The 56,687-nt window shown below is 72.8% G+C and carries 48 protein-coding genes and 3 pseudogenes (1 of these 51 running past the window's edge); 31 read left to right on the forward strand and 20 right to left on the reverse strand.

Going from position 1 to position 56,687, the window contains the following annotated elements; genetic code table 11:
• Together ABTZ58_RS19160 and ctaC are read right to left on the reverse strand one after the other, a co-directional pair.
• A pseudogene (locus tag ABTZ58_RS19160) lies at positions 1-194 on the reverse strand (aa3-type cytochrome oxidase subunit I); the annotation flags it as partial.
• Entirely contained in the window at positions 191-1,156 is a 966-nt protein-coding gene (ctaC, locus tag ABTZ58_RS19165) for an aa3-type cytochrome oxidase subunit II (protein ID WP_351357685.1), read from the reverse strand. The pseudogene ABTZ58_RS19160 and the gene ctaC, both read right to left, overlap by 4 nt.
• Positions 1,157-1,420: 264 nt before the next feature.
• Between ctaC and ABTZ58_RS19170 the strand changes: the two genes are divergently transcribed.
• Complete coding sequence (locus tag ABTZ58_RS19170; protein WP_351357688.1) at positions 1,421-2,797, forward strand: cysteine desulfurase/sulfurtransferase TusA family protein; 1,377 nt, start codon at positions 1,421-1,423, stop codon at positions 2,795-2,797.
• Positions 2,798-2,858: 61 nt separating this feature from the next.
• Here ABTZ58_RS19170 and ABTZ58_RS19175 read toward each other — a convergent pair whose 3' ends face one another.
• Entirely contained in the window at positions 2,859-3,833 is a 975-nt protein-coding gene (locus ABTZ58_RS19175) for a carbohydrate kinase family protein (RefSeq protein WP_351357691.1), read from the reverse strand.
• Positions 3,834-3,965: 132 nt separating this feature from the next.
• Between ABTZ58_RS19175 and ABTZ58_RS19180 the strand changes: the two genes are divergently transcribed.
• Both ABTZ58_RS19180 and ABTZ58_RS19185 read left to right on the forward strand, forming a co-directional pair.
• A complete protein-coding gene (locus tag ABTZ58_RS19180) occupies positions 3,966-4,175 on the forward strand; it encodes a hypothetical protein (RefSeq protein ID WP_351357694.1) in 210 nt (69 codons plus the stop codon).
• Positions 4,176-4,321: 146 nt separating this feature from the next.
• Complete coding sequence (locus ABTZ58_RS19185; protein WP_502996098.1) at positions 4,322-6,394, forward strand: hypothetical protein; 2,073 nt, start codon at positions 4,322-4,324, stop codon at positions 6,392-6,394.
• A 132-nt stretch (positions 6,395-6,526) separates the two neighbouring features.
• Here ABTZ58_RS19185 and ABTZ58_RS19190 read toward each other — a convergent pair whose 3' ends face one another.
• Positions 6,527-6,883 (reverse strand): HesB/IscA family protein, encoded by a 357-nt coding sequence (locus ABTZ58_RS19190; protein WP_010037217.1) that lies wholly within the window; start codon positions 6,881-6,883, stop codon positions 6,527-6,529.
• Between the two features lie 283 nt (positions 6,884-7,166).
• Here ABTZ58_RS19190 and nadA point away from each other — a divergent pair, with 283 nt between their 5' ends.
• Complete coding sequence (gene nadA, locus ABTZ58_RS19195; RefSeq protein WP_351357698.1) at positions 7,167-8,351, forward strand: quinolinate synthase NadA; 1,185 nt, start codon at positions 7,167-7,169, stop codon at positions 8,349-8,351.
• A gap of 18 nt (positions 8,352-8,369) precedes the next feature.
• On the opposite strand, the gene ABTZ58_RS19200 is transcribed toward nadA, so the two are convergent.
• From ABTZ58_RS19200 to ABTZ58_RS19225, 6 genes are all read right to left on the reverse strand, one after another.
• Entirely contained in the window at positions 8,370-10,604 is a 2,235-nt protein-coding gene (locus ABTZ58_RS19200; protein ID WP_351357701.1) for a protein kinase domain-containing protein, read from the reverse strand.
• Between the two features lie 140 nt (positions 10,605-10,744).
• Complete coding sequence (locus tag ABTZ58_RS19205; protein ID WP_351357704.1) at positions 10,745-13,882, reverse strand: efflux RND transporter permease subunit; 3,138 nt, start codon at positions 13,880-13,882, stop codon at positions 10,745-10,747.
• Positions 13,883-14,042: 160 nt separating this feature from the next.
• A complete protein-coding gene (locus ABTZ58_RS19210) occupies positions 14,043-14,726 on the reverse strand; it encodes a response regulator (RefSeq protein WP_351357707.1) in 684 nt (227 codons plus the stop codon).
• A complete protein-coding gene (locus ABTZ58_RS19215; protein ID WP_351357710.1) occupies positions 14,723-15,940 on the reverse strand; it encodes a sensor histidine kinase in 1,218 nt (405 codons plus the stop codon). The genes ABTZ58_RS19210 and ABTZ58_RS19215 overlap by 4 nt, the downstream gene beginning before the upstream one ends.
• Positions 15,941-16,058: 118 nt before the next feature.
• Positions 16,059-16,337 carry a PspA-associated protein PspAA gene (gene pspAA / locus ABTZ58_RS19220; RefSeq protein WP_351357713.1) on the reverse strand — a complete coding sequence of 93 codons (279 nt, stop codon included), beginning with the start codon at positions 16,335-16,337 and terminating at the stop codon, positions 16,059-16,061.
• Between the two features lie 23 nt (positions 16,338-16,360).
• Entirely contained in the window at positions 16,361-17,146 is a 786-nt protein-coding gene (locus ABTZ58_RS19225; RefSeq protein WP_351357716.1) for a PspA/IM30 family protein, read from the reverse strand.
• 315 nt (positions 17,147-17,461) lie between these two features.
• On the opposite strand from ABTZ58_RS19225, the gene ABTZ58_RS19230 reads away from it, so the two are divergent.
• The gene (locus ABTZ58_RS19230; RefSeq protein ID WP_351357719.1) at positions 17,462-18,061 is read left to right on the forward strand and encodes a DUF3043 domain-containing protein; all 600 of its coding nucleotides are present in this window, start codon (positions 17,462-17,464) and stop codon (positions 18,059-18,061) included.
• Positions 18,062-18,144: 83 nt separating this feature from the next.
• Positions 18,145-18,846, forward strand: coding sequence for a class I SAM-dependent methyltransferase (locus ABTZ58_RS19235; RefSeq protein ID WP_351357722.1), 702 nt, complete (start codon positions 18,145-18,147; stop codon positions 18,844-18,846).
• A 58-nt stretch (positions 18,847-18,904) separates the two neighbouring features.
• Here the strand turns inward: ABTZ58_RS19235 and ABTZ58_RS19240 are convergent, their stop codons facing one another.
• Positions 18,905-19,117, reverse strand: coding sequence for a hypothetical protein (locus ABTZ58_RS19240; protein WP_309096445.1), 213 nt, complete (start codon positions 19,115-19,117; stop codon positions 18,905-18,907).
• A 222-nt stretch (positions 19,118-19,339) separates the two neighbouring features.
• On the opposite strand from ABTZ58_RS19240, the gene ABTZ58_RS19245 reads away from it, so the two are divergent.
• Positions 19,340-20,539 (forward strand): bifunctional adenosylcobinamide kinase/adenosylcobinamide-phosphate guanylyltransferase, encoded by a 1,200-nt coding sequence (locus tag ABTZ58_RS19245; RefSeq protein ID WP_351357726.1) that lies wholly within the window; start codon positions 19,340-19,342, stop codon positions 20,537-20,539.
• 18 nt (positions 20,540-20,557) lie between these two features.
• On the opposite strand, the gene ABTZ58_RS19250 is transcribed toward ABTZ58_RS19245, so the two are convergent.
• A complete protein-coding gene (locus tag ABTZ58_RS19250) occupies positions 20,558-21,598 on the reverse strand; it encodes a class I SAM-dependent methyltransferase (RefSeq protein ID WP_351357729.1) in 1,041 nt (346 codons plus the stop codon).
• Between the two features lie 187 nt (positions 21,599-21,785).
• Between ABTZ58_RS19250 and cobT the strand changes: the two genes are divergently transcribed.
• On the forward strand, positions 21,786-22,925 hold the full coding sequence (gene cobT / locus ABTZ58_RS19255) for a nicotinate-nucleotide--dimethylbenzimidazole phosphoribosyltransferase (RefSeq protein WP_351357732.1): 1,140 nt from the start codon (positions 21,786-21,788) through the stop codon (positions 22,923-22,925).
• Between the two features lie 443 nt (positions 22,926-23,368).
• Positions 23,369-24,066 (forward strand): annotated as a pseudogene (locus tag ABTZ58_RS19260) (hypothetical protein).
• Here the strand turns inward: ABTZ58_RS19260 and ABTZ58_RS19265 are convergent.
• A complete protein-coding gene (locus ABTZ58_RS19265) occupies positions 24,006-24,770 on the reverse strand; it encodes a hypothetical protein (RefSeq protein ID WP_351357735.1) in 765 nt (254 codons plus the stop codon). The pseudogene ABTZ58_RS19260 and the gene ABTZ58_RS19265 overlap by 61 nt on opposite strands.
• Before the next feature lie 60 nt (positions 24,771-24,830).
• Between ABTZ58_RS19265 and ABTZ58_RS19270 the strand changes: the two genes are divergently transcribed.
• A complete protein-coding gene (locus ABTZ58_RS19270; RefSeq protein WP_351357738.1) occupies positions 24,831-25,613 on the forward strand; it encodes an adenosylcobinamide-GDP ribazoletransferase in 783 nt (260 codons plus the stop codon).
• Between the two features lie 80 nt (positions 25,614-25,693).
• Here ABTZ58_RS19270 and ABTZ58_RS19275 read toward each other — a convergent pair whose 3' ends face one another.
• Together ABTZ58_RS19275 and ABTZ58_RS19280 are read right to left on the reverse strand one after the other, a co-directional pair.
• Entirely contained in the window at positions 25,694-26,473 is a 780-nt protein-coding gene (locus ABTZ58_RS19275; RefSeq protein ID WP_351357741.1) for an endo alpha-1,4 polygalactosaminidase, read from the reverse strand.
• Positions 26,470-26,886 carry a hypothetical protein gene (locus tag ABTZ58_RS19280; protein WP_351357743.1) on the reverse strand — a complete coding sequence of 139 codons (417 nt, stop codon included), beginning with the start codon at positions 26,884-26,886 and terminating at the stop codon, positions 26,470-26,472. The genes ABTZ58_RS19275 and ABTZ58_RS19280 overlap by 4 nt, the downstream gene beginning before the upstream one ends.
• Before the next feature lie 366 nt (positions 26,887-27,252).
• Here ABTZ58_RS19280 and ABTZ58_RS19285 point away from each other — a divergent pair, with 366 nt between their 5' ends.
• The 7 genes from ABTZ58_RS19285 (at position 27,253) to ABTZ58_RS19315 (ending at position 37,824) form a co-directional block, all read left to right on the forward strand.
• The gene (locus tag ABTZ58_RS19285; protein WP_351357746.1) at positions 27,253-28,779 is read left to right on the forward strand and encodes a leucyl aminopeptidase; all 1,527 of its coding nucleotides are present in this window, start codon (positions 27,253-27,255) and stop codon (positions 28,777-28,779) included.
• Positions 28,780-29,051: 272 nt separating this feature from the next.
• Positions 29,052-30,440: a dihydrolipoyl dehydrogenase gene (gene lpdA, locus ABTZ58_RS19290; protein WP_309096272.1), complete on the forward strand. Its 1,389-nt coding sequence runs from the start codon at positions 29,052-29,054 to the stop codon at positions 30,438-30,440.
• Positions 30,441-30,501: 61 nt separating this feature from the next.
• Positions 30,502-32,358, forward strand: coding sequence for a 2-oxoglutarate dehydrogenase, E2 component, dihydrolipoamide succinyltransferase (sucB, locus tag ABTZ58_RS19295; RefSeq protein WP_351357750.1), 1,857 nt, complete (start codon positions 30,502-30,504; stop codon positions 32,356-32,358).
• Between the two features lie 256 nt (positions 32,359-32,614).
• Positions 32,615-33,238, forward strand: coding sequence for a GntR family transcriptional regulator (locus ABTZ58_RS19300; RefSeq protein ID WP_309096270.1), 624 nt, complete (start codon positions 32,615-32,617; stop codon positions 33,236-33,238).
• 267 nt (positions 33,239-33,505) lie between these two features.
• A complete protein-coding gene (gene aceE, locus ABTZ58_RS19305; protein WP_351357753.1) occupies positions 33,506-36,208 on the forward strand; it encodes a pyruvate dehydrogenase (acetyl-transferring), homodimeric type in 2,703 nt (900 codons plus the stop codon).
• A 54-nt stretch (positions 36,209-36,262) separates the two neighbouring features.
• Entirely contained in the window at positions 36,263-37,249 is a 987-nt protein-coding gene (locus ABTZ58_RS19310) for a helix-turn-helix transcriptional regulator (RefSeq protein ID WP_351357756.1), read from the forward strand.
• A 56-nt stretch (positions 37,250-37,305) separates the two neighbouring features.
• Positions 37,306-37,824, forward strand: coding sequence for a DUF4240 domain-containing protein (locus ABTZ58_RS19315; RefSeq protein WP_351358093.1), 519 nt, complete (start codon positions 37,306-37,308; stop codon positions 37,822-37,824).
• A 217-nt stretch (positions 37,825-38,041) separates the two neighbouring features.
• On the opposite strand, the gene ABTZ58_RS19320 is transcribed toward ABTZ58_RS19315, so the two are convergent.
• Positions 38,042-38,875 (reverse strand): peptidoglycan recognition protein family protein, encoded by an 834-nt coding sequence (locus ABTZ58_RS19320; RefSeq protein WP_502996103.1) that lies wholly within the window; start codon positions 38,873-38,875, stop codon positions 38,042-38,044.
• A 277-nt stretch (positions 38,876-39,152) separates the two neighbouring features.
• Here ABTZ58_RS19320 and ABTZ58_RS19325 point away from each other — a divergent pair, with 277 nt between their 5' ends.
• Complete coding sequence (locus ABTZ58_RS19325) at positions 39,153-40,337, forward strand: MarP family serine protease (protein ID WP_351357762.1); 1,185 nt, start codon at positions 39,153-39,155, stop codon at positions 40,335-40,337.
• A 16-nt stretch (positions 40,338-40,353) separates the two neighbouring features.
• Here the strand turns inward: ABTZ58_RS19325 and ABTZ58_RS19330 are convergent, their stop codons facing one another.
• Positions 40,354-40,842: a GNAT family N-acetyltransferase gene (locus ABTZ58_RS19330; RefSeq protein WP_351357765.1), complete on the reverse strand. Its 489-nt coding sequence runs from the start codon at positions 40,840-40,842 to the stop codon at positions 40,354-40,356.
• A 70-nt stretch (positions 40,843-40,912) separates the two neighbouring features.
• On the opposite strand from ABTZ58_RS19330, the gene ABTZ58_RS19335 reads away from it, so the two are divergent.
• Positions 40,913-41,809, forward strand: coding sequence for a TIGR01777 family oxidoreductase (locus ABTZ58_RS19335; protein WP_351357768.1), 897 nt, complete (start codon positions 40,913-40,915; stop codon positions 41,807-41,809).
• Positions 41,810-41,989: 180 nt separating this feature from the next.
• The gene (locus ABTZ58_RS19340) at positions 41,990-43,396 is read left to right on the forward strand and encodes an NAD(P)/FAD-dependent oxidoreductase (protein WP_351357771.1); all 1,407 of its coding nucleotides are present in this window, start codon (positions 41,990-41,992) and stop codon (positions 43,394-43,396) included.
• Positions 43,397-43,416: 20 nt separating this feature from the next.
• On the opposite strand, the gene ABTZ58_RS19345 is transcribed toward ABTZ58_RS19340, so the two are convergent.
• Positions 43,417-44,895, reverse strand: coding sequence for an NsdA family TPR-like regulatory protein (locus tag ABTZ58_RS19345; RefSeq protein WP_351357774.1), 1,479 nt, complete (start codon positions 44,893-44,895; stop codon positions 43,417-43,419).
• Positions 44,896-45,133: 238 nt separating this feature from the next.
• Between ABTZ58_RS19345 and lipB the strand changes: the two genes are divergently transcribed.
• From lipB to ABTZ58_RS19365, 4 genes are all read left to right on the forward strand, one after another.
• Positions 45,134-45,934 carry a lipoyl(octanoyl) transferase LipB gene (gene lipB, locus ABTZ58_RS19350; RefSeq protein ID WP_309096262.1) on the forward strand — a complete coding sequence of 267 codons (801 nt, stop codon included), beginning with the start codon at positions 45,134-45,136 and terminating at the stop codon, positions 45,932-45,934.
• Between the two features lie 94 nt (positions 45,935-46,028).
• Positions 46,029-46,994 carry a lipoyl synthase gene (lipA, locus tag ABTZ58_RS19355; RefSeq protein ID WP_351357782.1) on the forward strand — a complete coding sequence of 322 codons (966 nt, stop codon included), beginning with the start codon at positions 46,029-46,031 and terminating at the stop codon, positions 46,992-46,994.
• 259 nt (positions 46,995-47,253) lie between these two features.
• The gene (locus ABTZ58_RS19360; protein WP_351357785.1) at positions 47,254-47,466 is read left to right on the forward strand and encodes an SCO2195 family GlnR-regulated protein; all 213 of its coding nucleotides are present in this window, start codon (positions 47,254-47,256) and stop codon (positions 47,464-47,466) included.
• Between the two features lie 76 nt (positions 47,467-47,542).
• On the forward strand, positions 47,543-48,244 hold the full coding sequence (locus ABTZ58_RS19365; RefSeq protein ID WP_094056590.1) for a DUF4191 domain-containing protein: 702 nt from the start codon (positions 47,543-47,545) through the stop codon (positions 48,242-48,244).
• A gap of 92 nt (positions 48,245-48,336) precedes the next feature.
• On the opposite strand, the gene ABTZ58_RS19370 is transcribed toward ABTZ58_RS19365, so the two are convergent.
• Positions 48,337-48,804, reverse strand: coding sequence for an RDD family protein (locus ABTZ58_RS19370; protein WP_309096259.1), 468 nt, complete (start codon positions 48,802-48,804; stop codon positions 48,337-48,339).
• Positions 48,805-49,014: 210 nt separating this feature from the next.
• Between ABTZ58_RS19370 and glnA the strand changes: the two genes are divergently transcribed.
• The 7 genes and pseudogenes from glnA (at position 49,015) to ABTZ58_RS19405 (ending at position 56,092) form a co-directional block, all read left to right on the forward strand.
• Positions 49,015-50,424 carry a type I glutamate--ammonia ligase gene (glnA, locus tag ABTZ58_RS19375; protein WP_351357789.1) on the forward strand — a complete coding sequence of 470 codons (1,410 nt, stop codon included), beginning with the start codon at positions 49,015-49,017 and terminating at the stop codon, positions 50,422-50,424.
• A 691-nt stretch (positions 50,425-51,115) separates the two neighbouring features.
• Positions 51,116-51,844, forward strand: a complete 729-nt coding sequence (locus ABTZ58_RS19380; RefSeq protein ID WP_351357792.1) for a hypothetical protein — start codon at positions 51,116-51,118, stop codon at positions 51,842-51,844.
• Positions 51,844-52,050: a hypothetical protein gene (locus ABTZ58_RS19385; protein ID WP_351357795.1), complete on the forward strand. Its 207-nt coding sequence runs from the start codon at positions 51,844-51,846 to the stop codon at positions 52,048-52,050. Before ABTZ58_RS19380 ends, ABTZ58_RS19385 begins: the two co-directional genes overlap by 1 nt.
• A gap of 27 nt (positions 52,051-52,077) precedes the next feature.
• Entirely contained in the window at positions 52,078-52,338 is a 261-nt protein-coding gene (locus ABTZ58_RS19390; RefSeq protein ID WP_351357798.1) for an SCO2583/SCO2584 N-terminal domain-containing protein, read from the forward strand.
• Positions 52,339-52,438: 100 nt separating this feature from the next.
• Positions 52,439-52,811: pseudogene (locus ABTZ58_RS19395) on the forward strand (cupin domain-containing protein).
• 178 nt (positions 52,812-52,989) lie between these two features.
• Positions 52,990-54,702 carry an alpha/beta fold hydrolase gene (locus ABTZ58_RS19400; protein ID WP_351357801.1) on the forward strand — a complete coding sequence of 571 codons (1,713 nt, stop codon included), beginning with the start codon at positions 52,990-52,992 and terminating at the stop codon, positions 54,700-54,702.
• A 205-nt stretch (positions 54,703-54,907) separates the two neighbouring features.
• The gene (locus ABTZ58_RS19405; protein ID WP_351357805.1) at positions 54,908-56,092 is read left to right on the forward strand and encodes a winged helix DNA-binding domain-containing protein; all 1,185 of its coding nucleotides are present in this window, start codon (positions 54,908-54,910) and stop codon (positions 56,090-56,092) included.
• A 202-nt stretch (positions 56,093-56,294) separates the two neighbouring features.
• Here ABTZ58_RS19405 and ABTZ58_RS19410 read toward each other — a convergent pair whose 3' ends face one another.
• Positions 56,295-56,687, reverse strand: the 3' portion of a protein-coding gene (locus tag ABTZ58_RS19410) for a TetR/AcrR family transcriptional regulator (protein WP_351357808.1). Its footprint extends 231 nt past the window's final position; 393 of the gene's 624 nt are visible here — the last part of the coding sequence; its start codon lies off the right edge, out of view; the stop codon is at positions 56,295-56,297.

Consider the following 56,687-nt stretch of genomic DNA (forward strand, 5'->3'; position numbering starts at 1 on the left):
AACAGCGCCATCACGCCACCGATGACGAAGAACGCGAACGACGTCGCCAGGTACAGCGTGCCGATCGTCTTGTGGTCCGTGGTCGTCAGCCACTTGACCACGACACTGCCGCGGTTCTGGCGCCGGACCGGCAACTCGTCCTCGTAGTGGGACCCTGCCGCCGCGGCACCCTGAGGTTCGTTGAGGATGCTCACAGGATGTTCGACCTTCGGTTCTTCTCGGGGCCCGCCTGCTCGATGCCGGCAGGAACGTAACCGTTCTGCTGCTTGTCCACGAGCTCCTTGAGGTGCTGCTCGTAGCGCTCGGGGGAGACCACCTTCACGTTGAACAGCATCCGGGAGTGGTCGACGCCGCAGAGCTCGGCGCACTTGCCCAGGAAGGTGCCCTCCTTGTTGGGGGTCACCTCGAAGGCGTTGGTGTGGCCCGGGATGACGTCCTGCTTCATGAGGAACGGCACCACCCAGAAGGAGTGGATGACGTCACGCGAGGTCAGCACGAAGCGGACCGTCTTGCCCTTGGGCAGCCACAGCGTCGGGCCCGGGTTGTTGGTCTGCGGGTTCCGGGTGCCGGGGGTACCGCAGTCGTAGACACCGCCGGCGTCGGCCGGGAAGTCTTCCTTGAACCGGTCCGGGATCGCGTCGAGCTCCGGGGACTTCTTCGCGTCGCCCGTGGAACCGGCGACCGGCTCGATGTAGTTGAAGCACCAGCTCCACTGGAAGCCGACCACGTTGACCGTGACGTCGGGCTTCTTCTTGAGGCTGAGCAGCTCGGACTCGTCGCGGGCGGTGAAGTAGAACAGCACCGAGACGATGATGAGCGGGACGACCGTGTACAGCGCCTCGATGGGCATGTTGTACCGGGTCTGCGGAGGAACCTCGACCTTGGTGCGGCTGCGCCGGTGGAAGAAAGCACTCCACAGGATCAGACCCCACACCAGCACGCCGACGGCGAGCGCAGCCGCCCAGGACCCCTGCCACAGGGAGAGGATCCGCGGAGCCTCTTCCGTGGTCGGGGTGGGCATACCAAGGCGGGGGAAGTCTTCCCAGTTGTACGAGCAACCGGTGGCTGTCGCCAAGACCAGGCCCGCGGTCAGTGCCTGCAGCAGCTTCCGCCGCATCGGGCGCCGCGGCGAGCGGTCGGAGCCGTTGGGACTCACGTAGCGCCTTCCCGAGAGTCTCGCCCGCGCGGATCGGCTGCGGCCTGGCCTTCTCGCTGGTCGGTCGCCGCCCTGCGTCGGGCAGGGGTTTGGATGTTTATGCGGACCAAACCCTAGCCGACGCCCTCCGGGGGTTCTCGGGGAGGGGTGCCTACTCACTCGGGTGGTTCGCTGAATTGGCGGCTGCGGGTGGATTGTGGCCTTTCGCGCAGTTCTCCGCCCCCCTGGGGTCCGTTCCGCTTCCGGGCGTTCTAGCGTTGCCGTGTGGCCTACTTCGATGCTGCTTCCGCTGCTCCGCTTCATTCCGTCGCCCGGCAGGCTCTGCTGGCCTCCCTGGATGAGGGGTGGGCTGATCCCGCCCGGTTGTACCGGGAGGGGCGGCGGGCGCGGATGCTGCTGGACGCGGCACGGGAGGCCGCCGCCGAGGCGGTGGGGTGCCGGCCGGACGAGCTGGTCTTCACCCCGTCCGGAACGCGTGCCGTGCACACGGGCGTTGCCGGGGCACTGGCCGGGCGGCGGCGGGCGGGGCGCCACCTGATCGTGTCAGCGGTCGAACACTCTTCGGTGCTCCATTCGGCCGAGGCGCACGAGGCGGCGGGCGGTTCGGTCAGCCGGGTGACGGTGGACCGGGGCGGGGCGGTGGATCCGGCGGGGTACGCCGAGGCCCTGCGCGGGGACACCGCACTGGCGTGTCTGCAGTCGGCCAACCACGAGGTGGGGACCGAGCAGCCGGTCGCCGCGGTGGCCAAGCTGTGCCGGGAGGCCGGGGTGCCGTTGCTGGTGGACGCGGCGCAGTCGCTGGGCTGGGGGCCGGTGGACGGGGACTGGTCGCTGCTGACGGCCAGTGCGCACAAGTGGGGCGGGCCGTCCGGGGTGGGGCTGCTCGTGGTGCGCAAGGGCGTGCGCTTCGCGGCGCAAGGGCCGGTGGACGAGCGCGAGTCGGGACGGGCGCCCGGCTTCGAGAACCTCCCGGCGATCGTGGCGGCGGCCGCGTCACTGCGGGCCGTACGGGCCGAGGCGGCCGCCGAGGCCGCGCGGTTGCGGGAACTGACGGAACGGATCCGGGCCCGGGTGCCGCGGCTGGTGCCCGATGTGGAGGTGGTCGGCGACCCGGTGCGCCGGCTGCCCGGCGTCGTCACCTTCTCCTGTCTCTACGTCGACGGCGAGGCGCTGCTGCACGAGCTGGACCGGGCGGGTTTCTCCGTCTCGTCCGGATCGTCCTGCACGAGCAGCACGCTGACACCCAGCCACGTCCTGCGGGCGATGGGTGTGCTCAGCGAGGGGAATGTGCGGATTTCGCTGCCGATGGGCGCGGCCGGGGAGGATGTGGAGAGGTTCCTGGAGGTGCTGCCCGGGGCGGTGGCGGCGGTCCGGGAGAAACTCGGCGCTCCCACCACGGCGGTCGCCCGCGAGGAGGACGTCCTCGTCGTGGACTCCCTCGGCAAGCGGTGCCCGATCCCCGTCATCGAGCTGGCCAAGGTGATCGGCGACGTCCCGGTGGGCGGCCTGGTGCGGGTCCTGTCGGACGACGAGGCGGCGCGGCTGGACATCCCGGCGTGGTGCGAGATGCGGGGACAGGAGTACGTCGGGGAGGAACCGGCGGAACGCGGAACGGCCTACGTGGTCCGCCGGGCGAGCTGAGCGCCCCGGGGACGCGGGGAACCGCGCGACCAGTTCCCCACGCGCCCGCGCACGGCGAGGGTCAGGACAGGTGCGCCTTGACCTCCGCCGCCGCCTCGTCCCCGTAGGCCTTGGTGAACCGCTCCATGAAGTGGCCCCGGCGCAGCTGGTACTCCTGCGTGCCGACCGTCTCGATGACCAGGGTCGCCAGCATGCAGCCGACCTGCGCGGCGCGCTGCAGGGAGACGCCCCAGGCCAGACCCGAGAGGAACCCGGCGCGGAAGGCGTCGCCGACACCCGTCGGGTCGGCCTTGCGCTCCTCGTCCGGCGTGCCGACCTCGATCGGGTCCTCGCCGGTCCGCTCGATGCGCACACCCCGGGCGCCGAGGGTGGTCACCCGGTGGCCGACCCGGGAGAGGATCTCCTCGTCGCTCCAGCCGGTCTTGGACTCGATGAGGCCCTTCTCGTACTCGTTGGAGAAGAGGTACGTCGCCCCGTCCAGGAGGATGCGGATCTCCTCGCCGTCCATCCGGGCGATCTGCTGGGAGAAGTCGGCGGCGAACGGGATGGACCGGGCGCGGCACTCCTCGGTGTGCCGGAGCATGGCCTCCGGGTCGTCCGCGCCGATGGAGACCAGGTCGAGGCCGCCGACGCGGTCGGCGACGGTCTTCAGCTCGATGAGGCGGGCCTCGCTCATGGCGCCCGTGTAGAAGGAGCCGATCTGGTTGTGGTCGGCGTCGGTCGTGCACACGAAACGGGCGGTGTGCAGCGTCTCGGAGATGCGGACGGACTGGGTGTCGACGCCGTGCCGCTCCAGCCAGGCCCGGTACTCGTCGAAGTCCGCGCCGGCGGCGCCGACCAGGATCGGCCGGGTGCCGAGCTGCCCCATGCCGAAGGCGATGTTCGCGGCGACGCCGCCGCGGCGGACGTCGAGCTTGTCGACCAGGAACGACAGCGAGACCGTGTGCAGCTGGTCCGCAACGAGCTGGTCGGCGAAGCGGCCGGGGAAGGTCATGAGGTGGTCGGTGGCGATGGAGCCGGTGACTGCGATGCGCACGGCGGGGATTCTCCTGAGGGAGGCGGACCTTGACGCTCCACGCTATCGGGTGGGCGGGGCGGCCCTGAAGGCAGCGAAACTACCCGATAGTAGATCTTTCTCCGTGAGTCCCGGCGTGCATACGGTGCCGGTATGACGAACCTCAAGGTCCAGGCTCCCGTTCCGGTCGATCTCGAAGGCGAGCTGGCGTCGCTGCCGGGGGACGGGGCGCGGATGGCTCGCCACTGGGCGGTGCCCGACCGGGTCGTCGCCCGGCCGGTGTCGCCGGCCCTCATCCACGGCGTGACGGTGCCGCCCTCGTCGGCGCGGCTGCTCGACGCCATGGCGGACTACGGGGACTGAGCGGCGCACGCCCGGGAACCGCGAGCTCCCCCGCTGCGTCCCATCGCTGTCCCCCGTGAAGGGGAGGCGGGATACGACCCCTCCACGGCCTGATTCCGAGCGGGTTGGGTCCCATGGGACAGCAGTGCAGCCGAAGGAGCGATGCGGTGAACACCGAGCGACCCGACAACGACGACGACGCCAGGGAAGCGGGCGGCGCCGGTACCGCGGACGCCCCGGAACCGGGTGCGGCGGGGACCGGGTCGCCGGCGAGGCCCGCCGAGTCCGACGGGGTCGCCGGAACGGACAAGGTGGCCGGGCCGGACGCTGCCGCAGAGGCTGCCGAGGCCGAGGTGACCGGGTCCCCCCACGTCGGGATCGAGCCCGAGGCCGAACCGGCACCGGGCCGCTACATCGCCCCCGAGAGCAAGGCCGAACCGGCACCGGGCGCCGACAACGCCCCGGAGAGCAAGGCCGAACCCGCACCGGGCACCGAAAGCGAGGCCGAACAGGCACCGGACCCCGACAACGCCCCAGGGAGCAAAGCCGAACAGGCACCGGGCCGCAACATCGCCCCGGAGAGCAAAGCCGAACCCGCACCGGACCCCGACAGCGGCGCCGACAGCGGCGACGGTCCGGCGTCGGCGCCCGGTCGGGGCCCGGCGCCCGGCCGGGCCGCCGGTGCGGAAGGCGCCGGCGGCCCGGAAGAGCACGACGGACGGGCCCGCATCACCGCCGCGGACAGCGCCGAGGGCCCCGGTCCGGTCCCGGTCCACGACCTCCCCCGCGACGGCGAGGGCCAGGCCCGGCAGGGGGGCGGGCGGCCGCGCACGCCCGCGATCATCGCCTCCGTCGCCGCCGCCGTGCTGCTGGTCGGCGGGGGCGGGGCCTGGCTCGCCTCCAACGCGTCCGGCGGGTCGGGCGGCGGGGCGACGTCCGGCGCGCCCGGCGGGGACGGCACTCCCCCGCCGCTCGCGCTCGACGGGTACTCGGACTCCACGAACGGCGGCAACGGCATCGCCCCCGGTGAGCCCAACCCCTACGGCGCCACCTACCGGGTCGAGGGCACCCTGCCGAAGGGTCCCGGCGAGGCCCCGGTGTACCGGGCGCGGGGTGAGGTCGCCGCGGCGGAGGTGGCCCGGCTGGCGAAGGCCCTAGGGGTCGAGGGGACACCCGTGGCGCAGGGCGAGGTCTGGAGGATCGGCGGGCAGGACGGCTCGGGGCCGAGTCTGCAGGTGAACCGGCAGGCGCCGGGCGCCTGGACGTTCAGCCGGTACGCCCCGGGCACCGACGACTGCAAGGGCACCGGCACCTGCACCGCCCCACGGCCGGGCGGCACGCCGGTGGGCGAGGACGTGGCGGAGAAGGCCGCGGCGCCGGTGCTGAAGGCCCTGGGTCAGGACGACGCGAAGGTCGACGCGAGCCAGGTCATGGGCGCCCAGCGGGTGGTGAACGCCTCCCCCGAGGTCGGCGGACTGCCCACGTACGGCTGGACGACCGGGATCACGGTCGGCTCCGGCGGCGAGGTCGTCGGCGGCAGCGGCCGGCTGAAGGCGCCGGTGAAGGGCGACACGTACCCCGTGGTCGAGGCGGAGAAGGCACTGGAGCTGATGGAGGGGCGGCCGAAGGGCGACCACCGGATGGGCATCGGCGGCTGCGCGAGCCCCGTGCCGCTGGAGGAGGGGCAGGAGGAGCCCTGCGGAGCGTCGGCGAGCGGTACGCCGCAGCCGGACCCGGTCACGGTCGAGAACGCGGTGTTCGGGCTGGCCGCGCACGACGTGGACGGCCGCCAGGCGCTCGTGCCGTCCTGGCTGTTCGAGGTGACGGCGCCGGGCGCGAAGGACCCGTTCACGGTGACGTACCCGGCGGTCGAGCCGGAGTACCTGGCCTCCCCGGCGCCGAGCGAGCCCAGCGACGAGCCGACGTCGCGGCCCGGGCCGCGCGAGGTGAAGGTGGACGGCTACCGGGCCGAGGGCGCGGAGCTGACCGTGACGTTCACCGGCGGGGTGTGCGCCGACTACGACGTGACGGCGGACGAGAAGGGCGGCGAGGTGACGGTCACGGTGACGTCGACGCCGTGGCCGGACAAGGTCTGCATCATGATCGCCAAGCAGTTCCAGGAGACCGTGCCGCTGGACCGGCCGCTCGGTGACCGGAAGGTCGTCGACGAGGACGGCAAGGGGATTCCGCTGGCCAGGGAGGGCGCGCGACTGCCGGCGCCGCCGACGCACGAGCGGTAGGCCCCACGGCTCGCACGGCCGGTGGGCCCACGGCGCGCACGGCACGGCCGCACATGACGAAGGCGGCGGCCCCCTCGGAGGGGGCCGCCGCCTTCGTCATGTCCGCTGCCGCCACGGGGGCGGCCCGGCGGCTCAGCTGAAGGAGTCGCCGCAGGCGCAGGAACCCGTCGCGTTCGGGTTGTCGATCGTGAAGCCCTGCTTCTCGATGGTGTCGACGAAGTCGATCGTGGCACCGCCGAGGTAGGGGGCGCTCATGCGGTCGGTGACGACCTTCACACCGCCGAAGTCCTTCTCGACGTCGCCGTCGAGCGAACGCTCGTCGAAGAAGAGCTGGTAGCGCAGGCCGGAGCAGCCGCCGGGCTGGACGGCGACGCGCAGCGCGAGGTCGTCGCGGCCTTCCTGGTCGAGCAGCGCCTTGACCTTGGACGCGGCGGCGTCGGTCAGGATGATGCCGTCGGTGACGGTGCTGGTCTCGTCCGATACGGACATCTACATCTCTCCCGGGTTGTACGGAGACTGCTTGCCGACGGTTCCAACCGGCGGGGCCGCGGATTCATTCCGGGCCGGACGCGCGATCTCGGCTCCTTTTCATGCTCGCACACGTGCCGGGAACCGGAAAACGCCTCTTTCCCGGCCTTCCCGGGAATGAACGGCGCCTCGCCGGGATTCACGTCACACAGACGCTATGGGCATCGTCAAAGTGACGTGAAGCGGTTATGATAGATAGCGTCAAATCGACGAAAAGTCGCCGGAAACAGAAAGGGTGCGTGTCGTGACCACCGCCCAGACCCAGGAGCTCGACGTACAGCCGACGCCCCTCGCCCTGCTGCTCCTCGGCCGTGAGGCCGACCCGAGGAGCGAGCGCGGCGTGGAGTGTCCCGGCGACCTGCCCTCGCCGTCCGACCCGGACCTGGTGGAGCGCGCTCGCCGGGCGAAGGAGAAGCTCGGGAACAAGGTCTTCGTGCTCGGCCACCACTACCAGCGCGACGAGGTCATCCAGTTCGCGGACGTGACCGGTGACTCGTTCAAGCTGGCCCGGGACGCGGCGGCGCGTCCGGAGGCCGAGTACATCGTGTTCTGCGGTGTGCACTTCATGGCGGAGTCCGCGGACATCCTGACGTCCGACGACCAGAAGGTCGTCCTGCCCGACCTCGCCGCCGGCTGCTCGATGGCCGACATGGCGACGGCCGAGCAGGTCGCCGAGTGCTGGGACGTGCTGACCGAGGCCGGCATAGCCGAGCAGGTCGTGCCCGTCTCGTACATGAACTCGTCCGCCGACATCAAGGCGTTCACGGGCAAGCACGGCGGCACGATCTGCACCTCCTCCAACGCCAAGCGGGCCCTGGACTGGGCCTTCGAGCAGGGCGAGAAGGTGCTGTTCCTGCCCGACCAGCACCTGGGGCGCAACACCGCGGTCCGCGACATGGGCATGTCCCTGGAGGACTGCGTCGTCTACAACCCGCACAAGCCGAACGGCGGCCTGACCGCCGACGAGCTGCGCGCGGCGAAGATGATCCTGTGGCGGGGCCACTGCTCGGTGCACGGCCGCTTCAGCCTGGACTCGGTGAACGACGTGCGCGAGCGCATCCCGGGCGTGAACGTCCTGGTGCACCCCGAGTGCCGGCACGAGGTCGTGGCCGCGGCCGACTACGTCGGTTCGACGGAGTACATCATCAAGGCCCTGGAGGCCGCGCCGGCCGGCTCCAAGTGGGCCATCGGCACGGAGCTGAACCTGGTCCGCCGCCTGGCGAACCGTTTCGCTCCCGAGGGCAAGGAGATCGTCTTCCTCGACAAGACGGTCTGCTTCTGCTCGACCATGAACCGCATCGACCTCCCCCACCTGGTCTGGGCCCTGGAGTCCCTGGCCGAGGGCAACCTGGTCAACCGCATCGAGGTGGACAAGGAGACCGAGGCGTTCGCGAAGCTGGCGCTGGAGCGGATGCTGGCGCTGCCGTAGGTCTCGCGGCCCGTGGGCTCACCCCGGGACGGGTTTCCGCCCGGGGTGGGCCGGGTCGAGGGTGAACACGTCGCCGTCCGTGGTGGCGACGACCAGGGCTCCCTCGTGGAGCAGCACCTCGGAGCGCTGCCAGCCCTGGTTCGTCACCCGCCGGGCGCGCGGCAGGGTCTCCCACAGCAGCGTGCCCTTCCTCGTGTCGAGGGCGGCGACCCGGCCGCTGGCGCTGGACAGATAGACCGCGCGGGCGCCGGGGTCGTGGGTGATGCCGCTGGGCTGCTCCAGGCTCGTCCGGGTCTGCCACAGCCGCTCGCCCGTGCCGACCGACACGGCGGTGACCTGCCCGGAGGACGTGGCGAACCACACGGTGCCGCCCGAGAGTGTCGCGTTGCCCTCCAACGGCTCCGCGAACCTCACCGCGCGGTCCTTTCCGGTGTCCGGGTCCAGCAGCCGGATCCCGGCGGACGCCTCGTCCTCCTCGTCCTCGGTCGGTTCGAGGAGGACCAGACGGCCCACGGACACGCCGACGAGCGTTTCGTCGACGGGCACCGTCAGACGTCGTGCCGAGCCGTCGGAGGGGTCCAGCCGCAGCAGGACCGTCTCCTTCGAGGGCACCTCGTCCGGGCCGCACCGCAGGTAGGGGCTGCCTCCGGGGTCCGCCGGAGCGCAGTACTGCCCCGCTGGCAGCGGCGCCGTCCAGCGCCCGGAGCCGGTGCGCGCAGAGCGGGCGGTCACCGAACGGCCGCCGTCGTCCGGGACGATCACCAGGCCGTCCGAGACGTACGGGCGCACCGCGTCGACGTTCACCGTGCGCTGCCACAGCCGCTCGCCGTTCCCGGTGTCGAGGGCGGCGACCGTGACCACGACGTCCTCCCCGTGGTCGGGGCTGTACGTCTGCTCGACCAGCATCGCGTCGTCCGTGACACCGAGGACGGAGAAGCTGTACGACCCCTCACCCGGGCCGGGCGGCAGCACACCGGCGCGCCAGCGGACCCGTCCGGTGAGGGCGTCCAGGCGCACGGGCAGGACCCCGTCGCCCGCGCAGTAGACGGCGCCCTCGTGCACGTCGCACGCCGGGCCGTCCATGGACCCGCCCTCGGCGATGCCGTGGCCCTGCTTCACTCCCTGCGCGGCGGTGGCGTGCACCGTGGTCTGCCAGGGCTTCCAGCCGGCCGGGACGGTCGTCCAGCGGGAGGGCGTGGAGCCGGTGGTGTCCGCCCCCGTGCGGGAGTCGTCCTCGCCGAGTCCGGGCCCGAGCAGCAGATAGCCCGTCAGGCCGAGCGCGAGCGCGGTCGCCGTGCCGGCCGTGGCCCACAACCGCCGGACACGGCTGTGACGTTCCCCGGAAGCCGGGGGGCCGGGGGCTGCGGCCGCGGCGGGCCCGGTGCTGACCTGGGCCGTCTCGTCCCTGCGCAATGCCACGGTGGCCTCGTCGTCCGTGCCCGTCTCCGGCAACGCCGTCACCAGCTCGCGTGCCAGTTCGTCCAGTCCGGGCCGGTCGGCGGGGTCCTTGGCGAGGCAGCGCTCCAGCAGTGGGCACAGGAGCTCCGGCACGCCGTCCAGGACCGGCGCGTTGTGCACCACCCGGTAGGCCGTCAGATAAGGGCTGTCCGCGTCGAAGGGGCCCCGGCCGGTGCTCGTGTACACGAGCAGGGCGCCCACGGAGAACACGTCGGAGGCCGGGCCCACCGAGCGGGCGTCGGTGAGCTGCTCCGGCGACATGAACGGCGGGGTGCCGATCATCTGGCCGGTCTCGGTCAGGGTGTTGTGGTTCTCGGCGGCGCGGGAGATGCCGAAGTCGATGACGCGCGGGCCGTCCTCCGCCATGAGGACGTTCGCGGGCTTGAGGTCCCGGTGCACCACCCCGGCCCGGTGGATCTCCCGCAGCGCCTCCACCAGCCCGAGCGCCAGCCGGCGCAGTGCGGTGCCCCGCAGCGGGCCCTGGTCGCGGATCAGGGCGGCGAGGGACGGCCCGGGCACGTACTGGGTCGCCATCCAGGGGCGTACCGCCTCCGGGTCGGCGTCCAGGACCGGCGCGGTGAAGGCGCCGCTCACCTTGCGGACGGCCTCGATCTCCTGCCGGAAACGGGCGCGGAAGACCGGGTTCTCCGCGTACTGGGCGTGCACCACCTTGACGGCGACCTCACGCCCCGAGCGGGCCCGGCCGCGGTAGACGACCCCCATGCCCCCGGCCCCGAGCCGGCCGACCAGCTTGTACCCGCCGACCGACTTCGGGTCGTCCTTCTGCAGCGGCACGCCCGGTTCCTCTCCCCCGCCATGCAGTCCGGGTCAGGATACGTAACGCCGGCACGACGAAGGCCGGGGCCCGAACCGTCCTTTCCGGTTCGGGCCCCGGCCCGGGGAGGTGTCGCCGTGCGGGCTCGGCGAGCGGTCCGCTACGAGACGGACGCGGGCTCCGGCTCGTCCGTGGCCGGCGTGGCGCCGGACCCGCCCCCCGCCTTCTTCGCCCGCTTGGCCGCGCGCTTCTTCGCCCGGCGCTCCTTGCGGAGTTCGACCATCGCGTACAGCGTCGGCACCAGCAGCAGGGTGAGCAGCGTCGAGGTGACCAGGCCGCCGATCACCACCACGGCCAGCGGCTGGGCGATGAAGCCGCCCTCGCCGGTGATGCCGAGGGCCATCGGGAGCAGGGCGAAGATGGTCGCCAGGGCGGTCATGAGGATGGGCCGCAGACGGTGCCGGCCGCCCTCGACCACGGCTTCGACGATGCCGTGGCCCTGCCTGCGGTACTGGTTGATCAGGTCGATCAGCACGATCGCGTTCGTGACCACGATGCCGATCAGCATCAGCATGCCGATCATCGCCGGGACGCCCATCGGGGTGCCGGTCGCCACCAGCAGGCCGATCGCGCCGGTGGCGGCGAACGGGATGGACACGAGCAGGATCAGCGGCTGGACCAGGGACCGGAAGGTGCCGACCAGCAGCAGGAAGACGATCGCGATGGCCGCCAGCATCGCCAGGCCCAGGTTGGCGAACGCCTCGTCCTGGTCCTCGGAGACACCGCCGATCGACGCGGTGGCGCCGTCCGGGAGCTTCAGCGCGTTGATCTTCGACTGGAGCTCGGTGCTGACCGCGCCGGTGTTGTCGCCGGTGGGCTTCGCGGTGATGGTGGCCGCGCGCTGGCCGTCGATGCGGGTCATGGAGACCGGCCCGTCGACCAGCCGCACGGTCGCGATGTCGCCGAGCTTCACCGTGCCGCCCAGGCGCAGGTCCTGAAGCTCCTTCAGGGTCCGCGCGGGCTTCGCCGAGCGGATGACGACGTCGCGCTCGGTGTCGTCCAGGACCGCCTTGGCCGCGGTGGTGCCGCGGACGGCCTGGGCGACGGCGGCGCCGAGGGTCTGGTCGTCGAAGCCGGCCGCGGCCGCCTTGTCGTCGGCCTTCACCGAGATGCGCGGGACGCTGGTGGCCAGGTCGCTGGTGACGTCCGTGACGTCGTCGAGGGAGGCGACCGCCTTGCGGACCTCCTCGGACGCCGTGCGCAGGACGTCGGCGTCGGCGGCCTTCACCACGACGCTCAGCTCCTGGGCGCCGAAGCCGTCACCGGCGGCGATGGTGGTGGTGCCGATGCCCTTCAGCCCGGCCAGGCCCTTCTCGATGCGGTCCTGGACGTCCTCGTAGGACGCCGAGTCCTCCAGCATCACCTGGTACGAGGCCTGGTTGGAGTCCGTGCCGCCGCCGAAGGCCGCCATGAAGCCGGAGGAGCCGATCGTGACCTGGTAGTCCTTCACGCCCTCGGTGCCGGCGAGCAGCTTCTCGACCTTCTTCGCCTGGGCGTCGGTCGCGGCCAGGCTGGTGCCGGGCTTCAGCTCCTGCTTGACGGTGAGGACCTCCTGCTCGCCCTGGTCGAAGAAGTTCGTCTTCAGCAGCGGCGCCATGCCGAACGTGCCGACCAGGACGACGACCGCGATGGCCACGCTGGTGAGGCGGCGGCGGGTCGCGAAGCGCAGGACCGGGACGTAGACGCGCTGCAGACGGCTCCTGGCCTCCTTCTCCTCGGCCAGCCGGCGCGCCTCGTCCGCGTCCTCGGGGGTGCCCTTGGGCGGCCGCAGGAACCAGTACGACAGGACCGGCACGACCGTCAGGGAGACCAGCAGCGACGCCAGCAGCGCGGCCGTGACCGTGAGGCTGAAGGAGCCGAACAGCTCACCCACCATGCCGCCGACCAGGCCGATCGGCAGGAACACGGCGACCGTGGTGAGGGTGGAGGACGTCACCGCGCCGGCGACCTCGCGCACCGCGTTGAGGATGGCCGAGTGGCGCTCCTCGCCGTAGCCGAGGTGGCGCTTGATGTTCTCCAGGACCACGATCGAGTCGTCGACGACCCGGCCGATGGCGATGGTCAGGGCGCCCAGCGTGAGGACGTTCAGCGACAGGTCGCGCGTCCACAGCACGATCAGGGCGAGGACCACGGACAGCGGGATGGACACCGCCGTCACCAGGGTGGAGCGGATCGAGGCGAGGAAGACCAGGATCACCAGGACCGCGAAGAGCAGACCCAGCGCGCCCTCGGTGGTCAGCCCCTTGATGGACTTGGACACGGCCGGGCCCTGGTCGCTGACGACGGTGAGGGAGGCGCCGGAGCCGAGGTCCTTGCGCAGGTCGGGAAGCTTGTCGTGGACGGCGTCGGAGATGGCGACCGCGCTGCCGTCGCGGTCCATCGTCACGGCCACGGCCAGGGAGGGCTTGCCGTCGGTGCGGGTGATGGAGTCGGCCGGGGCCTCCTGCTGCTTCACCGTGGCGACGTCGCCGAGGCGCACCGGCTCACCCTTGCCGGGCTCGCCCTTGATCCGCAGGTCGCGGATCTGCTCGATCGAGGTGAAGCCGCCGCCGACCTGGACGGTGCGGTTGGCGCCGCCCTCGTCGAAGGAGCCGGCCGGGACGGTCGCGCCGCCCGCCTGCAGGGCCTGGCCGAGGGACTGCGCGGTCAGGCCGGCCTTCGCGAGCTTCGCGTCGTCGGGCGTGACGGTGACCTGGACGTCCCGCACGCCGTCGACGGTGACCTGGCCGACCCCGTCGATGCTCTTCAGGTCCGGCACGACGGTCTTGTCGAGCTGGTCGGCCAGGGCCTGCTGGTCGCGGCCGGAGGTGACGGCGAGGACGACGGTGGGGATGTCGTCCGTGGAGCCGGCGACGACCTGCGGGTCGACGTCGTCCGGGAGCTGCGCGCGGGCCCGGTTGACGGCCTGCTGGACGTCGGCGACCAGCTGCTCGGTGTCGTTGCCGTAGTCGAAGGACGCCATGATGACGGCGTTGCCCTCGCTGGCGGTGGAGGTGACGCCGCTGATGCCGTCGACGGCTTCGAGGCTGTCCTCGATGGGTTCGACGACCTGCTTCTCGACCACGTCCGGCGACGCGCCCTGGTACGGCGCCAGCACGGACACCATGGGCAGTTCGATGGTGGGCAGCAGCTGCTGCTTGAGCTGGGGTATCGCGATCGCCCCGAAGACGAGCGCGATGATCGACATCAGGCCTATCAGGGCGCGTTGCGCGAGGCTGAATCTCGACAGCCAGGACATGGGTCAGGATCTCTCTTCTGTTTAACGGCAGAAGCGGCAGCGGGCGCGCAGATGAGCGCCCGCCCCTACACCCTGAGCCATGGCCGGAGCCCCTTTCGTAGGCCCCAGGTCCCGTTCCTTATGCGGCGCATACTCCCGCCGCAGTACGGCCGGGCCGGGTTCACTCCACCCTTGGACGGACCAGGCCGGACTCGTAGGCGATGACCACGAGCTGGGCCCGGTCGCGGGCGCCCAGCTTGGCCATGGCACGGTTGACGTGCGTCTTCACCGTCAGCGGGCTGACCTCCAGCCGCTCGGCGATCTCGTCGTTGGAGTGGCCGCCGGCGACCTGGACGAGCACTTCGCGCTCGCGCACGGTGAGCGAGTCGAGCCGCTCCCCGCGCGCCGGGTCGCGGTTGTCGTCGGCCGGGTCGCCCTGGGCGAGGAAGCGGGAGATCAGGCCCGTGGTGGCCGCCGGGGACAGCAGGGCCTGGCCGCCGGCCGCGATGCGGATGGCGTTGAGCAGCTCCTCCGGTTCGGAGCCCTTGCCGAGGAAGCCGGAGGCGCCGGCGCGCAGCGACTGCACGACGTAGTCGTCCACCTCGAACGTCGTCAGGATGACCACGCGGACGCCGGCGAGGGCGGGGTCGGCGCTGATCATGCGGGTCGCGGCGAGTCCGTCGGTGCCGGGCATGCGGATGTCCATGAGGACGACGTCGGCGCCCTGCTCCTTCGTCAGCCGCACCGCCTCCGCTCCGTCGGAGGCCTCGCCCACCACCTCCATGTCGGGCTCGGAGTCGACGAGCACCCGGAAGGCGCTGCGCAGCAGCGCCTGGTCGTCGGCGAGCAGGACACGGATGGTCATGCGGGGTCCTCCCCGGTGGATGTACGGCCCTTGACGGGCAGGATCGCATGGACGCGGAAGCCCCCGCCGTAGCGGGGACCGGTGGTGAGGGTGCCGCGCAGGGCGGTGACCCGCTCGCGCATGCCGAGCAGCCCGTGCCCGCCGCCGTCCGGGGCCCGGTCCTCGCCGCCGCCGTCGTCGAGGACGGTGATCTCGATGTTCGGTCCCACCCGTACGACGCTGACCTCGGCCCTGGCCTGCGGACCGGCGTGTTTCTGCACGTTGGTGAGGGCCTCCTGGATGATCCGGTAGGCGGCCAGGTCGACGGCGGCGGGGAGGGTGGTGTCCTGGTCGGCGCGGGCGACCTCGACGTGCAGGCCGGCGTTGCGGAAGGTGCCGGTGAGTTCGTCGAGGCGGTCCAGGCCCGGGGCGGGCTCGGTGGGGGCCTCGGGGTCGCCGGACTGGCGGAGCAGGCCGACGGTGGCGCGCAGCTCGTTGAGCGCGGAGCGGCTGGCCTCACGCACGTGCGCGAGGGCCTCCTTGGCCTGGTCGGGGCGCTTGTCCATGACGTGGGCCGCGACCCCGGCCTGGACGTTGACCAGGGCGATGTGGTGGGCGACGACGTCGTGCAGGTCCCGGGCGATGCGCAGGCGCTCCTCGGCGACCCGGCGGCGGGCTTCCTCCTCGCGGGTGCGTTCGGCGCGTTCGGCGCGTTCGCGGATGGCCTGGACGAAGGCGCGGCGGCTGCGGACGGCGTCACCGGCGGTGGCGCCGATGCCGGTCCAGGCGAGGATCGCCAGGTTCTCCTGGGCGTACCAGGGCAGGCTGCCGGCGGCCATCGCGGTGCCGGTCAGCACGGTCATGGTGAGCAGTCCGACGCGCCAGGTGGTGGGGCGGTCCGTGGTGGAGGCGACGGTGTACAGGGCGATGACCGCGGACATGGCGACGGGGGCGCGGGGGTCACCGGTGACGGACTCGGCGACGGAGACGGCGCCGGTGAGGGCGAGGACGGTCATCGGGGCGCGGCGGCGGAAGACCAGGGCGGCGGCACCGAGGGCCATGAGGACGAGGCTGAGGGGGTCGGGGGTGCGCAGGACCCAGCTGACGCTGTCGCGGTGGCGGGGTTCGACGAACGAGCCGGCGACCATGCAGACCAGGACGGCTGCGGCGAGGACGGCGTCCATGGCCAGGGGGTGCGCCTTGGCCCGGCAGCGGGCCCGCGCGAGGGTGCTCACGGGTGTTCACGGTAGCCGGGGCGGGTGTGGGGGGATACGGGGCCGGGTGTGAGGTGCTCGGCACCGTGGCCGGGGCGGGCGGGTGCGCGACCCGGCGGTGCGGTGCGCAGCGGCCCGGTCATCCGGGGATCAGGCCGTCGTCGCCGAGCAGCTCCCTGACCTCCTCCAGCGTCGCGTCCGGAGAAGGCAGGATCAGTTCCGAGGGTTCCAGGGAGTCGTCGGGCAGGGGCTCACCCAGGTCGCGGACCCTGGCCAGCAGGGCGTGGAGGGTGCGGCGGAAGCCGGGGCCGTCGCCGTTCTCCACTTCGGCCAGGAGCTCGTCGTCCAGCTTGCTGAGCTCGGCGAGATGGCCGTCGGCCAGAATGACCTGGCCCTCCCCCATGATCCGTACGATCATGTCGCCCTCCTAGGCGTGGGCCCCTACTGCTTGTCGAAGCGCGGGGTGTCCTGCGGCTGCTGCGGGGACTGCTGCTGGCTCGTGCCGCCCTCGATGGCCTGCTGCCCGCCGCTGGAACCACCGGCGAGCTCGGCCTTCATGCGCTGCAGTTCCAGCTCTACATCCGTACCACCGGAGAGCCGGTCCAGCTCGGCCTGGATGTCGTCCTTGTGCATGCCGGACGGGTCGTCCAGGGCGCCGGAGGCGAGCAGTTCGTCGATCGCGCCGGCGCGGGCCTGGAGCTGGGCCGTCTTGTCCTCGGCGCGCTGGATCGCCAGCCCGACGTCGCCCATCTCCTCGGAGATGCCGGAGAAGGCCTCGCCGATGCGGGTCTGCGCCTGGGCCGCCGTGTACGTCGCCTTGATCGTCTCCTTCTTCGTACGGAAGGCGTCGACCTTGGCCTGGAGCCGCTGGGCCGCCAGGGTGAGCTTCTCCTCCTCGCCCTGGAGCGTGGCGTGCTGCGTCTCCAGGTCGGTCACCTGCTGCTGGAGCGCGGCCCGGCGGGAGAGCGCCTCGCGGGCCAGGTCCTCACGGCCCAGCGCGAGCGCCTTGCGGCCCTGGTCCTCCAGCTTGGTGGACTGCGACTGCAGCTGGTTCAGCTGCAGTTCCAGGCGCTTGCGGCTGGTCGCCACGTCGGCGACGCCGCGGCGCACCTTCTGGAGCAGCTCCAGCTGCTTCTGGTACGAGTAATCGAGGGTCTCGCGCGGGTCCTCGGCCCGGTCAAGGGCCTTGTTGGCCTTCGCGCGGAAGATCATCCCCATACGCTTCATGACACCGCTCATGGGCTTCGCGCGCCCCCTTCTGACCGACTCCGGCAGCTGCTCCTGCGACAGAACCCACAGTACGGGCCCTGCATCCATTACCGCACTGTTCGGGGACGGATGCGCTCATCCCCAAGGACGACTGCGTGCGCTCCCGCTCCGGCGTAAGGAGTAGGTGGCCCCCGGGGTCACCGGGGCGTACGTCCCGGAGACGACCGGGTGCGCACACAACGTCCCCTCTGTCCCTTACTGACGACTGGCGTTGCCGGATCGTTCCCCACGGGACTGGGGTCCATGCCCGTCAAGCCCTTACCCTTGGGTTTTGTGTTCCGTAGCCGTGCGAAGGATGAGAAGACCCAGGCCGCCGACAAGGCGCCGGTGAACTTCTCCAAGCAACCCCGCGACCCGCAGGCCCCGAAGGGCAGGCCCACGCCCAAGCGCAGTGAGGCCCAGTCCCAGCGCCGCAGCGTCGCCAACACCTCGATGACGCGCAAGGAGGCCGCCAAGCGCCAGCGCGAGGAGCGCCGTGCCGCGCTGGAGCGCCAGCGTCAGGCGCTGGCCAGCGGCGACGAGCGGTATCTGCCCGCGCGTGACAAGGGTCCGGTGCGCCGGTTCGCGCGTGACTTCGTCGACTCGCGGTTCAACATCGCGGAGTTCTTCCTGCCGATGGCCGTGGTCATCCTCGTGCTGAGCATGGTGCGGGTGGCGGCACTGCAGAACGTCGCGCTGCTGCTGTGGCTCGTGGTGATCGTGCTGATCGTGCTCGACTCGTTCGTGACGGCCTTCCGTCTGAAGAAGCAGCTGAACGAGCGCTTCGCCGGCGAGAACAAGCGCGGCGCAATCGCCTACGCCCTGATGCGCTCCCTCCAGATGCGTCGGCTCCGGCTGCCGAAGCCGCAGGTCAAGCGCGGAGAGCGGCCCTGACCACGACGCCGTTCTCCGGGGGTGCGGCCGAGGCCTGGCTGGACAAGCTGGGTGGGCTGCGCGATGTCGTCCGGCAGGAGCTGGTGGCCCGCCAGCTGGACGAGCAGATAGTCGGGCGTTTCCCGGTCGGCCGGCGGCTGCGGGTGCTCGACGTCGGGATGGGCCAGGGCACGCAGGCGCTGCGGCTGGCCCGGGCCGGGCACCAGGTGACCGGTCTGGAGCAGGACGCGACGATGATCGCCGCGGCCCGTCAGTCCCTCGCCGGGGAACCGGAGGGCATCCGGGAGCGGATGCGGATCATCGAGGGGGACGGCCGGGACACCGGCGTGCACTTCCTGCCCGGCAGCTTCGACGTGGTGCTCTGCCACGGCGTGCTCATGTACGTCGAGGAGCCGGACCCGCTGCTGGCGGGCCTGGCCCGGATGCTCGCGCCGGGCGGGCTGCTGTCGCTCCTGGTACGCAACGGGGACGCGCTCGCGATGCGGCCGGGGCTGTCCGGCGACTGGGCCGGCGCGCTGGCCGCGTTCGACACGACGGCCTACCGGAACCGGCTCGGGCTCGACGTACGGGCCGACCGGCTGAAGGACCTCACGGCGACGCTCGCGGGGATCGGGGCGCCGCTGCACACCTGGTACGGCGTGCGGGTGTTCACCGACACGGCGGCGGACGGCGCCGAGGCCCCGGCCGACGTCGAGACGCTCCTGGCGGTGGAGGAGAAGGCCGGTCGGACGGATCCGTACCGCGGGGTGGCGGCGCTGCTGCACCTGTGCGGCGTACGGGGCTGACGCCGGGCGGACCGGGCGACCGGGGTGGGCGAGGGCCGTGGGGCCCCCGCCCCGCGGCTCACGCCTCGGCCGCGTGCAGGCTCATCGGCCCGTAGATCTCCGTGGCGTCCTCGAACAGCCGCACCTGGTCGGCGCCGCCCTCCTGCAGTGCCTTCCAGTGCTCCCCGATCCAGGACTCGGCGTCCCCCTGGGTGGGGAACTCCTCCGGCGGCACCGCGGGCTCGACCTCCGTCCCGTCGGTCTTCTCGAACCGCCACGTCCATGCCGCCATGTACGCCTCCCATGTGTGAGCACACTGCACAGCGAGAGGCCGGATCCAGGTCCGGCTCCCGATCCGAGCCTATGCGCTCCGCGGGTGGGGCGGGACATGTGGCCGGATGTGCGGGGTTATCGGGTCTGTGCGGGTCGTGAGGGCTGGTCGCGCAGTTCCCCGCGCCCCCTTCGGGGACGTCGCCGACACGCGTGTCGCATGCTCGCGGGTGAGAATCGGGGCGTGGAACTGACTTTGCTCGGCACCGGTGCGCCCGCGGGACTCCCCCGCCCCGACTGTCCCTGCGCGGTCTGCGCGACCGCTCTGGGGCCGGACGCGCGGGCGGCCACCGCACTGCTCCTGGACGGGGTGCTGCTGCTGGACCTGACGCCCGGGGCGGCGTTCGCCGCGGCGCGCGCGGGCCGGTCGCTGACCGGCGTGCGGCAGGTGCTGCTGTCGCATCCGCACGACGGCCCCGCCGTGGAGGTGCCCGCGGGACTGCCGCAGCCGGGGCGGGTGCCGGACGGACGGGAGTTGACGCTGCTGACCGGGCACCGGGTGCGGGCCGTGGCGCTGGACGCGCCGGGCACCGGGTACGCGGTGACCGGGCCGGAGGGGCAGCGGCTGCTGTACCTGCCGCCGGGCGGGGCGCCGGCGGGCCTGGAGGAGCCGGCCGAGCCCTACGACATGGTGCTGCTGGACGTCGTGGGGCGGCCGGACGCGCTGGCGAAGCTGCGGGCGGTGGGGGCGGTGGGGCCGACGACCGACGTGGTCGCCGTGCACCTGGACCACGACGTGCCGCCGGGCCCGGAACTCGGGCGGCGGCTCGCGGCGGCCGGGGCGCGTGCGGTGCCGGACGGGGCGGCGCTGGCGGTCGGGGCGTACGAGGACGTGCCGGACGTGCCGCGCCGGACGCTGGTGCTGGGCGGGGCGCGCTCGGGGAAGTCCGTGGAGGCCGAGCGGCGTCTGGAGGCCTTCCCGGACGTGCTGTACGTGGCGACGGGCGGGTCGCGCAACGGGGACACCGAGTGGTCGGCGCGGGTGTCCGCGCACCGGGAGCGGCGGCCCGGGTCGTGGCGGACGGCCGAGACCTGCGATCTGGTGCCGCTGCTGGAGGCGGAGGGGCCGCCGCTGCTCATCGACTGCCTGTCGCTGTGGCTGACGGACGCGATGGACGCGGCCGGGGCGTGGGACGACGCGGTGTGGGCGGAGCGGGGCGAGAAGGTACTGCGGGAGCGGGTGCGGGAGCTGACGGAGGCGGTGCGGGCCACGCGCCGGACAGTGGTCGCCGTGTCCAACGAGGTGGGGTCGGGGATCGTCCCGGCGACGGCGTCGGGCCGGCGGTACCGGGACGAACTCGGGCGGCTGAACGCGGGGTTCGCGGACGAGTGCGAGCACGTGCTGCTGGTGGTGGCCGGGCAGGCCGTGGTGCTCAGGGGCTGACGGGCCAGGACACCCCTCTCAGGCGGCCTTGCGGGCGATCAGTCTGTAGGCGTTCGCGAAGCGGGTGCGGCGGGCCACCGGGGCGACGAGGTGGTCGGCCAGCGCCGCCAGGGCCACCAGCGGCATGCCCGCGCGGAGCAGGGCCTCACGGGCGTGGCGGTGCACCGCGGGCGGCGGGATCGCCCGCCAGGGCGCGTCGGGGGCCGGCAGGGCGTGGGAGAGGGTCAGGGCCAGGGCGCCGGAGAGGTCGTGGGGGACGTGCGCGGAGCGGTGGTCCACGGTGACGATCGTGCAGCCGGCCGCCTCCAGTTCGGCCCGCAGGTTCCGCGGGGGCATCAGGTGGAGGTGGCGCGGCTGGTCGTAGGCGAGCCACCAGCGGCCCAGGAGCGCGGCGAAGACGCTGCCGGGGTCGAGGGTCTCGACCAGGAGGTGACCGCCCGGGCGCAGGACGCCAAGGGCCGCCTGGAGTTCCGCCCGCGGATCCGGCGTGCCCTCCAGATGGTGGAGCATGCTGACCACGTCGTAGCGGTCGCGCAGCGGCGCCACGATCCGGGGGTCGGTCAGGCGCCCGACGTGGGCCTCCTCGACGCGGTCGGCCGAGCGGGCGCGGACCACGCGGGGCGAGGGGTCCAGGCCGTCGAACGCGGTGTAGGGGAAGAACTCCCGGGCGGTCGCCGGGAAACGCGCGTGGCCCGTGCCCACGTCCAGCCAGCTCTCCGGTTCCCCGAAGCGCCGCATCGCGCGGGCGGCCGAGCGGTGCCGTCCGCGGCTGCCGCGCAGGGCGAGCAGTCCGTCGCTGGCCGGGTCCCTGGGTGCCCCGCGCACGGTCCGGTGGTACAGGGCGAGGCCCTCGGCGGTCAGGCGGGGGTTCTGGAAGGTGTGGCCGCAGTCCCGGCACGCGTCGACGGTGAACCCGCCCGGCTTGTACTGCCGCAGGTCACCGGTGCGCAGCCGGTTGCGCAGCCGGGCGGAACCGCACCAGGGGCAGTCCTCGCGGCGCGGTTCGTGGACCCGTGCGGTCGCTTGCGGGGCGGCGGCGGAGGCGGGATGTGCGGGCATGGGCGGCTCCCGGGCGCTAGGGCGTACGCGGGGTCGTCCGGCGGGGGTCGGTGGACGACCGGTACGGCACGACAATCCGCTGCAAAACGGAACGTATGGGATGCCGGTGCCGGGTGCAACGACGTCGTCCCGGCGGTGTGGTGATGTGGCGCCGTGCTGTTCGATCGGTGCCGGTACTGTTCGGCGAATGAGCTCGCTTAATCTCGACGACTTCTCCGATCTGATCGAGCGTCCGGACGGCGGGATCCGCCGAGACGCCGAGGCGCGCCGGGAGCGACAGGTCGTGCCGCCCGGGTCGCTGGGCCGGCTCGACGACCTGGGTGAGTGGCTGGCGGCGGCGCAGTCGGCCGTGCCGGTGCGGCCGGTCGAGCGGCCGCGGGTGGTGCTCTTCGCCGGTGACCACGGCGTCGCGGAGCTCGGCGTGTCGGCCCGGCCGGCGGGCAGCGCCGGGGAGTTGGTGCGCGAGGTGCTGGAGGGCGGCCGGCCGGTGTCGGTGCTGGCCCGCCGGCTGGGCGTGCCGGTGCGGATCGTCGACATGGCCCTGGACTGCGACCCCGAGAGCCTGCCCGGGGACGTCGTACGGCACCGGGTGCGGCGCGGCAGCGGGCGGATCGACATCGAGGACGCGCTCAGTCCCGAGGAGGCCGAGGCGGCGTTCCGGACCGGGGTCGCGGTGGCCGACGAGGAGGCCGACTCGGGGACCGACCTCATCGTCCTGGGCGATGTGAGCGTCGGCGGGACGACGGCGGCGGGCGTGCTGGTCGCGGCGCTGTGCGGGGTCGACGCGTCGGTCGTGACCGGGCGCGGCGGGCTGGCCATCGACGACCTGGCGTGGATGCGCAAGTGCGCGGCGATCCGGGACGCGCTGCGCCGGGCCCGGCCGGTGCTCGGGGACCAGTTGCGGTTGCTGGCGACGGTGGGCGGGGCCGACCTCGCGGCGATGACGGGGTTCCTGCTGCAGTGCGCGGTGCGGAAGCTGCCGGTGGTGCTCGACGGGGTCGTGACGGCCGCGTGCGCCCTGGTCGGGCAGCGGATCGCGTTCCGCGCGCCGGACTGGTGGCTGGCCGCGCACGACAGCGGGGAGCCCGGGCAGGCGAAGGCGCTGGACCGGATGGCCCTGGAGCCGCTCCTCACCCACGGGGTGACGGTCGGCGAGGGCACCGGGGGCCTGCTGGCCCTGCCCTTGATCCAGTCGGCCGCGGCCCTGGCAGCGGACCTGCCGGAGAGGGCCGGGGAGCCGGAGGAAACCCTGGCCGAGGACCGGGCCGGAGCTGAGGAGCCGGCCGGGGCTGAGGAGCCGGCCGGGGCCGAGGACCGGGCGGGCTAGGGGCCGGCAGGGGCCGAGAACCAGGCGAACCGGAGCAGCGGGCATGGCCGAGGGCTTCGGCGGTGCGCCGAGGACCGGGTAGGGCTCCGGTGCCGGCAGAGCCACGAGGAGCAGGACCGGCTCGGGAGGCGGGCGGGCCCCGGGGACCGGGCAGGGCACCCGCGCAAAGCCCCGCCCCGGCAAGGCCCCGCGCCCCGACGAAGCCCCCCGCCGCGCCGAAGCCCCGCGCGTGCCGCAGCGCAAGGCTGACTCGGGGAATCGGTACCGGCTCGCGCAGTGAGGAGTCCGCGGTGGGTGCCGGGGGTCGGTGTACGGGACAGTCACGTCACGCACGCTCGGCTCGACCTCGTCCGCTTCCGGGCGGTCTACGCCCATCGTGTCGGCTATGTCGGCTTGACCGGACCGCAGGCACCCGCTGTCGCACGGACGGGACGACCGACCCGATGACCACGCTCGTCCGCTGGGCCCGCGCCGAATGGGGGCCGCTGTACGCGGCGGTGCGCGGCCCGCTGCGGACCCGGCGGTGGCGGGCCGCGCCGATGGCAGCGGGGGCCGTGTGCCTCACGGCCGTGCTGCACTTCGCGCACCGTCAGGCCTGGGGCCACCGGTTCGTCGAGAACGTGGGCGCCGTGCGGGCCGGGGATCCGCTGCGGCTCGCGCTGCCGCGGACACCGCTGTCGCTGTTCGTGCCCGCGCTGGACCTGCCGGTCCGGGGTGCGCTGGCCCAGGTCCTGCTGGTGTCCGGCATCGCGGAGCTGAGCCTGGGCCGGTGGCGGACGCTCGCCCTGGCCTGCGCCGCCACCCTCGCGGGCACGCTCTACGCACGCCTGGGCATCCGGCTGGGCCCGGACTCGCCGCTGGGGCTGCCCGCCTCCGGCAGGTGGGTCGTGGACACGGGACCGTCCGCGGCGGTCGTGGGCCTTGCGGTGTTCCTGGGACGGCGCCACCGCGCGTACGTCACGGCCTCGGTGGTGATCCTCGCGACGGTGGCCGAGGTGGCCCCGAAGGAGAACCTCGCCGGCAGGGAGCACCTCGCGGCGATCACGGCGGCCTGGTGCTGTGCGCGCTCGGCGGGCTGCGTCAGCGGCGTTCCAGGGACCGGGCCGGCTGCGGGTCGGGCGCGCCGCCGAGCCAGTCCTGAAAGGTCCGCCGGGGACCCACCCAGCGCCGGTCGTGGTGGTAGGCCCGCAGCCCGGACCTGGCCCGGGCCCTGGGGCGGCTGCGGTAGAACCGCTTGGCCCACACAGAGGTCGGGCGGGCCAGCCGTACGGCCGCGATCAGGGCGACCAGCGGGACGATCAGGCCCACCACCGCGAGGCGGAGTTTGCCCTTGAACAGGGCGATGAGGGCGAAGGCGAAGTTGACCAGGACGTTGACGAGGACGGCGGCGCGGTTCTGCTGCTGGTCCTCGGACAGGTCGTCCACGCCCAGCGGCGAGAAGCCGATCAGCAGCAGTCCGACGAGCGAGGCGGTGAGGACGACCATCTCCACGCTCTTGCGGCCGTCCGGGCTCCAGTAGACGTCCGCCAGGTGCAGGACCAGGGCGAACTCGTCGAGGACGAGGCCCGCTCCGATGCCGAAGAGCACCGCCGCCAGGCAGGAGCCGAAGCCGTGCCGGCCGCCCGCGACCGCGCCGAAGCCGCCGATGAGCATGAGGATGACACCGGGGACGACGTGGTGGACGTGGACACCGCCGCTGCCGCTGATGTTGCGGAAGGGGCCCTTGCCCGCCCGGATGAGGCGGGTGATGACCCGGGTGATCAGGAAGGTCAGCACGAAGGCGACGAGGGCCAGGAGCAGCGGAAGCTTCCCGGGTTCGATGATGTTCCGCTCCAGCCATCCCATATGTGAACTTTATCCTCGGCCCGCGCGTCCGCTCTCCTGACCGGCCGGTAGCCTGCGCCGGTGACCGGAACCTCGCCCCTCGACGGAGTCCGCTTCGCCTTCGGCACGCTCACGGTGTTCCCGGTCCGGGTGACGCGCTGGGACCGGGAGGCGGCGCGCGGCGGCATGCTGTGCGCGCCGCTGGCCGGTCTGGCGGTCGGCGCCGCGGCCGCCGCCACGGGGCTGGTGCTGCTGCTCCTCGGGGCGGGCGCGCCGCTCGCGGCCGTGGCCGGGGTCGCCGTGCCGGCCGCGCTCACCCGGGGGCTGCACCTGGACGGGCTCGCGGACACCGCCGACGGGCTGGGCAGCGGGAAGCCGGCCGGGGACGCGCTGCGGATCATGAAGCAGTCGGACATCGGCCCGTTCGGCGTCATCGCCCTCGTCCTGGTCCTGCTGGCGCAGGTCGCCGCGCTCGCCCAGACCTACGAGGCTTCCTGGGCCCGGGGCGCGTGCGCCACCGTCGTCTCCGCGGCCGTCGCCCGGCTGGCCCTGACCCTGGCGGCCCGGGCCGGGGTGCCGGCGGCGCGCCCGGAGGGTCTCGGGGCGGCCGTCGCGGGTGTGCTGCCGGTGCGGGCGGCCCTCGGCGTCACGGTCGCCGTCACGGCGGTGGCGGCAGCGGCCGGGGCCGCCCTCGGTCCGTACGACGTGGTGCGTGGTGTGCTCGCGGTCCTGCTCGCCCTGGCCGCCGCCGAGGCGCTGCTGCGGCACTGCGTGCGGCGGTTCGGCGGGGTGACGGGGGACGTGTTCGGCGGGCTCGCGGAGACGGCGGCGACGGTCTCGCTGGTCGTCCTGTCGCTGGGCTGACTGTCACCGGCCGGTGCTCCTGCCCGGCCGGCGCTCCCTCGCCGACCGGGTCGCGGGCGAGGCGGTCACGGGCGCCGGGCTCAGCACTCCCGCCGCCACGCACCCAGTTCGTACTTCTTGAGCAGCGAACTCAGCTTCAGGCGGCGGGACTCGGCGCAGAAGCGCCCGGTGGGCACCTCGTACTCGACGTGGAAGACCGCCTTGCCCGCCTCGACGAACGGCTTCAGGGCGCCGCACTCGCCGTACTGGGCGCACTGTTCGTTGACCGCGAAGTCGAAGTCGCCGACCAGTTCCGGGATCTGGTCGAGGTCGTTCTTCAGTCCGACGGCAAGGCCCCGGTCGTGGGCCAGGCGGGCGATGAGGCGGTTGTAGCGGAGCTGGTCGGCGGCCGTGAGCGGGAAGCCCGTGGCGTTGCGGTAGCCGTCCATGTTGTCGGGCTCGACGGCGTCGAAGCCCTTGTCGCGGCACATGTCGATGCGGGCCGCCATGAGCGGTTCCAGGACGTCGGTGCGGCGGATGTCGAGCCAGCGCTCGCCCCGCCAGCCGTTGCCCCGGCCGAGGACGGCCTTCGGGAACTTCCCCGCGTCGGGGCGGAACTCCTCCCAGGCGCCCGTCGACAGGTAGCAGATGACCTTGCGGCCGTCGTCGTGCAGTCCGGCGACCGTGTCCGCGGAGTGGTCGAAGCCGTCGATGTCGTAGACCGGCACGTCGACGGAGGTGTCCAGGCGCCCGCTGAGCTGCCACTGCCAGGCGGTGCCGGGGCGGGGCTGCCAGCGGGGGCCGGGCTTGTCGTCGGGGGCCCGGGTGCAGCCGGCGAGCAGCAGGAGCAGCAGGAGGAGGGGCAGCAGCGGGCGTCTCACGAGGCGTTCTCCAGGGTGTACGGCAGGGTCCCCCAAGGATGATCTCCGGTTCCGGGCACCGCGCAGCACACCATCGCACCCCGTGCCCGGGCGAGGCAGGCCGGGTCGGCGCCGGACGGGGCCTCGTTCGGCAGGACGACGCCCTGGTACTTGGCGCGGGGCCGGCCGCCGGCCGTGTCGCTCGGGAACGACTCGGTGATCACCGGACGGCCGGTGTCGTTCGCGTCGACCGTCGTGTACGGGATGCCCGTGCTCTCGAGCGGGGCGACGACGGCCCCGACGGAGCTGTCGCCGTTGTCGGCCACCAGCACCCGCAGACCGACGCGCGGGTCCTCCGCGGCCGCCGCCCCCGGGGCCACCGCCCCGCCACGACCATGCCCGCCGCCGTCACCCCGGCGGCCGTGTTTCTCCATTTGCGCGCACAGCGCCATGGTGCCTGCCCCGGAAGATCCCCCGGGGGCCTCGTGCGTCGTCAGGAGCAGGGACCGCGGGGATCGCGCCACGCGGTGAGTAGCAGGGCGCTCACCGGATCCCGGCGAGTGTGACCCAGTTCACCGGTGTGAGGGATCAGGAAATGGCCACTACGCCACCGACAGGTCAACGACCGCAGGAATGAGCGAACGGACCCACGCGCGTAGTCTCGTCGTCGAGTGTTCGCCGCACCGGGAAGGCCCCGCGCGACCTGCTCCCCGAGGTCCGCATAGGGTCGGCTGTCGGGCCCGGTCGACCCACACCGTTCGACCATCGCAACTTCACATCGGAAGCGAGATTTCACCACCGTGACTGCTCTCACTCTCAGCACCGCCGCGGCGCCCGGTCTGCGGGCCGACGCGATCGTGATCGGTGTCGCCAAGGGAGCCAAGGGGCCGGTCGTCGCACCGGGCGCCGAGGCCGTGGACAAGGCGTACGACGGCAGGCTCGCCGGCGTCCTGGAGACGCTCGGCGCCTCCGGTGCCGAGGGCGAGGTGACGAAGCTGCCGGCGCCCTCCGGCTTCAAGGCACCGCTCGTGCTGGCGGTGGGCCTGGGCGCGGTGCCCGAGAAGGACGCCGCCTACGACGCCGAGGCCCTGCGCAAGGCCGCGGGCATCGCGGCCCGCGCGCTGGCCGGCGCCGGGAAGGCCGCCTTCGCCCTGCCGGTGACCGACGCCGCCGACGCCGGCGCGATCGGGGAGGGCGCGCTGCTCGGCGCGTACTCCTTCGACGCGTACAAGGAGAACGGCAAGGACCCCAAGGCGAAGAACGGCAAGACCCCGCTCGCCGAGGCCGTCCTGCTCGGCGGCAAGCCGCGCGACAAGGCGTACAAGGCCGCGATCGAGCGCGCCGTCGCGGTCGCGGAGGAGCTCAACCGCGCCCGCGACCTGGTCAACACCCCGCCCAACGACCTGAACCCCGAGTCCTTCGCCGCGATCGCCCAGGCCGCGGCCAAGGAGCACGGCATCAAGGTGCAGGTGCTCGACGAGAAGGCCCTGGCCAAGGGCGGCTATGGCGGCATCCTCGGGGTCGGGGCCGGCTCGGCCGCCGGACCGCGCCTGGTGAAGCTGTCCTACACCTCGTCCAAGGCGAAGAAGCACCTCGCCTTCGTCGGCAAGGGCATCACGTACGACTCGGGCGGCATCTCGCTGAAGCCGGCCGGTCACAACGAGACGATGAAGTGCGACATGAGCGGCGCGGCCGCGGTGTTCGCCGCGGTCGTCGCCGCCGCGCGGCTCGGCCTGGAGGTCAACGTCACCGGCTGGCTGGCGCTGGCCGAGAACATGCCCTCCGGGTCGGCGACCCGACCGGGCGACGTGCTGCGGATGTACAGCGGCAAGACGGTGGAGGTGCTCAACACCGACGCCGAGGGCCGGCTGGTGCTGGCGGACGCGCTGTGGGCCGCGTCGCAGGAGAAGCCGGACGCGATCGTGGACGTGGCGACGCTGACCGGGGCGATGGTGCTGGCCCTCGGCAACCGCACTTTCGGGATCATGGGCAACGACGACGCGTTCCGCACGGCGCTGTACGAGGTGGCCGAGGAGGTCGGCGAGCCGGCGTGGCCGATGCCGCTGCCGGAGCACCTGCGCAAGGGGATGGACTCGCCCACGGCCGACATCGCGAACATGGGCGAGCGGATGGGCGGCGGGCTGGTCGCCGGTCTGTTCCTGCGCGAGTTCGTGGGCGAGGGCATCACCTGGGCGCACCTGGACATCGCGGGTCCGGCGTACAACGAGGGCGGACCGTTCGGGTACACGCCGAAGGGTGGCACGGGCAGCGGTGTGCGGACGCTGGTGCGGCTGGCGGAGCTGACGGCCGCCGGGGATCTGGGCTGACCTTCGCCTGAGCGCTCGGTCTCGCCGGTCGTGTGGCGCGTGCGGGGGCGTGGGGGCTGTTCACGCAGTTCCCCGCGCCCCTTCGGGTGCTCTCGGTTGAACGTGGGGCGTCTCACACAGCAGCCCGGCGTCTCCTTGTGTGCTGACAAGTGCGAAGATGGGGCTCGGCAGGACAGGGCCCCACCGAAGGGCCGAAGAACGAGCGGCCGGACACCAGCCGCCTGCCGGTCAGTGAAGACCGGCTCACGGCGCACATGCATGGAGGACGTGACGTGGCGAACGACGCCAGCACCGTTTTCGACCTAGTGATCCTCGGCGGTGGCAGCGGTGGTTACGCCGCGGCCCTGCGCGGGGCGCAGCTGGGCCTGGACGTCGCCCTGATCGAGAAGGACAAGGTCGGCGGCACCTGCCTGCACCGGGGCTGCATCCCCACCAAGGCCCTGCTGCACGCGGGCGAGATCGCCGACCAGGCTCGCGAGAGCGAGCAGTTCGGTGTGAAGGCCAGCTTCGAGGGCATCGACATCGCCGGTGTCCACAAGTACAAGGACGGCGTGATCGCCGGTCTGTACAAGGGCCTGCAGGGTCTGGTCGCCTCCCGCAAGGTGACCTACATCGAGGGTGAGGGCCGGCTGTCCTCCCCCACCTCCGTCGACGTGAACGGCCGCCGCGTGGAGGGCCGTCACGTCCTGCTCGCGACCGGCTCCGTGCCGAAGTCGCTGCCGGGCCTGGAGATCGACGGCAACCGGATCATCTCCTCCGACCACGCCCTCGTCCTGGACCGCGTGCCGAAGTCCGCGATCATCCTCGGCGGCGGTGTCATCGGCGTCGAGTTCGCCTCCGCGTGGAAGTCCTTCGGTACCGACGTCACGATCGTCGAGGGCCTGAAGCACCTCGTCCCGGTCGAGGACGAGAACAGCTCGAAGCTGCTGGAGCGCGCCTTCCGCAAGCGCGGCATCAAGTTCAACCTGGGCACCTTCTTCGAGAAGGCCGAGTACACCCAGGACGGCGTCAAGGTCACCCTCGCCGACGGCAAGGAGTTCGAGGCCGAGATCCTGCTCGTCGCCATCGGCCGCGGCCCGGTCTCGCAGGGCCTGGGCTACGAGGAGCAGGGCGTCGCCATGGACCGCGGCTACGTCCTGGTCGACGAGTACATGCGCACGAACGTGCCGACCATCTCCGCCGTCGGTGACCTGGTCCCGACCCTCCAGCTCGCGCACGTCGGCTTCGCCGAGGGCATCCTGGTGGCGGAGCGTCTGGCCGGTCTGAAGACCGTGCCGATCGACTACGACGGTGTCCCGCGGGTGACGTACTGCCACCCCGAGGTCGCCTCCGTCGGCATCACCGAGGCCAAGGCCAAGGAGATCTACGGTGCGGACAAGGTCGTCGCTCTGAAGTACAACCTCGCGGGCAACGGCAGGAGCAAGATCCTGAACACCGCGGGCGAGATCAAGCTCGTCCAGGTCAAGGACGGTGCCGTGGTCGGCGTCCACATGGTCGGCGACCGCATGGGCGAGCAGGTCGGCGAAGCCCAGCTGATCTACAACTGGGAGGCGCTGCCCGCCGAGGTCGCGCAGCTGATCCACGCCCACCCGACGCAGAACGAGGCGCTCGGCGAGGCCCACCTGGCCCTGGCCGGCAAGCCCCTCCACGCGCACGACTGACCCCTCGGTCGACGAACGCGACGACAGACTTCCGCACTTTCCGTAAGGAGCAACCGAAACCATGGCGGTTTCCGTAACCCTTCCGGCGCTCGGCGAGAGCGTCACCGAGGGCACCGTCACCCGCTGGCTGAAGGCCGAGGGTGAGCGCGTCGAGGCCGACGAGCCGTTGCTCGAGGTCTCCACCGACAAGGTCGACACCGAGATCCCCTCCCCCGCCTCCGGCGTGCTGTCCTCCATCAAGGTCGCCGAGGACGAGACCGTCGAGGTCGGCGCCGAGCTGGCGCTGATCGACGACGGCAGCGGCGCCCCCGCCGCCCAGGAGGCCCCGGCCGCCCAGGAGGCCCCGGCCGCCGAGCAGGCCCCGCAGGCCGAGCAGGTCGCCGAGCCCGCCCCGGAGCCGGCCGCGGCCGCGCCCTCCACCGAGCAGGCCGCCCCGGCGCCCGCCCCGACCGCCGACGCCGCCGCCGGCGGTGGCTCCGCCCAGGGCACGGACGTCGTCCTGCCCGCGCTCGGCGAGTCCGTCACCGAGGGCACCGTCACCCGCTGGCTGAAGTCGGTCGGCGACACGGTCGAGGCCGACGAGCCGCTGCTGGAGGTGTCGACGGACAAGGTCGACACCGAGATCCCCGCCCCGGCCTCCGGCACGCTGCTGGAGATCGTGGTGGGCGAGGACGAGACCGCCGAGGTGGGCGCCAAGCTCGCCGTCATCGGCGAGGCGGGTGCCGCTCCGGCCGCCGCCCCCGCGCAGGAGGCCCCGGCCGCCCCGGCCCAGCCCGAGCCCACCCCGGCTCCGGCCCAGGCCCAGGCCCAGGCTCAGCCCGCCCCGGCCCCGCAGGCTCCGGCCCAGCCGGCTCCGGCTCCGCAGGCCCCCTCCGCCCCGGCCCCGCAGCAGCAGACCACCCCGGCTCCCGAGCCGGTCCCGTCCGCTCCCGCGCCGGCTCCGGCCCAGGCCCCGGCCGCCCCGGCCGCCGCCAAGCCGGCCGACGACGGCGCCTACGTCACCCCGCTGGTGCGCAAGCTCGCCGCCGAGCAGGGCGTCGACCTGTCCACCGTCAAGGGCACCGGAGTCGGCGGCCGCATCCGCAAGCAGGACGTCGTCGCCGCCGCCGAGGCGGCGAAGACCGCCGCCGCCACCCCGGCCCCCGCCGCTGCCGCCCCGTCGGCCGCGAAGAAGGCCCCGGCGCTGGAGGCCTCCCCGCTGCGCGGCCAGACCGTCAAGATGCCGCGCATCCGCAAGGTCATCGGCGACAACATGGTCAAGGCCCTGCACGAGCAGGCCCAGCTGTCCTCGGTCGTCGAGGTCGACGTCACCCGACTGATGAAGCTGCGCGCCCGTGCCAAGGACGCGTTCGCGGCCCGCGAGGGCGTCAAGCTCTCCCCGATGCCGTTCTTCGTCAAGGCCGCGGCCCAGGCGCTGAAGGCGCACGCGCCGATCAACGCCCGGATCAACGAGGCCGAGGGGACCATCACCTACTTCGACACCGAGAACATCGGTATCGCGGTGGACTCCGAGAAGGGCCTGATGACCCCGGTCATCAAGAACGCCGGTGACCTCAACCTCGCCGGTATCGCCAAGGCCACGGCCGACCTGGCGGGCAAGGTCCGCGCCAGCAAGATCACCCCGGACGAGCTGTCCGGCGCGACCTTCACCATCTCCAACACCGGGTCGCGCGGCGCGCTGTTCGACACGATCATCGTGCCGCCGGGCCAGGTCGCGATCCTCGGCATCGGCGCCACGGTCAAGCGCCCCGCCGTGATCGACACCGAGGACGGCCCCGTCATCGGCGTCCGGGACATGACGTACCTGACCCTGTCCTACGACCACCGCCTGGTGGACGGCGCCGACGCCGCCCGCTACCTGACGGCGGTGAAGGCCATCCTGGAAGCCGGCGAGTTCGAGGTCGAGCTCGGTCTGTGACCTTCGGTTCCACAGCTGATCGGTGCCCCGTCCGGATCCTCCGGGCGGGGCACCGTCGTACCCGGGGGCGCGGGGAACTTGCGCGACGAGCCACGAACGGCCCGCAGCCGCCCGCGGACCGTCCGGGGCGAACTCACAGGCGCCGCAAACACCGTGTAAGCCTCGTCTCACCTGCACCAGGACACCCCCGCCTGCCCCACCCACGGAGCGCACCGGCCGTATTGTCTAAGCGTCAGATCCCGACCGAGGAGCCCTCATGACCGCGCCCGTCATCCACTCGCTGCGCGAGCAGATCCGCGAGCACATCCTGGAGGGCATCATCAGCGGCCGCTGGCAGCCGGGTGAGCGGATCGTCGAGCGGCGGATCGCCACCGAACTGGAGGTCAGCCAGACCCCGGTCCGCGAGGCCCTGCGCGAACTGGAGTCGCTGCGCCTGATCGAGTCGGCCCCGAACAAGGGCGTCCGCGTCCGGAACCTGACGGCCGCCGACCTGGAGGAGAGCTACCCGGTCCGGGCCGGCCTGGAGGCCATCGCGGCGGAGCTGGCCGCCCGGACTCTCGCCGAGGACTGCTCGGCGCTGGAACCGCACGTCAGCGCCCTGTACGAGGCCGACCGCGTCTCCGACGGCACGGCCCAGGTCCGGCACACCGTCGCCTTCCACCGCGAACTGGTCCGCGCCGCCGGCAACTCGGTGCTCCTGCACACCTGGGAAGGCCTCGGCATCGAGGTGTTCACGGCCCTGTCCATCCGCTGGCTCGGCACTCAGCAGCAGTCCTACGCCGAGGAACACGAGGAGCTGGTCGCCGCCTTCAAGCGCCGCGACCCCCGGATCGCCGAGCTGGTGAAGGCGCACGTGCTGGGCTGCGCGCCCCGGGCGTGACACCCGAGCGCAACCCCGCTCAAACGCCTCCGACCTGCGGAAACCCTACGGAAAACGGTCACCGCGTGCCACCGTCGGCGGCACCCCGTGCCTACTTTCTCGTGATCAAGAGGTTTTATCCCTCAACCCTTTGATCGATCATCGATCAGCGAGTTACAGTCGCCGACGGGCTTGCCACCCAAGCCTCAGCCCTGTCCTGCCAAAGACAAAGGGCACCCCCGATCCCCTTACGTGAGGGAACCCCCTTCGACTGAGGAAGGCGGCGACATGACCGACCCCAACGCCATCCAGGCCAGCGAGCTCGACCAGCTCCCCGACCGGGACCCGGAGGAGACCGCCGAATGGCAGGCCTCTCTGGACGCGGTCACCAAGGCAGCCGGGCCGCACCGTGCCGCGTACCTGATGCGCCGCACGCTGGAGCGCGCCGAGGGCGCCGGCATCGCGCTGCCGAAGCTCCTCGAGACCGACTACGTCAACACCATCCCCACCGCCGCCGAGCCGGACGTGCCCGGTGACGAGGCGATGGAGCAGCGGATCACCGCGTGGAACCGCTGGAACGCGGCCGCGATGGTGACCCGGGGCAGCAAGTACGGCGTCGGTGGCCACATCGCCACCTTCGCCTCCGCCGCCTGGCTCTACGAGACCGGCTTCAACCACTTCTTCAAGGGCAAGGAGACCGACGGCTCCGGCGACCAGCTCTACATCCAGGGCCACGCCTCCCCCGGCATCTACGCCCGCGCGTTCCTGGACGGCCGGCTGAGCGAGCAGCAGCTCGACAACTTCCGCCGGGAGACGGGCGGCAACGGCCTGCCCTCCTACCCGCACCCGCGCCGCCTGCCCTGGCTGTGGGAGTTCCCGACGGTCTCCATGGGCCTCGGTCCGCTGTCGGCCATCTACCAGGCGCGCTTCAACCGCTACCTGACCAACCGCGGCATCAAGGACACCTCCGCCTCGCACGTGTGGGCGTTCCTCGGCGACGGCGAGATGGACGAGCCCGAGTCGACGGCGGCCCTGGCGCTCGCGGCCCGTGAGGAGCTGGACAACCTCACGTTCGTCATCAACTGCAACCTGCAGCGCCTGGACGGCCCGGTCCGCGCCAACTTCAAGATCGTGCAGGAGCTGGAGGCCCAGTTCCGCGGCGCCGGCTGGAACGTGATCAAGACGCTGTGGGGCACGGCCTGGGACGAGCTGTTCCGGCTCGACACCACGGGCGCGCTGGTACGCCGCCTGCGCCAGGTACCGGACGCGCAGATCCAGACGTACCAGACGCGCGACGCGGCCTACATCCGCCAGGACTTCTTCGGCGCCGACCCGGCGCTGGTGGAGATGGCGAAGCTGCTGAGCGACGACAAGATCCTGGAGTGCTTCCACCTCTCGCGCGGTGGTCACGAGGCGCGCAAGGTGTACGCCGCGTACAAGGCCGCCGTCGAGCACAAGGGCGCGCCGACCGTGATCCTGGCCCAGACGGTCAAGGGCCACACCCTCGGCGAGGGCTTCGCGTCGAAGAACGCCAACCACCAGATGAAGAAGCTCTCGGTGGACGAGTTCAAGAACATGCGCGACCTGCTCGGCCTGCCGATCAAGGACAGCGACTTCGTCGACGGCGTGGTCCCCTACGGCCACCCCGGCGCCGACTCCCCCGAGGTGCGCTACCTCCAGGAGCGGCGTGCCGCCCTCGGCGGTCCGGCCCCGGCCCGGCGCGTGCACCCGGTCGCCCCGCTGCCCGCCCCGGCGGAGAAGGCGTTCGCCTCCTTCGACAAGGGCTCCGGCTCGCAGAACGTGGCCACCACCATGGCGTTCGTCCGCCTGGTCAAGGATCTGGTCCGCGACAAGGAGACGGGCAGGCGCTGGGTGCCGATCGTCCCGGACGAGGCCCGTACCTTCGGTATGGAGTCGCTGTTCCCGTCGCTCGGCATCTACTCGCCCAAGGGCCAGACGTACGAGCCGGTCGACCGTGACCAGCTGATGTACTACAAGGAGGCCAAGAACGGCCAGATCCTCAACGAGGGGATCACCGAGGCCGGTTCGATGGCCGACTTCATCGCCGCTTCGACGTCGTACGCGACGCACGGCGAGGCGATGATCCCGTTCTACATCTTCTACTCGATGTTCGGCTGGCAGCGCACGGCCGACCAGATGTGGCAGCTCGGCGACCAGCTCGGCCGCGGCTTCCTCGTCGGCGCCACGGCCGGCCGCACCACCCTGACCGGTGAGGGCCTGCAGCACGCCGACGGCCACTCCCCCGTCATCGCCGCGACCAACCCGGCGGCCCTCACGTACGACCCGGCGTTCGCCTACGAGGTCGCGGCCATCGTCAAGGAGGGGCTGCGCCGGATGTACGGCGAGGCGGCCCCGGGCGAGGACCAGGACGTCTTCTACTACCTGACCGTCTACAACGAGCCGCTGCCGCAGCCGGCGAAGCCGGCCGTCGCCGGGATCGACGAGGGCATCGTCAAGGGCCTGTACCGCTTCAACACGGCGGAGTCGGCGGGCGTGACCGTGCCGGCGAACGCCCCGCGGATCCAGCTGCTCGGCTCCGGCACGGCGATCCACTGGGCGCTCAAGGCGCAGCGGCTGCTCGCCGAGGAGTGGGGCGTGGCGGCCGACGTGTGGTCGGCGACGTCCTGGAGCGAGCTGCGCCGGGACGCCCTGGCGGCCGACGAGGCGCTGCTGCGCGGTGAGGAGCGGGTGCCGTTCGTCCGGCAGGCGCTGCACGGCGCCGAGGGCCCGGTGCTGGCGGTCTCCGACTACATGCGCCAGGTCCCGGACCAGATCGCGCAGTGGGTGGAGCAGGACTGGTCCTCGCTGGGCGCCGACGGCTTCGGCCTGTCGGACACCCGTGAGGCGGCCCGCCGCCACTTCGGTGTCGACGCCGAGTCCATCGTCGTCGCGGCCCTGGCCCAGCTCGCCAGGCGCGGCGAGGTCAGGGCGGTGTCCGTGAAGGAAGCGCGCGAGAAGTACGGTCTGTAAGGACCGTGAACCGCAGGCCCCCGCCCCGGCGGGGGCCTGCTGCATGATGTGGCCATGCGCGCTGCCCGGCTGATCAAGATGGTGTTGCTGCTCCAGTCCCGGCCCTCCATGACGGCCGCCGAGCTGGCCCGGGAGCTGGAGGTGTCGGAGCGGACGGTGACACGGGACGCGCAGGCGCTGTCGGAGGCGGGTGTGCCGGTCTACGCGGACCGGGGCCGGGCCGGCGGCTACCGGCTGGTCGGCGGGTACCGGACGCGGCTGACCGGGCTGCACCGCGGCGAGGCCGAGGCGCTGTTCCTGTCCGGGGTGCCGGGCGCGCTGCGCGAGATGGGTCTGGAGGACGCGGCCTCGGCGGCCCGGCTGAAGGTGTCGGCGGCGCTGCTGCCGTCCCTCAGGGACGCGTCCCGGACGGCCGCGCAGCGGTTCCACCTGGACGCGCCGAACTGGTTCACGGAGCCGAAGACGCCCGCGCTGCTGCCGGCGGTCGCGGACGCGGTGTGGGACGACCGGCGGATCGCCGCGCGGTACCGGCGCGGCGAGGAGGAGGTCTCGCGGGAGCTGGAGCCGTACGGGCTCGTGCTGAAGGCGGGCGTCTGGTACCTGTGCGCGCGGGTGGCCGGGGGCGCGTCCTTCCGGGTGTACCGGATCGACCGGTTCACGGCGGTGGAGCCGGGCGCGGAGCGCTTCGCGCGGGAGCCGGAGTTCGACCTGCCCGCGTTCTGGGAGGAGCGGGCGGAGCAGTTCGCGCGGTCCATCCTGCGGGCGCGGGTCCTGGTGCGTCTCTCCCCCGAGGGGGTGCGCAGGCTGCCGTACGCGCTCGACTCGCTGTCGGCCCGGGAGGCCCTTGCCGAGGCGGACGCGCCGGACGGCGACGGGTGGGTGACGGTGGATCTGCCGGTGGAGTCCGAGGAGGTCGCCCACACCCAGCTGACGGCGCTGGGCCCGGAGGTGGAGGTGCTGGCGCCGGAGGGCCTGCGGGAGCGGTTCGCGGCGGACGCGGCGCGGCTGGCCCGCCTCTACCGACCCGCCGGCGGCGTATAACGATCCCGGGCACTCCGGGTGCGCCCCCGTGCCCCAGGGCCGATGCTTGACCCGTGATGGACGAGACGGAGTTCTGGGAGCTGGTGGACGACGCCCGGGAGGCCGCCGAGGGCGACCCGGAGGAGCAGGCGGACCTGCTCGTGGAGCGGCTCGCCCGGCTGGACCCGGACTCGGTCCTGGACTTCGCCCGGCACTTCGAGTCCCGTTACAACCGCGCCTACCGCTGGGACCTGTGGGGCGCCGCCTGGGTGCTGCTCGACGGGGCGAGCGACGACGCCTTCGACTTCTTCCGCTGCTGGCTGATCGGCCAGGGGCGGGAGGTCTTCGAGGGCGCACTGCACGACCCGGACGCGCTCGCCGACCTCCTCGGCGACTTCGACGAGGAGATCGACGGCGACGGTGAGGAGCTCGGCTACGCGGCCGACGAGGCCTACGAGCAGCTCACCGGCGTGGTCGCCCCCGACCTGGAGATCCCGCCCCCGCCCGCCGAGCCGGAGGGCACCCCGCTGGACTTCGAGGACGAGCGGCTGCTCGCCGAGCGCTATCCGCGGTTGTGGGAGCGCTTCAGGGGCTGATCACACGCCCCGGCGACGGCTGGTGCCGGCCGGGAGGTACCCGTGTGTCTGCTCGGCCCGCACCGTGTGGTGCAGGGGGGCCGCGTTGGCCTGGTCGAGGGCCCAGGGGTGACCGCCGCCGGTCCCAGGACGACCGTCGCGACCGCGCAGAGCACCGCCCAGGGGCCTCGGGCGGCCCTCCGGGTGCGTGCCGCCGCATCCCGCGTACCGCTGCTGTTCATGGTCCCCACCTCCGGTCGGCTGTCTGCGGGGACGACGGTAGGGGGCCCGGATGTGACGGCACCGCGCGTTCGCCGTGGCCCTGCTGTGCCCTGGCGGGCCGGCCCTGGAACCGGGCCGCGAGCTGCCGGATCTCGGGCAGGCGGGCGTGCAGGGCGGCGCCCGGGCAGCTGGTCATGTAGCCGTCGTTGTGACCGGCCACGGCGGGCAGTTCGGCGGTGGTGCCGGCCGCGTACCGGCTCAGGCCGTTGCTGGAGACCAGGCGGACGTCGGCCCGCGGGTCGGTGCCGGTCAGGCCCAGCTTCCAGGCGGACAGCGCGGCGATGGCGCGGATCATGGCCCGGGGCACGGGCAGGCCCGCGGTGAAGGTGCCGAGTGCGGCGATGCCGGTGGTGCGGTGGTTGAAACCCTGGGTGTGGGCGCCGGTGACGGCCCGTTCGACGCCCCCGGCGCGGCCCTCGTAGATCGTGCCGCAGCGGTCGACGACGAAGTTGTAGCCGATGTCGTCCCAGTCGCGGCTGCCGGTCTGGCCGGTGTAGAGGTCCCGGATGATGCGGGGCGCGTCGGCGCAGTCGTAGCCGTTGGGCGAGTCGGTGTGGTGGACGAAGACGGCGGCGACCCGGTCGTCGTAGCGCGGGCGCGGCTGCCGGCGGGCGGCGTCGCCCAGCCAGTGCGAGCGCGGCACGATGGGCGGCCGGGGGACGGTGTACGGCGTGGCGGTGGAGCGGGCCGGGGCGGCGCGGGCGGGGGTCTCGGCGGCGTTCTCGACTCCGTGGGCGCACAGCACCAGGGCGACGGCGGCGGCGACGCCCGGCAGACAGCCGAGCGCCACCCGGGCCGCGCGCGGCACACCGGCTGTGCCGGGTGTCCCGGCGGCGCGGCGCCCCCGCGCACCCCGCCGCCCTCGGTAGACACGCATGGTCCCACTGTCGGCCTGATCCGGTCCGTCCGCGATGTGTGATGTGCCACGCGGTGGAACCATCGTCACGGTCCGCGACGTTCCTCCGAGTGCACGCGCGCGTGGCCGGTTCCGATCATCCGCGCGCGGGTGACTGATCACCGGGCCCTTCCCCCACGTACTGGAGGGTCCGAGAGAAAGGCGGCGTTGCGTGGACCTGCTCGACATCCTGCTGTTGCTGGTCGTCCTGGCCTACGCGGCGTCCGGGTACCGGCGCGGACTGGTGGCCGGCTGTGTGTCGCTGGCGGGCTTCGTGGGCGGCGCGGCCGTCGGCGTGTGGATCCTGCCCTGGGTCATGGACCTGGTGGAGCCGGGCACGACCCGGGCGACGGTGACGGCGGTGTTCACGGTGCTGCTGCCGGCGGTGGTGGGCCACGAGCTGGCGGGGCGCCTGGCGCTGCGGTTGCGGCGGGAGCTGGACCGGGGGCCGCTCAGGGTGGCGGACGGGATCGGCGGGGCCGTGGCCAACTCGGTCGCCGTGCTGATCGTGGCGTGGGTCGTCGCGAGCGTCCTGGGCGCCTCCTCGTCGCCGCTGGTCACGTCGGCGATCCGGGATTCGCGGCTGCTCGGCGCGGTGCAGCGGACGATGCCGGAGACGACTCCGGCGTGGTTCTCGGAGGCCACCTCCGCGCTGACCCAGGCGGGTTTCCCGCAGGTCTTCAACCCGTTCGAGAACGAGTCGACGGCCGAGGTCGCCCGGCCCTCGGGCGACAGTGTCACGGCGGCCGCGGCGAACGCCGCCAAGCGGAGCACGGTGAAGGTCGAGGGCGTCGCGGGCACGCAGGGCCGCGAGGGCAGCGGCTTCGTGTACGCCCGCGAGCGCGTGATGACCAACGCCCACGTGGTGGCCGGCATCGACGAGCCGACCGTGCAGATCGGCGGGGTCGGGCGGACGTACGAGGCGCGGGTGGTGCTCTTCGACCCGCAGAAGGACGTGGCCGTGCTGTACGTGCCGGGTCTGAAGGCGCCCGTGCTCGGGTTCGACGACGACGCCGGGCGCGGCGATTCGGCGGTCGTCGCGGGTTATCCGGAGGACGGCGACCTGAACCTCCAGGCGGCGACGGTCGCGAACCGGGTGCGGGCGACGGGCCAGAACATCTACAACGACGGCACGGCCGTCCGCGAGATCTACTCGATCCGCTCCACGGTCCGCCCGGGCAACTCGGGCGGACCCCTGCTCACCACGGACGGCCGGGTGTTCGGCGTGGTCTTCGCCCGCTCCACCTCGGACGCCGAGACGGGCTACGTGCTGACGGCGGACGAGGTGGCCCCGGACGCGGAGCGGGCGGCCGGCGCGACGGCGCCGGTGGACACGGGCGAGCTGGCGGCGTCGTAGCCGGCTGTCACCGGGCTCAGAGGAAGCGGCCCATGAACACGTCGTCGACGTACGCGCCGTCGAGGAAGAACTCCTCGGGCAGGACGCCCTCCACGGCGAACCCCTCGGAGGCGTAGAGCGCGCGGGCGGGCGTGTTGTGGGCCAGCACGCGCAGGGTGAGGCGCCGTGCGCCCAGCCGCCGGGCCTCCTCCCCCGCCGCCCGCAGCAGGGCCCGGGCGACGCCGTGCCCGCGGGCCTCCTCCGCGACGGCCAGCCCGCGGATCATCCGGACGTGGGCGTTGCAGGCGAGCGGCGTCGCCGTGCCCAGCCGGAGGTAGCCGGCGAGGGCCCCGTCGAGTTCGGCGACGAGGCACTGCGCCATCGGGTTCCGCTCGCTGAAGAAGGGGCCGTACGGGGGTTCGGGACGGGGCTGGACGGCGTGCAGCGGGGACCAGGTGGCGCGGTCGAGCCGCCCCAGTGCGTCCTCGTCCTCGGGACGTGCGGGGCGTATGTGCGGAGTCGGCATGGGGGCACGTTACGCCGGGCGCACGCCGCCCCGACGGGGGTTTTCTCCCGTCGGCGGGCAAGATTGAGCCATGCGACGCATCGCGGTGACCGGCGCCTCCGGTCTCATCGGCAGCGCCCTGGTGCGGTCCCTGACCGCGGACGGGCACGAAGTGGTGCGCCTCGTGCGCCGAACTCCGCGCACGGAGGACGAGGTCCGGTGGGACCCGGAGGGCGGGCGCGCGGACGCGGCCGGACTCGCCGGCTGCCACGCGGTGGTCAATCTGGCGGGGGCCGGGGTTGGCAACCGCCGCTGGACGGACGCCTACAAGCGGCGGATCCGCGACAGCCGCGTGAACGGCACGGCGGCGCTCGCCCGGGCGGTCGCGTCCCTGGACGGCGAGGTCAGGCCCCGGGTCTTCGTGAACGGCAGTGCCATCGGCTACTACGGCGAGACCGGTGACCGGGCGGTGGACGAGGACGCGCCTCCCGGGACCGGCTTCCTGCCCGAGCTGTGCGTGGAGTGGGAGGCGGCGACGGCACCGGCCCGGGAGGCCGGTGTCCGCACGGTGTTCACCCGTACCGGTCTGGTGGTGTCCCGCCACGGCGGGGCGTGGCAGCGGCTGTTCCCGCTCTTCCGGGCGGGTCTGGGCGGGCGGATGGGCGACGGGCGGCAGTACTGGTCGTACGTCGCGCTGCACGACGAGGTCGCCGCGATCCGGCACCTCATCGACACCGACGGCCTGTCGGGGCCGTTCAACCTCACCGCCCCGAAACCGCTGACGAACCGTGAGATCACGGCGGCGATGGGGCGGGTGCTGCACCGGCCGACGCCGTTCGCCGTGCCCGCGCCCGTGCTGCGTTCGGTGCTCGGCGAGATGGCCGGGGACGTCCTCGGCAGCGCCCGGGTCCTGCCGACGCGGCTGCTGGAGTCGGGTTTCCGGTTCGCGTTCCCGGACATCGAGGGGGCGATCCGGGCGGCTCTGTGACCCCTGCGACCACTTCACGCCCACACGGCTCGCGTATGCGACCGCCGTGCGACCGTGCCCTGCCGATGCGCGACTGCCCCTGACCGGTCACGGCCCTACCTTCGACCAGAACTCGCGTATCGCTGCGGCCTGTTGAGGGCATGACGTCTCCAGCGCCCGCGCAACCTCGAGGAGGGGCACGTGCTTGAGCCCGCTTACCAGGCGGACGTGGTCGTCGTGGGGGCCGGGGTCGCCGGACTCTCGGCCGCGCACCGGCTGACCAGCGCAGGAGTGACGACCATGGTCCTGGAGGCCGCCCACGGCGTCGGCGGCCGCATGGCGACGGAGAAGATCGACGGCTTCCGGCTCGACCGGGTCGGCCAGTTGCTGTCCACCGCGTATCCCGAACTACGGCTGACACCCGGCCTGGGCGGGCTGGCCCTGCGGCCCTTCGCGCCCGGTGTCCTGCTGCACGGCGACGGCCGCCACCATCGTGCGGGCGTCCAGCCGGGCGCCGGGGGCGCACGGGGCGCACTGCACGCGGTGCGCACGCTGGCGAGTACGCCTCGCCAGCCGTCCGTGCCGAGGCCGCTCCGGCGGCCGGCGGCCGTGCCCGGCCGTCAGGTCTCCGTCCCGCGGAGCCGGTCGGGCGCCCCGCTCGGCACGGCCGTGGACCAGGCCCGGCTGGGGGCCGCGCTGACCCGGCTGGCGGGCACCCCGGCCGAACGGCTGCTGACCCGCCCGGAGTCGCCCGCCGGTGAGGCCCTGGCGGCCCGCGGGCTGCCCGCCCGGACGATCGACGGCTTCCTGCGCCCGCTGCTCGCCGCCCTGCTGTGCGACCCGGACCTGACGACGTCCAGCCGGTGCGCGGACCTCGCGCTGCGCGCCTTCGCGAGCGGCCGGCTGTGCCTGCCGGAGGGCGGCGCCGAGGCGCTGCCGGAGCGGCTGGCGCAGATGCTGCCGGCGGGCACGGTGCACACGGGCGTGCGGGTCACGTCCGTCTCGACGACCTCGGTGACCACGGCGGAGCACGGCGAGATCCGGTGCCGGGCGGTGCTGGTGGCCACGGGCGCGCGAGCCGCGGCCGGGCTGCTGCCCGGGTTGCGGGTGCCGGAGTTCCACCCGGTGACGGTGGTGCACCACACGACCGACGAGCCGCCGGGGACGGGGTCGTCGCTGCTGCTCGACGCGGACCTGGGCGGTCCGGTCGCGCACACGGCGGTGGTCAGCCAGGTCGATCCCTCCCGGGCTCCGGCGGGGCGGGCGCTGGTGTCGTCGACCGTGCTGGGGCGACCGCCGGGGGACGTCGACACGGCCGTGCGGATGCACCTGGCGCGGCTGTACGGGGTGTCGACGTCCCGCTGGGAGACGCTGGCCGTGTTCCGCACGGCCGAGGCCGTGCCGGCGATGCGGCCGCCGCATGATCTGCGGCGGCCGGTGCGGTTGCTCGCGGGGCTGTACGTGTGCGGCGATCACCGGGACACCAGCACGGTCCAGGGCGCTCTGCACTCCGGGCATCGGGCGTCCGCGGCGATCCTGGCGGACCTGGGGACGGGGCGGTCGATGCACGTCGCCGACCCCGTGCCGACCGTTCCCAGGGCCGCCTAGACGGTCCTCCGGAAGGATCCCTATCCCAGCGCCGCCACCTTGTCGCGGTACGTCCGCACCGGAGCCGCGTCCTTGTACGGCTCCAGCCTCCGCTCGAAGTCCCGCACGTACTCCACCGCCCGTACCGAGCGCATCTCCGCCGCCTGGCCCGCCGCCTCGGCCGCCAGCTGGCAGGCCTGGTCGAGTTCGCCGAGACCCAGGCGGGCGGTGGCGAGGACGACGCGGCAGAACAGGCGGCTGCGGGCGTAGGACGGGGCCCGCAGCTGGAGTGAGCGTTCCGCGTGCTGGGCGGCGGCGCGGAACTGCTGCAGGTCGCGGTGGCAGTGGCCGAACTCGTCGGCGAGCTGGGCCTCGTCGAAGAACCTCGCCCAGTGCGGTACGTCGTCCCCGGGCCGGGCCGTCTCCAGCGCGCGCTCGGCGCGGACCAGGGCGGCGGTGCAGGCCCGGACCTCGCCGAGCACGCCGTGCCCGCGCGCCTCGGCGGCGTGCAGCAGGGCCTGGACGACGGGCGGGCCCGAGGTGCCGACGCCCTGCTGGGCCACGCGGGCCAGCTGGACGGCCTCCCGCCCGTGCCCGAGGTAGACGGCCTGCCGGCTCATGGTCACCAGCACGTACGCCCCGTACGCCCGGTCTCCGGCCGCCTGGGCCAGCCGCAGCGCCTGTACGAAGTAGCGCTGCGCGAGCCCGTGCGCGGCGATGTCGTACGACGTCCAGCCGGCCAGCCGGGTCAGGTCGGCGGCGGCGGCGAACAGGCGGCGGCCGGTCTGCTCGCCGTAGGTGCCGCGCAGCATCGGCTCGCACTCGTGCTCCAGATAGCGCACGAGGGCCTGACGGGCGTGACCGCCGCCGTAGGCGTCGTCGAGCGTGCGGAACAGCTCGCCGACCGAGCGCAGCGCGGCGATGTCCCCGGCGGTGACCCGCTGGCCGGGTCCGCGCTCGGTCTGACCGCGCCGGCGGGGCAGGACGGGCACGCCCTGCTCGGCCGTGGCCGGGAAGCGGGCGGTGGGGCGGCCCTGCGCCGGAATGCGGGCGGCGGTCTGGTCGCCCCGGGCCACCTTCTCGTCGGCCCGGCCGATCAGCCAGTCCCGGCTCGGCACGACGAGCCCGGCCGGGGTGAAGGCGATCTTCCGCAGCTCGGCGTGGCTGCCGGAGTCCTTGCGCCACAGCCCGCTGACGATGTCGACGGCCTCCTCGGGGGTGGCGGCGAACTCCAGGCCCGCGTAGACGGGGGCGCAGGCGTCCAGGCCGAGGTCCTGGGCGGTGAGGCGGCGGCCCAGGCGCCGGGTGAAGACCTCGGCGATCAGTGCGGGCGTGGTGCCACGGGGCTGCTGGCCGCGCAGCCACCGGGTGACGGATGTCTTGTCGTATCTGAGGTCGAGCCCGTGTTCGAGACCGAGCTGGTCCACGCGACGGGCGAGTCCCGCGTTGGAGAACCCCGCTTCTGCGATGAGCGCGGCGAGCTGTCGATTGGGAGTGCGCTGCGCGGGTCGTTCCGTCATCTGCGGTGCGGTCTCCTGCCTTCCGGCCTTCGTGATGTGCGCGGATTGCCTGTGAGCAGGCCTTATGCCTTGCTGGACGGCGCGAATGTAGCGGAGAGTAAACACTCCATCACACATTTTCCCGGACATTCATCCGATCGTGTGAGGATTGACCCCGGGACTGACGCGTACGGGCCGGACGTACAGTGGCTTGGGCGCGATACGTGCCTTACACACCCGTTCGAGGGAGGCGCTTGCCGTGAGTGAGTTGCGGTTCGTCCGTATGGGGTTCGGCGACGAGGCCGTCGAGTACCAGGAGGCGTGGGACGAGCAGCGCCGGGTGCACGCGGCGCGCTTCGCCGACGAGGTCCCCGACACCGTACTGCTCCTGGAGCACCCGCCGGTCTACACGGCCGGCCGGCGCACGGCGGACAACGAGCGACCCCTGGACGGCACGCCGGTCATCGACGTGGACCGCGGCGGCAAGATCACCTGGCACGGCCCCGGCCAGCTGGTCGGCTACCCCATTCAGAAGCTGCCCCGCCCCGTGGACGTGGTGGCCCACGTCCGCCGCCTCGAAGAGGCCCTGATCCGCACCTGCGCGGAGTTCGGCCTGGAGACCACCCGGGTCGAGGGCCGCAGCGGCGTGTGGGTGCTGGGCGACCCGGTCGAGCAGCGGCCCGCGCTCGGCGGGCTCTCCCTGGACTTCGACCCGCGGCTGCACGACGAGGAGTTCGACCCCCGGCTGAACGGCCCGGAGTACGCCCCTTCCAACGCCGGCCAGCGCCGCGAGGACCGCAAGATCGCCGCGATCGGCATCCGCGTCGCCAAGGGCGTCACGATGCACGGCTTCGCGCTCAACGTGAACCCCGACAACAAGTGGTTCGACCGGATCATCCCCTGCGGCATCCGCGACGCGGGCGTGGCCTCCCTCGCCGGCGAGCTGGGCCGTGACGTGACGATCGAGGAGGTCCTGCCCGTGGTGGAGCGCCACCTGCGGGACGTCCTGGAGAACGCCGACCTCAAGCCCCGGGAGATCGAGAGGACACCGGCGGCATAAATGCCCGTGGGGAGGGGCTGACACCACACAGAGGCATTCAAATCCACGGGCGTACCCTTGAGGTCGCCGAAGAATCAACGCTAGGGAGCCGGTCGTGTCCGCAGTCGCACCCGACGGACGCAAGATGCTGCGCCTGGAGGTCCGCAACAGCCAGACCCCCATCGAGCGCAAGCCCGAGTGGATCAAGACCCGGGCGAAAATGGGCCCCGAGTACACGAAGATGCAGAACCTCGTGAAGAGCGAGGGCCTGCACACGGTCTGCCAGGAAGCCGGCTGCCCGAACATCTACGAGTGCTGGGAGGACCGCGAGGCGACCTTCCTCATCGGCGGCGACCAGTGCACCCGGCGCTGCGACTTCTGCCAGATCGACACCGGCAAGCCCGAGGCGCTCGACCGCGACGAGCCGCGCCGCGTGGGCGAGTCCGTGGTGGCGATGGACCTGAACTACGCCACGATCACCGGCGTCGCCCGCGACGACCTGGAGGACGGCGGCGCCTGGCTGTACGCCGAGACCGTGCGCCAGATCCACCAGCAGACCGCCGGCCGCGAGGGCGGGCACACCAAGGTCGAGCTGCTGGCCCCGGACTTCAACGCGGTCCCCGAACAGCTGGCCGAGGTCTTCTCCTCGCGCCCCGAGGTCTTCGCGCACAACGTCGAGACGGTCCCCCGGATCTTCAAGCGCATCCGCCCCGGCTTCCGCTACGAGCGCTCCCTGAAGGTCATCACCGAGGCCCGCGACTACGGCCTGGTCACCAAGTCGAACCTGATCCTCGGCATGGGCGAGACCCGCGAGGAGGTCAGCGACGCGCTCAGGCAGCTACACGACGCGGGCTGCGAGCTGGTCACCATCACGCAGTACCTGCGGCCCTCCGTGCGGCACCACCCGGTCGAGCGCTGGGTCAAGCCGCAGGAGTTCGTGGAGCTGCAGCAGGAGGCCGAGCAGATCGGCTTCTCCGGCGTGATGTCCGGCCCGCTGGTGCGCTCCTCGTACCGCGCCGGGCGGCTCTACCGGATGGCCATGGAGCAGCGGGACGCGCGCATCGCGCCCCAGGCCGTCTGACGAATCGTCACCGCCCTTCCCGGCCGGGACGGGACAAGCGTGTGAATTCCCGCACAAGACGCTACCGGCTGGTAGCGACCGATGTGACGCGGTCCTGACCGTCCTCGCAGATGAGGGCGCCTGTCGGGACCGCGTCGGCGTTTCGCCGCTCCCCGCCGGGCCTTCATGGGTGTTTGACCGGTCGGTCACGCCCTGGTAACACCAAACAGTGACGCTGGACTCACAGCACGTACACCCTTACCGAGGGGGGACCTCACCCATGCAGGCCGCGCCTGTTCGCGCCACCGCGATTCCGTCCTTCACGACCGCTCTGCGCGCCGTGGAGTCGCTGCTGATGAGCAGCGGTCAGCGCACCGCCCGCCGTAACGCCTGGACCTCCGTGCTGGAGGACCGCCGTCGCGCCAAGGACCGGGTCGAGGCGCAGCGCGTCCTCGAGCAGTCCCTTACCCGGTCCGTCTCCGTCCGCCCCTGAGCCCGGGCCCCTCGCCCGAGGGGCCGCGCGGACACTGCCGTCGTCCGCGCTTGTGCGGCCACGTAGACTTCGTGGCATGGCGAGGAAGGAAACCGCAGCGGACGCTGCGAACACCGGGCGACTGAAGCAGATCGCCCTGACCTACAAGATGACCCGCAGGGCCGACAAGAAGATCGGTCTTGTACTCGCGGCTGTCGGAATCGTCACCTTCGGTGTCTTCCTCGCGATCGGTTTCTTGATCGGTCACCCCATCTATCTCGGCATCCTGGGCCTCCTGCTCGCCTTCCTCGCGACGGCGATCGTGTTCGGGCGCCGGGCCGAGCGGGCCGCCTTTGGGCAGATGGAGGGCCAGCCCGGTGCCGCGGCGGCGGTGCTCGACAACATCGGCCGGGGGTGGACGACGACCCCCGCGGTGGCGATGAACCGCAACCAGGACGTGGTGCACCGCGCGGTCGGCAAGGCCGGCATCGTGCTGGTGGCCGAGGGCAACCCGAACCGGGTGAAGACCCTGCTGGCCGCCGAGAAGCGGAAGATGAACCGCATCGTCGCGGACGTCCCCGTGCACGACCTGGTCGTGGGCACGGGCGAGGGCCAGGTCGAGCTGAAGAAGCTGCGCACGACCATGCTGAAGCTGCCGCGCGTGCTGACCGGCCCGCAGGTCACCGCCACCAACGACCGGCTGCGCGCCCTGGGCGACCTGATGAGCAACATGCCGCTGCCGAAGGGGCCGATGCCGAAGGGCATGCGGCTGCCGAAGGGCGGGCCGAAGGCCCGCTGATCCCCGCACCTGTACGACGAAGGGGCGCCCGGAGTGGTCCGGGCGCCCCTTCGTCGTACAGGTGCGGGGATTTTGACGGTCGTACGCAGGGATCAGATCCGGACCTCGACCGTGCCGGCGAGCCGGTCGTGCAGGCCGCGGCCGTCGCGGTCCCAGATCAGGGCGGGGATCGCCAGGAAGAGCAGGACCGTGCGCAGGGCGGAGCGCCAGGGGCTGACGCGGCCGGACTCCAGCGCCAGCACGCGCAGGCCGAACAGGCGCTTGCCCGGGGTGAAGCCGACCGTACCGACCGTGAGCACCATCAGCGCGAACATGATGAGCGGCGCCCAGATCTGCGCCGCCTCGTTGTAGCTCTGGGTGATGAGGCCGTATGCGATCAGGAGGCTCAGGCCCCAGTCCACGGCGAGGGCGCCCAGGCGGCGGCCCGGGCGGGCGATCGAGCCGGGCCCCTCCTCGGGCAGACCGAGCTGTTCGCCCCGGTATCCGAAGTCGACACCGGCCTCCTCCGCGGCCGCGCGGGGCCCGGAGAGCCACGATCCGAGTGCTTGCCTGTTGTCCACCCGTCCACGGTACTGCGCCCGTATATGACCCGGGCACGGCGGGGTGCGCCGGGGCTACGGTGGTGGGAGAGCCGGTTAACTTGTGCGAAACAAATGAGTCACGCCCGAGAAATCACCCGTCCCTAGGGTCGAGGTCAGCGTGTGCCACCCGCACTGGCCGCACGATCGAACTACCACCCCGGCGGGACGGTCGGGAGTAGGAGGAGCTGGATGTTCCAGAACGCCGACGAGGCCAAGAAGTACATCGCGGACGAGGACGTCAAGTTCATCGACGTCCGCTTCTGCGACCTCCCGGGCGTGATGCAGCACTTCACGGTGCCTGCGGAGGCGTTCGACGCCGACGAGGAGCTCGCCTTCGACGGCTCCTCGATCCGGGGTTTCCAGGCCATTCACGAGTCCGACATGGCGCTGCGCGCGGACCTGTCGACCGCCCGGGTCGACCCGTTCCGCCGTGACAAGACGCTGAACATCAACTTCTTCATCCACGACCCGATCACGGGCGAGCAGTACTCCCGTGACCCGCGCAACGTGGCGAAGAAGGCCGAGGCCTACCTCGCCTCCACCGGGATCGCCGACACGGCGTACTTCGGTCCCGAGGCCGAGTTCTACGTCTTCGACTCCGTCCGCTTCGCGACCAGCGCGAACGAGTCGTTCTACCACATCGACTCCGAGGCCGGCGCCTGGAACACCGGTGCCCTGGAGGACAACCGCGGCTACAAGGTCCGTTACAAGGGCGGCTACTTCCCGGTCCCGCCGGTCGACCACTTCGCCGACCTGCGTGCCGAGATCTCCCTGGAGCTGGAGCGGGCCGGCCTGAAGGTCGAGCGCCAGCACCACGAGGTGGGCACCGCCGGCCAGGCCGAGATCAACTACAAGTTCAACACGCTGCTCGCCGCGGCCGACGACCTCCAGCTCTTCAAGTACATCGTGAAGAACGTGGCGTGGAAGAACGGCAAGACCGCGACCTTCATGCCGAAGCCGATCTTCGGTGACAACGGCTCGGGCATGCACGTCCACCAGTCGCTGTGGGCCGGCGGCCAGCCGCTCTTCTACGACGAGGCCGGTTACGCGGGCCTGTCGGACACCGCCCGCTACTACATCGGCGGCATCCTCAAGCACGCCCCGTCGCTGCTGGCCTTCACCAACCCGACGGTGAACTCGTACCACCGCCTGGTGCCCGGCTTCGAGGCCCCGGTCAACCTGGTGTACTCGCAGCGCAACCGCTCCGCGGCCATGCGTATCCCGATCACCGGCTCGAACCCGAAGGCCAAGCGCGTCGAGTTCCGCGCGCCCGACTCCTCCGGCAACCCGTACCTGGCCTTCTCGGCGCTGCTGCTCGCGGGCCTGGACGGCATCAAGAACAAGATCGAGCCGGCCGAGCCGATCGACAAGGACCTCTACGAGCTGGCCCCCGAGGAGCACGCGGGCGTCCCGCAGGTCCCGACCTCCCTCCCGGCGGTCCTGGACTCCCTGGAGGCCGACCACGAGTTCCTCCTCCAGGGCGACGTGTTCACGCCGGACCTGATCGAGACGTGGATCGACTTCAAGCGCACGAACGAGATCGCCCCGCTGCAGCTGCGTCCGCACCCGCACGAGTTCGAGCTCTACTTCGACGTCTAGAAAAGCCGGTCGGCGTTTCTCGGGCCCACGCGGCCCGGGGACGCTCCGAGCCGACACCGAAGACACCGAGGGCCGTCACCCCGAGCATGGGGTGACGGCCCTCGCTGCTCCCACTCTCCCCTGTCCGGCCAACCGTCTTGTCGTCGGCTCCTTGTACGCGGAGAATGAGGGACGGCCGTCAGGCGGCCGATCCCGGTCCCGCACCGCCCCGTTGCAGGACCACTTGCGGATGAAGGAGCCATAGCGCCACCTGTCGGTGTACGGCACTGTCGTCAGGCGCCCGCGTCACGGGCGCGCAGATCAGTTGTCGGGCGCTGAGGGGCGGCGGCGTTCGGGGACGGATCTTGCGATGACCACGGGTGGACGTCTCACCAGGCTGGCCCGTACGCGACAGCTCTACACCGGTGAGCCCTACCAGGTGACCCGGAACGCGATGCGAGGTGGTGACAACCGGTGTCCCATCCCGTATGCCACCGGGGCCCAGGCGCACCTTGAAGCGGAAGTGCTGGCCAAACTGGGCACCGGTGGGCAGTGGTGGCGCCACCCCCTCGGCATCGCTCACGTGCATCCGGGATCGGACTCGGCCCTGGTCCAGCTCGACTGTCACACCAGGTTCAGCAGCGGAACTCCCTATCCCCGCAGTGCACATGCGCTGGACAGGCTTCTCCCCAGTGCGGAGCCAGGTGTTCAGGTGACCGGGGCCATCGGCCTGCGCGTGGCGGGCATCGCGGGAGCTGACCTGCATCTGACCTTGTGCGGTGGCGATTCCCGGGTCGTCCTCAGGGGCACTCCCGGCACCCGCTGGGAGCCACTGCTCGAGGAACGCCGGCAACGGTGCGAGGAGGCTGGGTGTCCGCCCCTGTGGCAAAGCCCTTCTCTGACCGACTACGAGAAGGCCGACATCAGTGGCTTCGGGGAGTCCTGGCGGGCTGAGCGGGATCTTGACTGGCTCGGATCCGCGCTGCTGCGCCGGATCGCGCTCTTCCACACGTCGGGCAGCGCCTACTCCACTCGCTCATGGATCACGGGCGACGAGTGGATCTTCGAGTTGGACACGGTCCTTGGTGCACTTCCCGGGCACGAAGACTTCCTGCACCGGCTTCTGGATCCTGTCTGGGGGCCGGCCTTGCGCGTCGATCGTTTCCACTGCACCTGCGACGAGCGGAGGGACCCGGGCGATCGCTTCTACCTACGCCAGTGCACCTACTACCTGAGGCACCGCGAACTGCCACTGGGTGGCCTGCAACTGCGCTTCCGCCATGGCCACGCCGTGTACGGCTCCGACGTCCGGACCGTCCTGGACGGTCTCGGCTCTCCCACGAAGTGGCTCGACAGGGTACTGCCGACGGACGCTCCCCGCCCGCGCCCGCAGGTTTCGACCGGGCGTCGTGTGCCGGGCCTGGAAGGGGAGGGTCGCTGATGTCCTGGGACGACGTCGCCCTGGCGATCCTCGCGGTGTCCGGGTGTCTGACTCTGTTGTTGGCGCAGATCAGTGACGTGCTGGCGAAGTTGCCGCAGGTCATCCGGGCCTGGCGGGAGGTGCGTCGGGAGCTGGGTGGTGATTCCGGTGAGGGTGGGGATTCCGGCTTTCCGGGCGGGCCGCCTTCGCGGGATCATTGGTCCTGACACTGTTGTTCGAGGAAGGTGGCGGGGATGTCCGGAAAGGATGAGGACGAGCGGGAGTTCGACCTCAGGTGGGCGGACAGCGCCGAGCACAAGGAGCCCTCGGCCCGGGCCCGTATGCTCGCCGCCCGCTGGAAGCACGATCCGCCCGGGCCCGTGCCGTTCCGCGCCGACCCCGAGCACGTGGGCTCGCGTCGCCGGTCCTCGTGGGTGTCGACGGCCGTGGTGCTCGGCTGTGTGGCGGCGTTGATCGTGGTGCTGGGGTACACCGGCTTCCGGCCGCCGTACTAGGTCCCCGGGCGTCGTACGAGGTGCGCGAGGACGAGGAGGGCGGCCGGTTGCCGGCGCGGGCACGGCACCTGCTCGCGAGCGGCTGCTAGCGTCCGGCTGCGTGGACGACAGCGTGTACGTGGGCAACGCCGGGCGGGACGCGGCGCTCGACCGGGGATGGCTTGCTTCTGGGGCACTTCAGGGATGTCGGGGATCCGCGTCACAGCGAGGCGGTGGAGATCAAGTGGGGTGTGCACCCGCAGGGCGACGAGCGTTCGCGGTGGGTGCGGGGTGAGGAGCGGACGGCGCTCCTGGTCCTGATCAGCGGGCGCTTCCGCGTCGAACTCCCCGGCCGCAGCGTGCTCCTGGAGCGGCAGGGGGACTACGTGGTGTGGGGGCGCGGTGTCGATCACTCCTGGTGCGCGGAGGAGGAGTCGGTGGTGCTCACCGTGCGGTGGCCGTCCGTGCCCGGGTACGCGGTGGCCGGCGGCTGACGTCTTGGCCGGTCCTGGGGGCGATCACGACCCTTTCATGGGCGGGCCCGTGTGCACACGGGCGCATCGAGCCCGACCCGGGCCGTTGGTTCCCGGTCTGGGAGCGCCGGTCCGGTGGCCGTGTGATCGCCCCGTACGGGACCGCGCCGCGTGAGTGAATGGCCGTATGAACGAGCCGATGCCTGCCACGCGAGCCGAGTTCACGCCCACCGCCTCCGCGGACACCGCCCCCTCGCATGCCTCCTCCGCGGACACCGCCTCCCGGTACACCGTCTTCACGCACGCCGTCGGGGGTGAGCGGCTCAGCGGGTGGTACGCCGACGCCGGCGACGCGGGGTCGGCGACCGCCGTCCTGCTGCACGGCGCCGGCACCGGGAGCAAGGAGGCGCTGCTGCCGTTGCTGGAGGAGTTCGCCGCCCACGGCTGCCGTTTCCTGACCTTCGACTTCTCGGGGCACGGGCAGAGCACCGGCCGGCTGCGGGAGCTGAGCCTGCGCCGCCGGCTCGACCAGGCCGTCTCCGTCATCGACGCGCGCGTGGCCGCGCCCGCGCCGCTGGTCCTGGTCGGCTTCAGCATGAGCGGCCAGACGGTGGCCGACCTGGTGCGGCACTACGGGGACCGGGTGGTGGCCCTGGGTCTGTGCGCGCCGGCGGTGTACGCGGCCGAGGCGTGGGACGTGCCGTTCGGCCAAGGGGACGGGCGGTTCAGCGCGCTCATCCGGCGTCCCGGCAGCTGGCGCGAGTCGCCCGCGCTGGACGTGCTGCGGACCTACGAGGGGCGGGCGGTGCTCGCGGTGCCCGGCACGGACGAGGTCGTCCCGCCCGCCGTGACCGAGGCCGTCTCGGCGGCGCTGGCCCGCCGCGCGCAGTTCACCCACTGGGAACTGCCCACGGCGGAGCACCGGTTGGGCCCGTGGTTGCGCGACCACCCGCAGGACCGGCGGGAGTTCGTCACGTCCCTGCTGACCGGGCTCGGCGAGCAGGGCTGGACGGCCACGCGGGCGTGGGTGGCCGAACAGCTCCCCGAGGGCCGCCGGGTCGTGGAGTCCGTCTTCCTGACGGGCGGTTGGAGTGCCCAGTTGCGGCGGCTCACCCTCGACGACGGCACCGCACTGGCGCTGCGGACCTTCGTGGCGCCCTTCTTCCGGCGCCACGCGCCCGGGCTGCTGACCCGTGAGGCGGACATGCTCACCCTGCTGGCCGGGCAGGACGACGTGCCCGCGCCGGAGCTGATCGGCGTGGACGCGGCCGCCGGGCACTGTGACCATCCGTCGCTGCTGATGACGGTGGTGCCGGGGCGGGTCCGGGTCGACGAGGAGGACCTCGGCCCGCGGGTGGAGCTGCTGGCGGCCCAACTGGCCGCGATCCACCGGGTCGTACCCGGGCAGCGGCCCCGCACGTACCAGGCGTGGACGTCGCCGGAGCGGGTGAACGCGCCGGAGGGCGGGGTGTGGCGGCGGGCGGTGGACGTGCTGCGCCGCGACCCTCCCCCGTACGAGGGCTGCTTCCTGCACCGGGACTTCCATCCCGGGAACGTGCTGTTCACCGGCTCGGGGGCCGGGCTGCGCGTCAGCGGTGTCGTCGACTGGGTGGAGACCTCGTGGGGGCCCGCCGACCTGGACGTCGCCCACTGCTCCACGGCGCTCGCGCTGCTGCACGGGGCGGAGTACGGCCTGGATTTCCGGGACCGTTACGCGGCACGGGGCGGCCGGCGCCTGGCCGACGGCCCGGACCATCTGTACTGGCGGCTGCTCGACGCGCTCGCCTACGCTCCGGACGCGGCGAAGCTGGCGGGGCCGTGGCGGGAACTGGGCCGGACCGATCTGACACCGGAGGTGCTGGAAGCGCGGCTGGAGGCGTATGTGACGGGGCTGCTGGAGCGCTACGCCTGAGACGGGCCGACCAGCTGTCGCGTGCACGCCTCGACGGGCCTGGCGGTGGCCGCCCGGGGGCGGGCCGGTCGCGCTGCGGATGGGGCGGGCCGGTCGTGCTGCGCCTGGAGCGGGCCGGTCGCTGTCGCGCGGCAGGTCGCGGTGCGATGTCAGTGGTGACCGCGATGATGCTGTCCCGTAGGCAGACGCGAGGAGGGAGGCCGGGATGGCGGCGGAGCGGCACATCGGTGTGGCGGAGCGGCGGGCGCGGCTCGCGCTGCGCCACCGGCTGGCCGGGCAGGCCAAGGCGGCCACGCCCGAGGCGGTCGCCGACGCGCTCGTCGCGCTGCACGGCACGGACCCGGCGACGGTGTACCTGGCGGTGGGCGCGCGGCTCGCGGACCCGGTGAGGACGGTGGAGGAGACCGGGCGGGCGCTGTACGAGGACCGTTCCCTGGTGCGGATGCACGGCATGCGGCACACGGTGTTCGTGTTCCCCACGGCCTTGACCGCCGTCGTGCACGCCTCGACGAGCCTGGCGGTGGCCGCCCGGGAGCGAGCCGCGCTGCTCACGCACATGGCGGCGGCGGGGGCGCCGGACGCGGCCTGGCTGAAGGAGGTCGAGGAGTCGACGCTGGCCGTCCTCGCCCGGCGCGGACAGGCCACGGCCGCCGAGCTCGCCCGCGAGGAGCCGCGTCTGAAGGAGCAGTTCGTGTACGCGGCCGGCAAGAGTTACGAGGGGGTGCACACGGTCTCGACCCGCCTGCTGAAGGTGCTCGGCGCGGAGGGGAAGGTCGTCCGCGGCCGGCCGCTCGGTTCCTGGACGTCCAGTCAGTTCCGCTGGGCCCTCGCGCCCGAGCACCCCGAGCTGGACGAGGCCCGGGCCCGGGCGGAGCTGCTGGGGCGGTGGCTCGCCGCGTGCGGTCCGGCGACCGAGGCCGACCTGAAGTGGTGGACGGGGTGGCGGGTGACGCAGGTCCGCGCGGCGCTGGCCGCGATCGGGGCGCGGCCGGTGTCGCTGGACGAGGGCACGGGCTATGTGACGGAGGACGACACCGGCCCGGCGCCCGAACCGCACGAGCCCTGGGCCGCGCTCCTGCCCGGCCTCGACCCCACGGCCATGGGCTGGCAGCAGCGCGACTGGTTTCTCGCACCGGAGCTGCGGCCCGCCCTGTTCGACCGCAGCGGCAACGTCGGGCCGACGGTGTGGTGGAACGGGCGGGTGATCGGCGGCTGGGCCCAGCGGGCCGACGGGGAGATCGTCTGGCGGATCCTCGACGGGGAGGGCGTCGGCCGGGAGACCCACGCGGCGATCGAGGCGGCGGCACAGCGGCTCACCGGCTGGCTGGGCACGACGAGAATCACGCCCCGCTTCCGCACACCACTGGAGAAGGAACTGGCAGCGCGCTGAGCAGCGACGGGGGTCGGCCGGCGCGGTGGGGTGTATCCGGGGGGCGGGCCGACGCGGTAGCCGGGACTGGTGGCCTGCGCCCCGGTACCCGGGGCGGGTGACCGGTGCATGTCCCCCGGGGGTGACGGACGCGGTAACCGACTGGCGTGCCTGCCCGGCGGCCGGAGGGAGTGGCCCCCGGACACACACCCCGTCACCCCCGTCACCCCCCGGCAGGACCCCGCACGTACACCCCCGCCCGCGCCGCGATCGCCGCGGCCTCCGCCGCGCGGTCGGCCAGGGTCTCGTCGAGTCGGCCGCCGCTGATGAGCAGGTGGTAGTAGAGCGGAGCGGAAACGGCACGGATCACCTCGTGCGCGTCGGTGCCCTCGGGCGCCTCGCCCCGGTCGACGGCCTGCCGTACGCAGGGGGCCCACTCCCGGACGCGGATGTCGTAGAAGCGGTGCAGGGCCGCGGCCGTCTTCGCGTCCCCGGTCGCGGCGGCGATCAGCGCCTTGAACAGTGCCCCCTGCCGAGGGTCCGTCAGAGTCCGGTGCACGAGACGGGCGTTGGCCGTCAGGTCGCCGAGCAGGGAACCGGTCTCGGTGCGCGGCGC

It is taken from the genome of Streptomyces sp. NPDC094143, assembly GCF_040303825.1.
Taxonomy (GTDB): Bacteria; Actinomycetota; Actinomycetes; order Streptomycetales; family Streptomycetaceae; genus Streptomyces.

Bases quoted from the DNA above. Each gene is read 5' to 3' on its own strand.
- ABTZ58_RS19180 (WP_351357694.1), top strand. From the start codon at position 3,966: ATGACGAACCTCAAGGTCCAGGCTCCCGTTCCGGTCGATCTCGAAGGC.
- ABTZ58_RS19190 (WP_010037217.1), bottom strand. From the start codon at position 6,883: ATGTCCGTATCGGACGAGACCAGCACCGTCACCGACGGCATCATCCTG.
- ABTZ58_RS19205 (WP_351357704.1), bottom strand. From the start codon at position 13,882: ATGTCCTGGCTGTCGAGATTCAGCCTCGCGCAACGCGCCCTGATAGGC.
- ABTZ58_RS19210 (WP_351357707.1), bottom strand. From the start codon at position 14,726: ATGACCATCCGTGTCCTGCTCGCCGACGACCAGGCGCTGCTGCGCAGC.
- pspAA (WP_351357713.1), bottom strand. From the start codon at position 16,337: ATGATCGTACGGATCATGGGGGAGGGCCAGGTCATTCTGGCCGACGGC.
- ABTZ58_RS19225 (WP_351357716.1), bottom strand. From the start codon at position 17,146: ATGAAGCGTATGGGGATGATCTTCCGCGCGAAGGCCAACAAGGCCCTT.
- ABTZ58_RS19240 (WP_309096445.1), bottom strand. From the start codon at position 19,117: ATGGCGGCATGGACGTGGCGGTTCGAGAAGACCGACGGGACGGAGGTC.
- ABTZ58_RS19250 (WP_351357729.1), bottom strand. From the start codon at position 21,598: ATGCCCGCACATCCCGCCTCCGCCGCCGCCCCGCAAGCGACCGCACGG.
- cobT (WP_351357732.1), top strand. From the start codon at position 21,786: ATGAGCTCGCTTAATCTCGACGACTTCTCCGATCTGATCGAGCGTCCG.
- ABTZ58_RS19265 (WP_351357735.1), bottom strand. From the start codon at position 24,770: ATGGGATGGCTGGAGCGGAACATCATCGAACCCGGGAAGCTTCCGCTG.
- ABTZ58_RS19280 (WP_351357743.1), bottom strand. From the start codon at position 26,886: ATGGAGAAACACGGCCGCCGGGGTGACGGCGGCGGGCATGGTCGTGGC.
- sucB (WP_351357750.1), top strand. From the start codon at position 30,502: ATGGCGGTTTCCGTAACCCTTCCGGCGCTCGGCGAGAGCGTCACCGAG.
- ABTZ58_RS19300 (WP_309096270.1), top strand. From the start codon at position 32,615: ATGACCGCGCCCGTCATCCACTCGCTGCGCGAGCAGATCCGCGAGCAC.
- aceE (WP_351357753.1), top strand. From the start codon at position 33,506: ATGACCGACCCCAACGCCATCCAGGCCAGCGAGCTCGACCAGCTCCCC.
- ABTZ58_RS19310 (WP_351357756.1), top strand. From the start codon at position 36,263: ATGCGCGCTGCCCGGCTGATCAAGATGGTGTTGCTGCTCCAGTCCCGG.
- ABTZ58_RS19315 (WP_351358093.1), top strand. From the start codon at position 37,306: ATGGACGAGACGGAGTTCTGGGAGCTGGTGGACGACGCCCGGGAGGCC.
- ABTZ58_RS19330 (WP_351357765.1), bottom strand. From the start codon at position 40,842: ATGCCGACTCCGCACATACGCCCCGCACGTCCCGAGGACGAGGACGCA.
- ABTZ58_RS19335 (WP_351357768.1), top strand. From the start codon at position 40,913: ATGCGACGCATCGCGGTGACCGGCGCCTCCGGTCTCATCGGCAGCGCC.
- ABTZ58_RS19345 (WP_351357774.1), bottom strand. From the start codon at position 44,895: ATGACGGAACGACCCGCGCAGCGCACTCCCAATCGACAGCTCGCCGCG.
- ABTZ58_RS19360 (WP_351357785.1), top strand. From the start codon at position 47,254: ATGCAGGCCGCGCCTGTTCGCGCCACCGCGATTCCGTCCTTCACGACC.
- ABTZ58_RS19365 (WP_094056590.1), top strand. From the start codon at position 47,543: ATGGCGAGGAAGGAAACCGCAGCGGACGCTGCGAACACCGGGCGACTG.
- glnA (WP_351357789.1), top strand. From the start codon at position 49,015: ATGTTCCAGAACGCCGACGAGGCCAAGAAGTACATCGCGGACGAGGAC.
- ABTZ58_RS19385 (WP_351357795.1), top strand. From the start codon at position 51,844: ATGTCCTGGGACGACGTCGCCCTGGCGATCCTCGCGGTGTCCGGGTGT.
- ABTZ58_RS19390 (WP_351357798.1), top strand. From the start codon at position 52,078: ATGTCCGGAAAGGATGAGGACGAGCGGGAGTTCGACCTCAGGTGGGCG.
- ABTZ58_RS19400 (WP_351357801.1), top strand. From the start codon at position 52,990: ATGCCTGCCACGCGAGCCGAGTTCACGCCCACCGCCTCCGCGGACACC.
- ABTZ58_RS19405 (WP_351357805.1), top strand. From the start codon at position 54,908: ATGGCGGCGGAGCGGCACATCGGTGTGGCGGAGCGGCGGGCGCGGCTC.